Consider the following 41,895-nt stretch of genomic DNA (forward strand, 5'->3'; position numbering starts at 1 on the left):
CCGCCCCCGGCCCCCGGTCGTCAGTGCTCGCGGGTCAGGGTGAGCAGGCCACCGGTCGGCACGGTCACCGAGTTCACACCGGCGACGAGGTCGAGCACGGTCTCCGACAGGATCTCACCACGGCAGTCCTGGACAAGGGCGAGGGTCTGTTCCGGTCGGGTGGTGGTCAGGAGCACCACGGGGTCGCTGTCCGCGTTGGCGACGAGCAGGGTCTGCGGGCCGTCCGCGGCGCGCCGGTCCGGGAGGGCGACGGGCAGCGGCGCGTAGCGTGCGACCACGGTGGTGCGGTGGTCGCGGGCGCGGACCAGGGGGTAGCCGAGGTCCGGGCGCACGGGCTCCAGGGTGCCGAGCTGGAGGACATCGGCGTACCGGCGGAAGACGCCGAGCCAGAAGCGCAGGGTGGCGAGCCGGCCGGGGCTCTGGGCGGCGAGGTCCACGGAGACCTGCGGCACCGAGAACAGGGCGTTGACGAGGTGGACGGCGACGGACTCGGGCGTCTCGGCGGAGTTCCACATGATCATGTCGGCGTGGACGGCGAGCGGGCCCGCGATGAGCCGGCAGTCGACGGTGCGCTGGCGGTTCTCGGCGGGGCTGAGCGGGCAGTCGGTGGCGCGGACCATGGTGGCGTATGGCCACAACCCCGGGCTGACGTACGGCTGGCGGTGCTCGACGATCACGTCCGGCCGGGTGCGGCGCAGGCGGGTGTCGAGGTCGGCGAGCAGTTGGAGCACGCCCTCGTGGACGTCGGCGCGGTCGGCGCCGGCCGGGGCGGGCGGAGGGTCGGTGACGGCGAAGCGGTCGATGAAGTCGAGCTTCAGACCGTCCATGTCCCACTGCTCGACGGCGCGGGAGACCTTGTCGACCAGATAGGCACGGACCTCGGGGTGGCGGGGGTCGAGCACGGCCGCGTCCAGGTGGGGCTCCTCGCGCAGGATCATGCCCTGGAAGCGGTCCCAGGCATCGTTGTGCCGGCCGATGAACGGCAATGCGTACCAGAGGAGGTAGGCGAGGCCGAGCCGGTGGACCTCGGCGACGTGGGCCGAGGGGTCGGGGAAGGCCGCCGGGTTGGGCTCCCAGTCGCCGCAGTGGCCGTAGCCGCGGGCGCGGTCGGTGGTCTGCCAGCCGTCGTCGACGATGATGCTTTCGCAGCCGATGGCCGCGGCGAGGGCGGCCTGGCGTTCGACGGCGGCGGCGTCGACGTTCTGGTGGAGGCTGTACCAGGTGGAGTAGGCGGGCATCCGGGCGGCCGGGGCGATGCCGGGGTGGTCCAGGCCCTCGGCCCACCAGGCGGTGACGGCACGCAGGGTGGCGGCGAAGTGGCGGCCGCTGAGATCGATCCGCAGCCGCAGTGGCGGACCGTCCGGGGTGAGGTCCTGTTCGACGGCGAACTCGAACTCGCCGCTCTCCTCCACCACACCGGCGCCGACCCGCACGGGTGCGGAGGTCTCGCCGGCTGCGGCGGTGCACAGAGCGCGGTCGTCGGCGCCGATCAGACTGGCGACGGGGGCGCCCAGCGCGAGCGAGACGGTCCGGGGGGCGATCCAGGACGGCGGCAGCCAGCGGGAGGCGTTGGTGTCCGGGGTCCAGTAGGCGGTGGCCCCCAAGCAGGGGATCCGCCACTCGGCGCGGACGGTGGCCGCGGCCGACGCGGTGACCTCGATCAGGGCCACGCCGTCGCCGACCGGGGTGACCGCGGCCTCCAGCCGGTCGCAGCCGAGCCCGGTGAGATGGACGGTGAGCGGGGCGTCGGCCGAGTGGAGCAGCCCGGTGGCGAGCTGCCGGTGGACGACGGTGCCGGAGGTCGCCACGGCCGGCGTGTTCGGGCGCCAGACCGGGACGGGCTGCTGCGGGATGGCGTCCCGCGGGGCGGAGTCCGGCTCGGTGAGCGCCCGCGGGCTCTCGGCGCGCTCGTCGGCGGGGCGCGGTTCGGTGGTCACGGTGGTCACTCCTTGGTGGCCCCGGCCAGGAGGCCGGAGATGAACTGGCGTTGCAGGACGAGGAAGAGGGCCATCACGGGGACGGCGGCGATGGCGGCGGCGAGCAGGACCTGCGCGTAGTTGGTGGTCGCAAGGCCCTGCAGGGTGGCGGTGGCCACGGGCAGCGTGTACATGTCGGGGCTGCGCAGCGCGATCAGCGGCCAGACGAACTGGTTCCAGCCGCCGAGGAAGACGAACAGCGCGAGCGCCGCGATGACCGGCCGGTTGACCGGGATGACGATCCGCCACAGCACCCGCAGTTCGCCGGCGCCGTCGACGCGGGCCGCGTCCAGGAGTTCGTCGGGCATGGAGCGCAGTGCCTGCCGCATCAGGAAGATGCCGAACGGGGTGACCAGGCCGGGGAGGATGACGGACTGGTAGGAGTCGATCAGGCCCAGCTTCATCATCATCTCGAAGATCGGGATGAGCATCACCGTGTCGGGGAGGACGAGGGTGCTGAGCAGCAGGACGAAGAACAGATTGCGCCCGCGGAACTCGAACTTGGCGAAGGCGTAGCCCGCAAGGACCGAGACGACGACCGCGCCGACCGTCTGAACGCCCGCCACCAGCACGGTGTTGAACAGGACGCGGGTGAGCCCGATGGAATCCTGGAGCCCCTGGAGGTTCTCCATGAGGTGGCCGCCGGGCAGCAGCTTCGGCGGCCAGGAGAACACATCGCTGTTCTCCTGCGTGGCGGCCATGGCGAGCCAGTAGAACGGACCGACGCAGAGCCCGAAGGCGCCCGCGAGAAGCAGGGTGAGCAGGAGGTTGCGGCGCTTCACTTGCGCTCTCCCATCAGGCGGACCTGCAGGAAGCCGAGCACGGCCACGATCAGCGCGAGCGCGTAGGCGAGAGCCGAGGCGTAGCCGAAGTCGAAGTACTTGAAGCCGTTGTTGTAGAGGTACATGGTGACCGTCAAGGTGGCGTTGTCGGGGCCGCCGCCGGTGAGGACGTACGGCTCGTCGAAGAGCTGCAGGGTGCCGATGGTGGAGAGCACCACGGTGAGGAGCAGGATCGGGCGCAGCTGGGGAAGGGTGATGGAGACGAAGCGGCGGATCGGTCCCGCGCCGTCGACCTTCGCGGCCTCGTACAGCTCCTGGGGAATGCCCTGCAGGCCGGCGAGGTAGATCACCGCGTTGTAGCCGGTGTAGTGCCAGGTGATGACGAGGACGACGCCGACGCGGGCCCAGAAGGGGCTGCCGAGCCAGTTCACCCGGTCGATGCCGAACAGGGAGAGGACCCAGTTCAGCAGCCCGGCGTCGCGGTTGAGGATCACGGAGAACATCACGCCCGCGGCGACCAGACCGGTCAGCGAGGGGACGAAGACGCCGAGCCGCCAGAGCGGGCGCAGCCAGACCTTGGTGGAGTTGAGGCCGAGGGCGATGAGCAGGGCGAGGCCGAGCATCAGCGGCACCTGGACGACCAGGATCAGCGCGGTGTTCTTCAGCGCGGTCCAGAACAGCGGATCGTTCAGCAGGCGCTGGTAGTTGTCGAGCCCGGTGAAGTGCCGACCGGCGCCGTTGCCGGTGGTGAGGCTGATCCAGAGCGAGGCGACGATGGGGTACGCCTTGAAGATCGCGAAACCCAGCACGGCGGGCATGATCAGCAGGTACGGGACGGAGGTGCGGGTCAGCAGCCGGCGTCGGCCCGGGCGGGTGCGGCCGGTCCGGTCGGTGGTGCCGCGGCCGGCCGCGGTGGCGGTGGCGGGAGCGTGTTCGGACGGGGCGAGGGACATGGTGGTCAGACCGCCTGCTGCCGACCGGTCTGCTGGGCAAGCTGCTCGGCGGCCTTCTTGAGGGCGTCGGCCGGGTCGGCGCCCTTGAGCAGCACCTGGCTCTGGGCGTCGCTGGCGAACTTGAGGGCGCGGGCGTAGTCCCCGGTGAAGTTGGTGGCCGGGGCATCGGCGGAGAGCGATTCGACGAAGGGCTTCAGCACCTTCTGGCCGCCGTAGAAGGGGTGCGGCGCGCTGAACCTCGGGTCGTCGTACGCCGCCTTGAGGGCGGGGAAGACGCCGCCGGAGGCGAACATCCGGTTGATCGGGGCGGGCTTGGTCAGCGCGTACTCGATGAATTGCCAGGCGGCCTTGCGGCGCGTGCTGGAGCCGGAGACGGCCAGGTAGGTGGAGTTGACGATGGCGTTGCGCTTGCCCCCGGGAACGGCGGCGGGCGGCTGCATGGAGCGCCACTTCCCCTTCTGCTCGGGGAACGTGGAGGCCAGGTACTCCACGGCCCAGGCCGCCTCCGCGTAGGTGGCCAGCTTCCCCTGGCTGAGCAGACGCTTCTCGGTGCCCTGGCCCGCGGTGTCGGCGATCAGACCGGCGTCGTTGAGCCGCTTGATGATGGTGAGGGCCTTGACGGCGGCCGGGGAGGCGAGCGTGATCTTCCCGTCCTGGTCGAAGTAGAAGACGTCCTGGAGTTGCATCAGGTTCTGGAAGAAGTCCATGTCCTGGGTGGCGCCGGTCTTGTCGAGCCCGAGCAGCCGGACACCGGCGGCGTCGAGGATCTTCGACCCTGCGGCGATCATGTCGTTCCAGTCGCCGATGCCGGCGGGGTCGACACCGGCCTTCTCGAAGTGGTCGTGCCGGTAGAAGAGACCGAGCGGGTTGACCTCCCACGGGAGGGCGTGGGCGGCCTTGTCCTTGCCCATGACGGTCGGCCACAGACCCTTGGCGAAGGCGTCCTCGTACTTGTCGGCGCCGAGCCTGGACAGGTCGGCGATGCCGTCGGGGAACTTGTCCAGGTAACCGGGCAGGTAGTCGACGCCGATGTGCAGGACGTCCGCGAGACCCTTGCCGCCCGAGGCGAGGCCGACGGTGATCTTGTCCCAGATGGCCGGGTTGCCGACGTCCTGGACGTCGACCTCGATGCCGGGGTTGTCCCGCTCGAAGGAGGGGACGACGCTGCGCAGGCCCTCGGCCGCGGTGGTCCAGCTCCAGACGGTGATCCTGCCGCTGTCGCCGTCGCCTCCGGCGCTGCCCGATCCGTTGTCGCCGCAGGCGGTGAGGCCGAGTCCGGCGACGGAGGCGGTGGCGAGCTGAAGCAGACGGCGGCGGCTCAGTTGGTGGGACATATGGGCTCCTGGGACTGGGACTCGGAGTGGGACGTGGGGCGGGTGAAGGAGTGCAGAACCTCGGCGAGCAGGTCCGCCGCGGCGCCCGGGGTGGAGGTGTGGGGAGACAGCCGGATCCACTCGTCGCGGCGGGTGGTGATCAGGCCGGCCGCTTCGAGGGTGCGGTGGACGGTGGCGGGGTCGTGGCCGGGCAGGCGGAAGGTGCCGATACCGGCGCGCTCGTGGGGGCCGAGTCCGTCCAGCAGGACGTCGGCGCCGGCCCGCCGCGCGCGGTCGAGCAGATCGCCGAGGGTGGCGCGGATGCGAGTGCCGACGGCGGCGGGGCCGCCCTGGTCGAACAGGTCGTCGATGGCTGCGCCGATGGCCGCGGCGGCCGGGAAGTCCGGGTTGGTGGCGAGGTGGGCGGCGGCCCCGGGCAGCGGCGGCGCCGGATGCCGCGGGGCGAAGGGCTCCGCGACGCCGGCCCAGCCGCCGAGCCCTGGAGCCAGGCGCTCGGCGCACCGGTCGCGGATCAGCAGCAGCGCGGCTCCCCAGCCGGCCCGTAGCCACTTCTGGCCGCCGCTGACGAGGATGTCGGCGGCATCCGCTTCGAGTGGGACGGCGCCCAGGCCCTGGATGGCGTCGACGATCAGCAGTCGGCCGGGCCCGAGGACCTCCTTGAGGGCGGCGAGCGGCGCCAGGTGGCCGGTGAGCGAGTCGACGGCGCTGACGGTGAGGGCGGTGACATCGGGGGTGAGATGGCGACGCAGGAGGTCGGGGGTGATGTGCCGCTGCCCGGCCGGGTCGACGAGTCGGACGGCGGGGCCGCCGCGGCCGGCGAAGCGGAGCCAGGGGTAGAGGTTGGCGGGGAATTCGTCACGGGGCACCAGGACGGTGCCGGGGCCGCGGAGCGCGGCGGCCACGGTGAACAGGCCGTTGCTGGTGGACGGGGCGAGGGCGATTTCGTGCGGACGGGCGTCGAGCAGCCGGGCCGCCGAGGTCAGGGCGGCGTCGCTGAGGGCGAACAGCCGGTCGAGGTCGGCGGGGTCGACGCGGGCGGCGAGCCCGGTCGCGTCGGCGAGCGCGGCGGCGGCCGGGCGGGAGAGCGGGCCGATCCTGGCGTGGTCCAGGTAGCCCGCCAGCGGACCGCGAGCGGGAGCCGCGGGGGTGGTGGGTTCGGATGAATGATGGATTTGATCGTTCAAAAAATTGCCCTAACAGAGCTTGTTGCATGCACTTCCTGGGGATTTGAAGGTTCAGATTAGGGAGATCAGGTCGACCCGGCAAGAGGTTCGGCGCAACTGCTTTCCGGCGGGCCGGCCGGCGGGCCCCGCAGGGGCGGGGGCGGGCGCCGGTGGAACCCGGCGTCAGGGCGGCACGGAGGGATCGTCCGGACTGCGGTGAGCATGCGTCGTCCCCCGGCCCCGTCGGCACACTGCTGCGTGCCGACGGGACCGGGGGACGATTCCCCGAAGGGTCAGCGGACCCGGAGCGCCTCGCGGATCGTGGTGAACAGGTCGGTCTGGTCGGTGACGCCCAGGACCCGGTAGGCCTGCGGGCCCTGCGCCGCGATCCGGACCTCGGTGCCGGTGTGCTCCTGCGACTGGCCGGGCGTGTTGGTCGAGTAGTTGACCTTGATCTGCTGGCCCTCGTCGGTGACCAGCGTGGAGGTCAGGCCGGGCGGCTGGGCCTCCAGGGGCACGATCTGGCTGCTGTGGCCGTGGTCGGCGGTGGTGACGACGAGGGTGTCGGGGTGCTTGGCGGCGTACGCGCGCGCCGTCTTCACCGCGCGGTCGAACGCGGCGGTCTCGCCGATCTGGCCGCACGGGTCGGCGGCGTGGTCCTGCTTGTCGATCGACGCGCCCTCGACCTGGAGGAAGAAGCCCTTCTTGCTGTGGCTGCGCTTCTGCTTCGCCTCCAGGAGCTGGATGGCCTTGGTGGTCTGGTCGGCGAGGTTCGGGGTGCCGGCGGGGCGGCTCGGGTTGGAGGTGACACAGCGCTGCGGGGCGGTGCCGCCGACCGCGGCGGGCTTGCCCGTCCACTCGGTGGCGACGTTGCCCGGCGCGAAGAGCCCGAGGACCGGCTTGCCGCCCTTGACCGCCTTCAGGGAGGCGTTGTCGGTGACGACCTGGTAGCCCAGCTTCCGGGCCTGCTGGGTGACGGTCAGGCCCTTGTACCGGCCCTCGGTGATCTTCTGGTCGAAGCGCTGCTTGCCGCCGCCGAGGAGGACGTCGACCTTGTGGTTCACGCTCTGCTCGGCGATCGAGCCGGGGCCGCCCTTGGCGATGGTGTCCGTGGGGCACTTGGCCATGTCGGCGGGGCCCTGGCAGGAGCGGTCGGTGGCGTGCGAGGCGAGGACGGCCGGGGTGGCGTCGGTCAGCTCGGCGGTGGTCACCGAGCCGGTCGCGTAGCCGCCCTTCTGTGCCAGCTCCAGAATGGTCGGGACGGCCTTGTCCTTGCCCGGCGTCTTGGAGATCCGGCCGTTGACGGTCTTCACACCGGTCGCCCAGCCGGTGCCGCTGGCCGCGGAGTCGGTGACGTAGTCCGGCGTGCCGTCGGCGTGCACGGCGTACGTCGTGTACGCGCCGGTCAGCGGGAACTTGTCCATGTTCAGGTGGCCGGCCGCGCCCACCGTGTAGTCGCGGGCGAGGGTGATCTCCGAGTCGCCCATGCCGTCACCGATGAGCAGGATGACGTTCTTCGCCTTGCCGCCCTTGACGGCGTCCTTGGCGTGCTCCTTCGTGCCGGACGCACCGGCCGTCGCCGTGAGGGCGACAGCGGCGGTGGCGGTGGCTACGAGGACCGCGCCGGTGGCTGTCAGGTGACTGCGGGAAAGGCGCTTACTGGGCATGGAATCTCCTTGATCCGGCCGGCGGGGAGCACCGGCGAGGACCACCTCACCAGCGGCGGGTGAACCATCGGTGACGTGAAAGCCGCCTCCGTCCTGCCGGAACATGGCATCAGGGGCATATGCCCCTCGCCGTACGCCGACGGGCCCCGGCGGAAGCGAATCCGCCGGGGCCCGTCTGGCCGGATGTACGGCCGGTGGCCGGTGTCAGTCCGTGCCGGACTCCATCGCGGCGCGGTCCAGCATCGTCTCCTCGTCCGTGGCCTCGCCGCGGGAGGCGATCGCCTGGGCGCCGCCCTGGTCCATGGCGCCGATCAGACCGGTCGAGGCGGCCTGCGCGGCGCCGATCGGCGTCGGGTGGCCGCCGCCGACCAGGCCCAGACCGGCGTACTGCTCCAGCCGGGCACGGGAGTCGGCGATGTCCAGGTTCCGCATGGTGAGCTGACCGATCCGGTCCACCGGGCCGAACGCCGAGTCCTCGGTCCGCTCCATGGAGAGCTTGTCCGGGTGGTAGCTGAACGCCGGGCCCGTGGTGTCGAGGATCGAGTAGTCCTCGCCGCGCCGCAGCCGCAGCGTCACCTCGCCGGTGACCGCCGCGCCGACCCAGCGCTGCAGGGACTCGCGGATCATCAGCGCCTGCGGGTCCAGCCAGCGGCCCTCGTACATCAGCCGACCGAGCCGCCGGCCCTCGTTGTGGTACGCGGCCAGGGTGTCCTCGTTGTGGATCGCGTTGACCAGGCGCTCGTAGGCGATGTGCAGCAGCGCCATGCCCGGGGCCTCGTAGATGCCGCGGCTCTTGGCCTCGATGATCCGGTTCTCGATCTGGTCGGACATGCCGAGACCGTGGCGGCCGCCGATCGCGTTGGCCTCCATGACGAGGTCGACGGGGGAGCCGAACTCCTTGCCGTTGACGGTGACCGGACGGCCCTGGTCGAAGCCGACCGTCACGTCCTCGGCGGCGATCTCCACCGACGGGTCCCAGAACCGCACGCCCATGATCGGGTCGACCGTCTCGACGCCCGTGTCGAGGTGCTCCAGGGTCTTGGCCTCGTGCGTGGCGCCCCAGATGTTGGCGTCCGTGGAGTAGGCCTTCTCCGTCGAGTCCCGGTACGGCAGCCCGTGCGCGAGCAGCCACTCCGACATCTCCTTGCGGCCGCCGAGCTCCGTGACGAAGTCCGCGTCCAGCCAGGGCTTGTAGATCCGCAGGTGCGGGTTGGCGAGCAGGCCGTAGCGGTAGAACCGCTCGATGTCGTTGCCCTTGAACGTGGAGCCGTCGCCCCAGATCTGCACCCCGTCCTCAAGCATGGCCCGCACCAGCAGCGTGCCGGTCACGGCGCGCCCCAGCGGCGTGGTGTTGAAGTACGGGCGGCCGCCCGACCTGATGTGGAACGCGCCGCAGGAGAGCGCCGCAAGCCCTTCCTCGACCAGCGCGGCACGGCAGTCGACGAGCCGGGTGATCTCGGCGCCGTACGCGGAGGCGCGGCCGGGCACGGACGCGATGTCGGGCTCGTCGTACTGGCCGATGTCGGCGGTGTACGTGCAGGGGACGGCGCCCTTGTCGCGCATCCAGGCGACGGCGACAGAGGTGTCGAGCCCGCCGGAGAAGGCGATGCCGACGCGCTCGCCGGTGGGGAGGGAGGTGAGGACTTTGGACATAGGAAGACTATGCATCACTTCGCATGATCATGCAACATTTGGCGCGGTGAAACACGACGGGCCGGCCCCGGGAAGGGGCCGGCCCGAAGTCGAACGCGTTCAGGAACGGTGCGTCAAGAGGGGCGCCGGATCGCCGGAGCGTCAGGAACGGCAGGTCGCCCGCATCTGCGCGGCGGCGTGATGGGCCTTCTCCCACCCCTTGGACCAGTCGTCACCGCGGTCGAGCAGCTTCACCCCGATCGTGGCGCCCTTCATGGCGAAGGTGCCCGCGTCGACCCACTGGCCGCGGTGCGCGACCTGGTTGATCGAGAAGCTGCTGTACATGGTCGTACGGTCGTTGGCGTTGACCAGCACGTGGTACTTCGTGGGGTGCCCGCCCACGTACAGGTTGGTGTTGCTGTTCGGGATGAACACGGAGATCTGGCACGTCCGGGCCCGGGTGCCGGGCTTCCACCACCACTTGACGCGGTTCTGCATGTCGGTGGAGGTGTCGCCGGACATCGGTATGGAGGAGTAGCTGCCGTTGCAGCCGTTGCCCGTCCAGCCGCCGGAGGAGCGGGTGTACCAGCCGGCGCTGCCGTCGGTGAAGTAGTGGTCCTGCTGGAAGCCGCCGCCGGAGGGAGTGGGGCAGCCGTGACCGGTGACCCCGGTGTAGACGACGGTCGACTGCGGCGCCGCCTTCTGCGCGGTGCCGCCCGCCGCACTGCCCGAGCCGCTGCCGCTGCCGCCGCTGCCCGTGGTGGTCTTCCGGGCCGTGGACTTCTCACCGCCGGTGGACTTCCCGCCCCCGGAGCCGCCGCCCGTGCCACCGGTGTCCCCGCCCGTGCTTCCGCCGCCCTCGTTGAGCGGCTTCGACACGCCCGCGCCGTCGGCGGAGGGTCCCGATCCGCCCTTCCCGTCCTTGCCGGCGGGCGGCTGCTTGCCCGAGCCCGCGCGCGGCGAGGGGGCCGCGGATGCGAACGCGCCGGGAACGTCGCCGTTTCCGGCGCCGAGCATCGTGCCAGGGGCCTCGCCGCTGCCCGCCGAACGCTTGCCGTCGTTGCCACCACCGGTGTGCACCAGGAACGGAACGGTCACCAGCAGGACACCGGCGATGGCGGCGCCGGCGAGGAGCGCCTTGTTCGGACGCCCCGTCTTCTCGGGGGCGTCGGCCGTGGTGGTGGCGGTCATGGTCGCGGTGGCTTCCGCCTCCGCTTCCGCCTCGGCGGTGGCGGTCGCGGTGGCGGCCCCGCCCTCGCTCTCGCCCTCGGCGGTGGCTGCGGCGCTCGTGGCCTCTGCCTCCGATTCCTGCTTCTTCTCCGGCTCGCTCCTCCGCCCGGATTCCGTCGCTGCCGATCCCGTGGACGCGGTCTTCTTCTCCTCGCCGGATGCCTCGCCGGGTGTTCCGGTGGATGCCCCCGCGGACGTTTCGGCGGACTTCTCCGAAGTCTCTCCGGCTTCCTCTTCCGGAGCCGTGGACGGTTCCGCCGCCGCGGCCGTACCGCTGCCCTTCGCGGAAGCCGCGCGTGCGGTCCGTGCCGGGGTCTCGCCCGCGGCGGCCTCGGCGGTGGCGGCCGCCTCCGGCTCGGAGGCGGCCGCTGTTTCTTCGTTCCTGGACGTGGTCATGGGGTCCTCTGGGTGACGGGACTGGTGGGGAGCTGGTGGGACGAATCGGGAGAACCGCCGGTGGAACCGATGGAGCCGGTGGCGGAGGTGGGGACGGTGGGGACGGCGGGCCGGACCGCGTCGAGGATCAGACGCGCGTCGAGCAGGATGCGCGCCGGGCCCGCCGGGTTGACCGAGATGCGGCCCTCGCCCGCGGCGAGCTCGCGCACCAGGTCGGCGACGGCGACCGTGTCGTGCGCCAGGGCACCTTCGAACGGCTGGTGGGGTACGGCGGTGAAGAGCGGCACGGCGGGTGAACCGTCGGCCCCGGCGACCGTCAACGGGCCCCCACCGGGCGCCCGGAGCACCACCGCCTCCGCACCTGCCAGCGCCTCCAGGGCGTCGCTCAGCGGGCCGTACCCGGTGACGGCCAACTGCACGGCGGCATCGACCGGATCGGTCGGCTCGGGCCAGCCCAGGGCCGACGGGGACGGCCGGTACTCCTCGTTGGCTTGCCACTCCGCGACTTCGCCGTCGAGCCCGGAGCGCCACTCCCCGGCAACGGCCCAGGGCGGCGGCGGGGCGGCATCGGTCCAGGCCGGATCGACGACGCCGATCCAGTGGTCCGGCGCCTCCCGCGCGGCCTCGCGGATGTGGTCGGGAACGGGCGGAAGTTCCTGCCCGGCCGTTCCGTCGGTGTGCTGCATCTGGGTGCCTCGGTTCGTGTCCGTCATGACGTCTGGGGAGCCTCGTCCTCGTGCTGGAGGACCGCCGCGTACGACGGGTGCTTGAGCAATTCCTCCACCGCCTCGGGGGACAGGTGGCGGTGGTGGGCGAGCACTGTCAGTACCTGCGCGTCGGTCAGCGCCAGCTCGCGCATGGTCAGGCCACCGGGAGCGAGGTCCAGCGCGGCCCGCGCGGAGATGAGGGGATCGTGGAGCTGGCGCAGATTCACCTGCCGCACGACGACGTCCCGCACCGCGTACTCGTCGAGGACCCGGCCGAGAACATCGGCGGAGGAACCGTTCGAGTCCGTCGCGCCGTTGTCGCCACCCGTGTGCGGGGGCGGGGGCGGGGGCGGAGGCGGAGGCGGAGGCGGTGGCGGGGGAGTCGACGAGTCCGAGGACGACTGGACGGCCGACAGGACCGGGGACGCCGGGGGCGTCGACGGAACCGGGGTCGGCGGCGGGACCGGGGGCAGCGACGAACCGTCGCTGACGGGCCCGTAGTCGTACTCGGTCACCCACCCGTCAGTGGCTTCGTCCTCGGTGTGTGCCCGCGGCGGTGCCGATTCCGGGGCCGTGTCCTCGTCCGAGCCCGAGCCCGAGCCCGTTTCCGTTGTCGAGTCGTCGTTCCGCGCCGGGGGCTTGCGCTTGTGCAGTCGTTTCGTCCGTTGCGTCAGTGGCGTTGTGGACGTGTTCGTCTCGTTGTCCCCGTCGTTGCCCGCCTCCGACGCGCTCTCGTCGTCGGTGGTGGTGTCGCGCTCGGAGTCCGTCCGGGAGTCGGTTTCGGAGGCTGTGGTTGCGGGGGCCGGGGTTGTTTCTTCGTCGGTCGTGTTATCGGTCTCGGACGGGGTCCGGGAGTCGGTCCTGGAGACGTAGGCCGTCCGCGGAGGTGCTGCTTCGGTGTCCGTGTCCGTCGTCGAACCGTCGTACCTCTGGGGCGATTTGCGCTTCCGTACGTGCTTCGACCGTTGCGACGGGGGCGTTGCGGACGGGCTCGTGTCGTTGTCCCCGTCGTAGTCCGTCTCCGACGCGCTCTGGTCGTCGTTCTGGTTGTTGTTCTGGGCGTCGGTCTCGGTCTGCTGGGTGTTCTGGTCGTCGTCCTGGTTGTCGTTCTCGGCGTCGGTCTCGGTCTGCTGGGTGTTCTGGTCGTCGTCCTGCTCGTCGTTCTGGGCGTTGGTCTCGGTCTCCTGGACGTTCCCGTCGTCCTGTCGGCCGTCGCTCTCCTGTTCAGAGTTCTCGAAGTCCTCGGAGTCCTTCGAGTTCTCCGGGGCCTCCAGGTTCTCCAGGTCTTCCAGGTTCTCCGAGTCGTCCTCCGACTCCGACGGATGGTTCGTCTCGGAGACCGTGGGTACGGGAGCCAGGGCCGCCTGGTAATGGCGGTCCTTGAGGTACAGCACGACATGAGCCGGGGGCGTCCCGGCGTTCTCGGGTTCGAAGTCCTGGAACGTGCCGTCGTCCCGAACGACCGTCACCTTGACCCCGAAGGTCCGGGCGGCGAGCGCGGGCAACAGGTCCGCGGCCCCGTGGTTCCAGCCGCGTTCGCCGCCCGAGCTCCCGGCACGTTGCAACTGTGCCAGCGCGAGCGCCCTGCGCTCGTCGGCCGACAGCCGTGCGTACAGCGGCAGGGTGTGCGCATCGTCCTCGAACTCACGGGCCTCGGGCGATCCTGCGGCGAACGTGGGTCCGCCGTTGGCCAGTTCCTCGGGGTCGAACCGATCGAGGAGATCCGGGGTCATGAAGTCCAGCAGGTCGCCCGAGTCGTTCGTCAGGGTGTCCGTCAACCGGTTGCGCAGGTCGGTGACGTCCGGCGTCGTGTCCACGGCGCTGCCGGCCGCGCCCGGCAGCGTGGTGTTCGTGTGCCGCATCCCCGCGGCGAGCGCGTGGTAGAACGCGTCGCCGTCCTCGGGCACGTTGTGCAGGGTGTACGTCTCGCCCTCCGGGGAGACGAGCGTGTGCGGCGCGTCGACGGAGGCCGTCGCCGTCGCCGGGTCCGGGATGAACGCAGTCCCGGTGTACTTGGGGAACGTCGTCGACGGCGTCTCGGGGGCGGTGAAGCTCACCGCAGGAGGCTGGGGGCCATTGCGCGGCGTGCGGTGGTACCACTGGGTGAGCCGGTCCGTCGCCGCCCGTACCCGCCGGAACTCCCGCATCGCGGCGCGGGCGCGCTCGGCCAGCACCGCCATCTGTTCCACCTGCTCGGGAGTGGGGTCGGCGTCCCCGGCCGATTCGGTGACGGCGCGCCTGACCTTCCAGTACGCCTTGTCCGCGTCCACCCACGCCTTGCTCGCCTTCGTCACCGAGGTCCAGGCGGCGGTGACGTCGGACGGGAAGCTCGTGTCGTCGATCAGCCCGAGATCGCGGGCCACGTCCTCCCGTACCCAGGCCAGGACATTGGTCCGGTACTCGACGGTCTGCGACCTGCTGCCCTGGACGAAGACACTGGCGGCCCGGCCGTGCGTGACCGTCGCCTCGCCCAGCCAGTCCGTGGGAATCGAGAACAGCAGTGCCCGGCCCGTCTTGGGTTTTATGTTCTGCTGGGTGCCGTCCGCGGAGGCGAGTTTGAGGGTCGTCGACTCACCGGTGTTCCCCCCGCTGCCCGTCGGCGCGGGTGAGACGGTGCCGACCGCCGGTACGGACGTGCCGACGGTCGCACCGAGCGTCGTGCCCTGCGCACCGGTCTCCGTGACCGACAGGTCCGAACTCACGGTCTGCCGTTCGGGGCTCTCCATCGTGGCGTCCGCCGCCACGCTCAGCAGAACCGCCTCGCTCAGCCGGGGCCGGGAGAACAGCCGGTAGCTTCCCTGGGTGTCCAGCGCGATGGTGGCGTCGTGCATCGTGGCCGCGAGGTAGCCGTTGCCCGTCGCGGTGTTGCCGAAGAAGGCCGCCGTCTGGGTGCTCGCGAGCCCGTCGGACAGGGCCTGCCCCGAGGCCCGTCCCTGGCGGGCGAGACCGGACTTCCGGGCCTTGCCCGTTGCCTCGGCCAGATTCGTGCCGGTGAGTTCGACGGTTCCGCTGCCTGGCTTGGGCAGGTGCGGCAGATCGGTGTTGTGCGCCTTGGCCAGGGCGAGGTGGGCTGCGTCCAACGCCATGTCGGTGTCGGTGATCCGACGTGGCATGAAGCCGTTGGCCGGCATGGTGAACGCCTGCGTCTGCCCCTCTCGTCGCCATCGCTCGATGGCCTCGTTCGTGAGCTGTCCCGGCCTTCGGACCGTGACCTTGGGGGGCTGGTTCCCCTCCGTCAGCGGGTTGCCGCCGATGTCGTCCGCGGCGTTCGGCACGGCCAGGCTGAGCGGCAGCTGCTCCCGCAGGGTGCCGACCGTGAATTCCCTCGAAGGCACTTCCGTCCCGTCGGCGTTCACCAGCACCATGCGGATCCGGTACGTGGTGAGGAAGTCGGCGAACGGCTCGTTGGGGTAGAACGTGTAGTTCTTCATACGGCTCGCCGAAGTGGCGACCGTCTTCTGCTGGGTGACGGCGAGCGATTCGGAGAGGCTCGGGCCGGCGGTGGGAGCGACCGTGTTCTGGGTCCGCACCGCTTCGGTGACCGAGAGTCCGGTCGTGGTCGTGACCGCCTTGCTCCTGTTCACCTCGACCGTCTCGGTCATGCCCAGGGTCTCCTGGAATGTGACGCTGTGATCGATCCCGTCGAAGCTCGGGTCCTCCGGGATGAGTTCGATGCGTACCGTCGCACGCTGCGAGCCGATGGACACCTCGCCGAGCTTGGTCCAGGCGGTGCGGGTCACCGCGGTGACCCCGCCCTTGGCGGCGGCCATCTGCTGCCGGAGGGCGAGCAGCGCACGGGGCGTCACCATGTCCAGGACGTGGTCCCGGCCGGCGTCGTCCACTCCCCGCGATTTGAGGAGCTCGGCGAAGTGCCGCGAGGCCGTGGCGGAGTCGAGGGAGTTGACCGGGAACGAGCCGAACGGAGTGTCCTTCAACCAGGGCGAGGGGGACCAGGCGTCCTCGCTGTAGGTGGGCGCGGCGGGCAGTGTGCTGCCGACCAGGCCGAGGCGGTGCGCGACCTTCTCCGGCACATGGCCGAGCCAGCCGCCGGGCATGGTGAGCGTGAACCCGGCGAAGTGGGTGCGCAGCGTCGGCAGCAGGGCGCGCAGCGGACCGGCCAGCCCGTTGGCGCGGGTCGTGAACCCGACCTCGTGATCGACGTCCGCGGTGACCAGGTACTTCAGGTTCTCGTCGTCCCGGTCGTTCTCCACCGACGCCGTGTTCGTCGCGGTCGCGGTGCTTCCCTTGGTCCACGCCCCGTTCAGGACCAGCCCGTACGTACCGACCAGCGAGGGCCCCTGGTCGTGGCTGCGCGCGTAGGCGACCCCGAGGTTGAGCTTGGCCACCGTGACCGAGGTCCGCGCATGGGTGACCTGGGTCTCGGCGCCGAGTGTCAGCTCGGTCTCCACCGCGACGGGTTTCGACTGCACGACCGGATTCCGCAGGGTGACACGGTGGACGAGCCGGCCGATCCGGTTGACGTACGGTCCGGCGCCGAACAGCTCGACCATGCGCATGCCCGCACGGCTGATCGACTGGTCCAGGAACGAGGCCAGGACCTGCGGCTGGAACTGGCGCATCACCGCGTCGTGCGGAGCGGCTCCGTACAGGCTGAACTGCCAGGCGTCGCCGGAACCTTCCTTGAGCGCGGTCTCGACGCCCTGGCTCAGCTCGGAGCCGCCCGCGACGGCGATGACCTGGTGGGGCAGATCTCCGAACGGAGTCGGCGCGGTCTCCGGTTCCCGGAGCTCGATCTCCTCGACGTTCTCCTCGGTGTTCTGTTCGGCATTCTCCTCAGTGTTCGCCTGCGCGTTCGCCTCCGCGCCGGTGCCCCGGCCCGTGTTGGTCGTGGTGGTCGGCTTCTCCGGCTCGCCCAGCAGCTTCCGGACGTCCTCGGTGTTCAGCGTGACGGCGACGGGGGCGGCAGCGGGCGGCGTCGAAACCTGTTCCGGCCGCGGGCGTGGGGTGGCCGGCGGGATGTGCTCGTCGGGTACGTCGAGCAGGATCCGTCCGGTCACCGCCGGACGGCGCGCCGTGCCACCGATCAGGTCGACCTCCGCGTTGCGTCCCACGGAGAGCCCCGTGCCGAGCACCCCGAGCACCCGCAGCGGCTCCCGGAAGCGCCAGTACCCGCCGCTGGTGACGGTCACCGACAGCTGGTAGCTGAACACATGGGACGGGCCCGACGTGGCGTGCAGGGGCTCGTACGAGACGGTGGCACCGGAGCCGGTCTTCCGGGCCTTCTGCCAGCCGAACCGGGCGGCCGGGGTGATCACTCCGCTGTTGATCGGTTGCTTGAACGCGTCGGCGTTGTTCTCACGCGCCGATATGCCGACGTCGACCCCGGCCTCCCTGGTGTGGGACACCGTGGCCGAGCTGTCCAGCCGTTGGGCTCCGGGCGTGCTGCTCCGCAGGATCAGCTCGTTGCGCGTGCCCTCGTAGCGGCGCCCGGTCAGCTCGCCCTTGGCCCGGATCCAGCGGTACTTCCGCTTGGTGCCCGTGTTGTCGACGAGCCGGATCGGGATTCCGTCGGTGGTGAAGGACTCCAGCTGCCCCGCCACACTGTGATGGCTCAGGGCGTCCATCACACTCAGTGTGTTCTGCAGGGCGGCGCTGAAGTGGTTCTTGCCCCGCCAGCCCTTCGACTTGTCGTCGGGGGTCGTGAAGTCCGCCAGCGGGGCGACGAGACCGGGGTGCTGCTGGGCGATGGCGGCGATCACACTCTCCGTCAGCCCGTTGAGGAACGCTGCCGGGGGCGGTGCCGTGGGCTGGGCCGCGGGCGGTGTCGTGGGCGGTGTCGTGGGCGGTCCGGTGGTGTCCGTGGCAGCGCCCTCGACGGAGTCCGTGTCGGGGAGGAACGCCTCCACCCTCGCCATGCCGAGCAGCGTCGGATGATCCTGGGGCAGATAGACCGGGGCCGGCGGCTCGCCGGTGTTCGGCGGTACGGGGGTGACGGAACCGCTGCTGCCGCTGCCGCTGCCGTTGCTGCTTTCGGTCTGGACGGGGTTCAGGGCCGTGTGCTCCGCGGAGCGGGTACGGAGCTTCGTACCGTCGTCCCAGCCGGCCAGGCGGCGCGCCTCCGCGCGGGTCATCCGGTCGAGGGTCCAGACGTCGAACGTGGTGGCGTTCTCCTGCCCGGATTTGCGGACGTGGACGGTCTTCTTCACCAGGTACAGCTCGGTACGCACCTTCTTTGCACGTCCGACGATCTTGCGGCTGCCCGAGCCGCCGAAGCCGGTGGTCCGGGTGGACCGGTTGCCGAACTGGGCGAAGCCACCCACCTGCAGGCGCGGCTGGGCCGCGCTCGTCGCGTACTCGTCGAAGGAGAAGCTGGGACCGACGGTGAACTGGAGGTCCTGGCTGTACGCCGTCGACGTGCTCCGGTCGTTCTTGATGACCCGCTGGATGGCGTTGCGAAGCTCCGCCGCGTCGGTCTCCGAGATCTGGGTGGCCTCGACGGGCACGATCTTGTCCACGGCGAACACACCGCCGGGCTGCCCGGATTCCGTGAACAGCGGCTGACTGGTGACCGTTCCGTGCGCCATCCGGTCCGCGGTCCGGATGAAGTTCTCCGAGCTGAAGAAGCGGGTGATCTCCGCGTGCATCGAGGAGCCGACGACCGCCTTGGCCTGGCCCACCGCCCAGTCCTGGATCGCCGCCACCGACCCGTATCCCTCGGTGTGCACCATGCGGTAGTCGCTGTGCTCGCTGAGCCGCATCTTCTGCGGTGCGTGCTCGTGACTGCGTTTGGCGGTCAGGTTGTCCGGCAGACGCAGCAGCAGCCCGTCCTTCACACCGAACGTGAGAGTGGTCCGCGATCCGGCCTCCTGGACCGGTGCTGTGGACCGGGTGTTCGGCCTGATCCGTTGGGCGATCTGCTTCAGCTTTCCGTACTTCTCGGGCGCCGGGTCCGTCAGCTCGACCCGGTACATCACATCGCTCAGGTACAGATGCGATTCGTCGGAGTGACGGCTCTCGACCTGGCTCAGGGTCTGGTCCTGGAGGTTGAAGTCGACCGACTTCGTGAAGCCCAGAGTGAGGCCCACCCGCCCGAACATGTTCGCGGGGCCGATCGGTGGCCCCAGCGGAACCGCCACGCCCAACTGCCTCGAAGAACTTGCCGTTTCGGATTTCCCGGAGGTGATCTGGCTGCGGTGGATCTGGTCCACCTTCACCGGGTCGAGCGAGATCGCCCCGCCCTTCTCATTGGTGATCATGGACCAGGGTGCCTGCGGCCGTTGGGAGACCCGCAGTTGGCGGATACGTCCCGAGGCGTCCTTGAAGGGCGCGGAGACCCAGCCGTCCCCGTGGAACAGATGGGGCGTCTGCTTGAGCGCCCGTTCCAGTTCGGCGAGCGGGTTGTTGGCGGCGCCGGGGTTCCGGGCGGGGACCGGCAGGGCCGAACCGGCTATGCGCCTCAGTACGTCGTCGATACCCCGCTGTATCACCTGGCTCTGACCGTAGGTGAAGGCGGAATCGTCATCCACGCCGTCTCCGGTGATGTACGTGGGCAGCGTCAGGTCGCCCGGGAACCGCTGGACCGCGCCCCGGGCCGGGGTGGGCAGCATGCTGTCGTCGACCCTGGCGGGGCGATCGGTGTCGAGCTGCGCCGCCACCAACTGGACCACACTGGTGGAGACATCGGTGTCCGTGGACGTGGACACCTGCTGTGTCTGCTGAATCTCCTGTGCCTGCTGAGTTTCCTGTGTCAGTTGCGACTGCTGTGCCGGCGCCGGTTCGATGACGTCCCGTGTGAGGTCGCGGGACGGGGACTGGAGGTCGTCCTGCGACGATCCGGCCGCCGATCCGTTCCCGCCGGATTCCTGGTTGACCCGGTCGAAGAGGGCGGAGTACCGGTCCAGGCCGGGTGTGCCCTTTCCTCCCAGCTCCACGGTGATGCGGCGCAGCAGATCGGGCGTCATCCGCCCGTCACGGAAGGGCGCCCAGACGGTGTCGTCGCCCCCGAAACGCTCGCTGTCCAGTGCGCCGAGCGCCGCCAGCAGCGCATCGTGGTCGGGGGACTGCTCGATCTGCGTACCGAAGGTGCCGCGCAGCGTACGTACGAGCTGGAGCGTTCGCGTCGTGACCCAGGGGCCGGGAGCATCCTCCGACGTCGTCGCGGGACTGGTGGAGCTGGTCCCGGCTGCGGTGTCCGTGTCCTCCGTGGTGCCTGCCGGGGGGTGCAGGCCCGCCGTACGGGCGAGCGCGGTGAGTTCGGCGCCCGTCGGCTCGGGGGTGTACGTGATCCACTGGCCGGAATTCTCCGCGTCGTCGCGGAAGAGGACCGGGCGCGGCCGCTGCTCTGAGTCGAGCGCCGTGCCTGCGGACGTGGTGGGCGCGTACACCGGCCGGCCCGTCACATTGGCGACGTGCTGGGCGACGGACAGCCCGCCGTGAGTGGGCGAGGCGCCGGTGGAGCAGGCGTACAGCACGATGGGGCGGTCCTTCGGACCGAGTTCGGCGGAGTGCTCCAGGTAGCGGCCGAGCTCCCTGCCGCTGACCACGATGCTCGTCCCGTCCTGCCGCGTCAGCTTCACCCGGGTGGGAGTGCCGTGTGCCGCGAAGAAGGACACCTTCTGGCCGCTCCAGGGTGTCCGGCGCTGCTTTCGGTACATGGACGATTCGCTGTGGTGGTGGTCCTGGAAGGTGTCGGAGGCGATGACGGTGTTGTAGCGCTCGTTCCGGTCGGCCCAGTCGGACGGGGTGTACGACGCGAGGAGCGACGAGTCGGAGGAGCCGGTCGCGACCGTCTGCTTGACGATGTCGTCCGAGTCGGTCGTGGCGTCGTCCGCCGAGCGGGCGGACCTGAGCACGAGCCGGGGAGGAATTTCCGAGGAATCGGTGACGTCGGACGGCTTCACGGCCGGCCCGGGGGCGTTGTCCGGCGTTGTTTCGGGTCCGGTGTCGCCGAAGAACCCGAAACTGAAGTCGATGTCTCCACCGAAGTCGCTGCTGTCTTCGCTGTTGTTGTCGCCGCCGGTGTCGGCAATGGCGGCCTCGCCCTCGCCCTCTCCCTCTTCCTCGTTCTCGCTCTCGTCTTCGCTCTCGCTCTCGACCTCGGTTGTGTTCTGCTGCCGGCTCTCGGTGATCGGCCGATTGGCGACGGGGCTCTGCGAACGGCTGGACGTCGGCGTGGACCTGCTTGACGTCGCGACGGAGTGGGGCCCCGGGCTCTCGGAGTGCTCGCTCTCGTCGTCGTCGGAGTCGTCGACCCGGTCCCAGTCGGTCTGCCAGCGAGGTGTCTCCTGCTGGTTGTTCCCTTCCTGGCCCTGGGCGAGGGACTCGGTCCGGGGCAGGGCCGGACGATCGGTGAGCACCAGGCGAAGGGCCTGCAGGGTCTGGTCGTTGTCCGGGTCGTGCGCCTTGGCCCGGAGGCCGGCGAAGTAGTTGTGGAGCCGGGAGCCGGTCTGTTTCAGCTCGGCGATGGCCTCCGCGATGACCTCGGCCGCTCCCGCTTCCGGTACGACCGACAGGTGGTCCATCGCGCTGCGAACCTCGACCAGATGCCCGGCCCGGAGCTCACCCAGCCGGGTCTGAAGCGTGGCCAGCTGCTCGTTGCTGATGGTCGCTGTGCGGCCGGTGTACCCGACGTCCGCGATCACGGCGACGACGTCCGCGCCGTCCCCGAGCACCGACTTGAGTTCGGCGACGCTCAGCACTCCGTCCGCCTTGAGGCGCACCCACTCGTCCTGCGTCAGGACATGGCCTTCCCCGTTCCTGGGCAGGGCCGACGCCACGGACTGGGCCGTGTGAACGTTCTGGAGCGCCTTCCACGCGGGCGTCGGCTGTTCGCTCGTCAGCTTTGCGGCCCTGCGCCCCCACTGGCTGGGATGGGTGATGGCCTTGGTCACCTGTTCGAGGTGGCTCGCAGCGACCCCGTCGAGCCGGTCGTACGGGGTGTGGTTCGTGAGCGCGGAGAAGTACGGGCGGCCCAGCAACTGCATCAGGTTGGTGGTGTTGGCGCCTTCCAGCACCGCCGGCAGTGTGCCGAGCTGGAAGACCTGTCGGAACACGTCCTGCGGGAGGCCCGCACTCTGCACGATGAGGACGTCGTCGGGCCCCAGTCGTTCGAGCTGTTCGCGGAGATCAGGGGCGGTGATATCGGTCCGGCTCAGCTGCGCATTCGTGTGCACGGGCGCGAAGTCGACCGTGGTGCGGCCGAACGAGAGGATCACGGACGGCTTGCCGATCCCGGAGCTGCTGATCCCGGCGGCCAGGGTGCTGAGAGCCGACACCCGGCCCGACTCGGTGACGTTGTGGAGGCCGTAGACCGGCATGACCTCGGTGCCGTTTTCGTGCACGGCCCGGACGATCTCCTTGAGCCCGCCGACGACGTCGGAGGCGGTGACCCGCCGGTCGATCAGGTCATTGAGTTCGTCATGGGTGAGGAGCGGGGTGTGGAAGTTGAACAGGGCGTCGGGCGCGATGGTGTTGCCGGGCGACTCGGAGTCCTCCAGATCGATGACCACGACATCGGAGTCCGGGGACGGTCTGCTGTACAGATAGCGGTGCGAGGTTTCCCAGGCGTAGGGCTTGAGCACGATCGCCCGGTCGACCCCCAGAAAGTTCAGGAACCGCTCCGCCACTTCTTCGTCGCCGTCGAGCCGGTCGCTCGCCGCGACCATGACCAGCCCTTGAGTTCCCGGCTGCCCGGAGGCCCGGGGATCGGACGCAGGCCGGTCCGGGTCGAAGGTCTGCGTCTGCCAGGTGACACGGGCGTTGAGCTCGTCACTCAGCAGCAGCGCGAGCTTCTGCTGCACGTTGGCCGGGGCGATGGCGGTGATGGGCCCCTGGTAGCCCAGCTCGTTCAGGGAGTCCATCAGCATCGTGGCGGCGGCCTGATGGCCGAAGTTGGCCGCGTCGTCGATGAAGATCGTGACACCGCCCTCGGTGTCGTTCAGCTTTTGGCGCAGCTCCCTGCGGAGGCCGATCTCCTCCGGTGACGGTGCGGCCCCCCGACGGTGGGCGGCGATGTCGTCGAGCAACTGCTGCGACGGGGGACCAGGAGTGCCGAGGAGCTCCGACCACAGCTGATGCTCCGGCCGCGTGACGGTGTGGGGGGCGACCTGTGAGGTGGACGGGGACTGCTCGTTGTCGGACGAGCCGTCCTCGGTGAGCAGCCCCGTGCTGGGCTCGGTCTCGTTCTCCGGAGCGTCGGTGCGCGAATCGGTCTGCGAATCGGTCTGCGAATCGGTCTGTGTGTTGGGCTGCGTGGGCGGTGTGCCGGCCTCCTGCTCCGACTCGGGCGCTGACTTCTGCTGGATGTCCGGCTGCTCGTCCTGCTGCTCGTCCTGCTGTGCGTCGGGCGTCCGGTGGCCTTGGGTGGGAGCCGGGTTGTGGTTCGGCGTCGGGCCGCCGCGCGAATCGGTGTTCGTCGGGGGGACCGTGCGCTCGTCGGGTGTCTGCTGGGACTCCTCCTCGGCGTCGTTCGTGTCGTCGGCGTCGTCGTTGGGAGGGGTGTAGCCGTGATCGTCGTTGCTGGAGGTGTTGACGGACCCCTTGGTGGCCGGTCCGTTCGAGCCGGACGGCCCCGACGAGCCCGACGACGGCGACTTCGATGTCGGCCCCGTGTGCTCGTCGTTCCCCGTCTGCCCGGACTCGTCCGTCGCCTCGGTCTCCTGCGTCGACTCCGTCTGGTTCTGGGATCCGGCGCCGTTCGTGCTGCCGCCGTTCTTCCCGCCCTCCGAGCCTCCGCCGGTCCCGGTCCCGGTCCCCGTACCCGTCCCGGTCCCCGTACCCGTCCCGGTCCCCGTACCCGTTCCGGTCCCGGTCGTGTTCCCGGTGCCGGAGTCGGTTCCGCTCCCGGAGTCCGTTCCGCTCCCGGACTTCGACCCCGTGCCGTCCCCGTCGGCCTGGCTCGACGTCGGCACCTTCTTCTCGGTGAAGTTGTTCTTCACCCAGGTACCGGGCTTGGACGCGCCGCTCCCCAGCAGATGCTCGGCCTTGCTGCTGATCCCGGAGCCCAGGAAGGTGTCCCAGCTCGTCGTCCAGTTCCCCGTCATGAGGCCACCGGCCACGATCTCCGCGACGGCCTCCGAGCCACCGGAGGTCAGGAAGTCCTTCGTGTCGTTCAGCGCGGTGTTGGCCAGGTTCTTGGGAGAGAACTTGCTCGGCCGGGGCGCCTTGTCGGTCACGTCCTTGGTGAGGTTCTTGACCGGACCGTTGCCCGTGAAGTTCTTCAGCAGCTTCCCGAGCCCGGACGAGAACGCGCCGTGGAAGAACCCCGCGAACGCGCCGAAGACACCGTCCTGTGCGATGGCCTTCCAGTCGAACCCCTTCGGCCGCCGCCCGTCGGGCCCCGCCATCATCAGGGCGAGACGCACCGCGAAGGTCTGGAACGCCTCCTGGAACGCCTCGCTCAGGCTCGGCATCAGATGCGTACGCTTCAGCAACGTGTCCAGCACCGTCAGCAGCACCACCCGGCTGCGAGCCTTCGCCACCGCCGCGTCGCTCGCCGAGGCCCCGCCCGAGAAGAACGACATCACGAAGATGACCAGCAGCTCGATCATCAGCCGGATCAGCTCGGCGATGATCTGCCACTTGGACTCGATGATGTTCATCGACGTGTCGGTGCGACCGTCGCCGATGGTCTTCAACTGGTCCGAGAAGTCGCGGAGATGGTTGGTGCCCCCGTTGTCGATGAACAGCTTCATCGACTGCAGATAGCTCGCACCCACCTTGGGAGGGAGCGACCTGCTGATCCCGACGACCGACTGCTCGATCTCGCCGGACAGGTCGGTGAGACGGTCGGCGAGCCGGTGGTACGGCCGCCGGCTGGCATACGCCAGATCCTCGTCCGCCTGCAACAACCGCTCGCCGATGAGGACGAAAAGAAGGTTGTTCAGCTCGGGCGTCGCCTTGATCGACATGGGGCCGTGCTCTCTGCCGTCAGCGCTTTCCGCTGTTGTTGGGCTTGATCCGGTGGTCCCGGATCGAGTCCAGGATGTTGTTCTGGTTGGACTTGATCGACTTCAGGTTGACCGAGGTCCCGTGCGCCACACCGTTGACCGCTTCGGACAGGGCGATCGCCGTCTCGCTGCTGCTCTCCCGCTCCTTCTGCTCCTGCGGGATGACCTCCTTGGCGAAGCTGTCGTCCTGACCCGGCCAGTCACGCGTGGCACGTACGTCGACGACGAAGTCGTCCACCATCGCGCCGATCGAGGTGCTGATCGAGAACATCTGCCGCAACCCGGCCTGGATCCGGGCGGGTTCGGCGAAGTAGCCGTCGCTCATGGTGTGTTCAGCGCTCCTCGTCCTCGTCGATCTCGTCCCGCAGCCGGCGCCCCGACTCCTGCCGGGCCCGCTCCTCCGGGTCCTGGAGCACCTCGGGCCCGAAGATCCGCGCCCAGTCGATGTCCACGCCGGTGAGCTCGGGCACCTCGGTGCTCGGCCGGGTGAACGGTTCGAAGGTCTCCATGACCTGCCGGGCCATCTCCGTACGCGCCCGGCCGAACGCGTCCAGCACGGCACCCGACAGCTCGCCGGGCGACATCGTGCGGTACTTCCCCTCCAGGAACCGCAGCGCGGTCAGCTCGCCCTGCGGCCCGACCGTGACCTCCACCGACCGGTCCGCCGACCGCACGGTGCGCGTCGCCTGCCGCAGTTCGGCCTCGGCCTTGGCCACACCCTTCTCGGTGGCCTCCAGCTCGGCCATCGCCGTGGCGAGCCGGGCCTCCACGGACCTGGCGTACGGCGAGACCTCACCGCGCCCCGCGCTCTCCGGCGCCTCGTCCATCGCTCCGCCCATCCGCCCGCTCACCGTCCGATCACCGTGGGCGTGCCGCCCTCTTCCGCGCCCCACACGTCCTCGTCCTCGGCCACCCAGTGCACCCGGTCGCGTTCACCGCTGCCGGTCGCCTGCCCGCCCTGGGTGCCGCCGGCCGCACCGCCCGCGACGGCCGTGGAGCTGGTGGCGGTACGGGCCCTGCGGGCGCTGCGCTCCTCGTCCGCGCCGCGTCGCCCACCGGAGCGGGACGATCCGCCGCGCGTGCCGGGGCCGCTCTCCGTCAGGACGTTGCGGACGCGTTCGCCCGACGAGCCGCCCGCCTGTCCACCAGCACCCATGCCACCCATCCCGCCCATGCCACCCATGCCGCCCATCGGCATCATCGGGTTGAGAGGTGTGGAGCCGTCCGACGACGCACCCGAACCCGAACCCGTACCGATGCCCGTGTCCGGCAGGGAGGCCGGGGGCTGGTTGCCGGTGGCGCCGGGCGGCGCCCCGAGCGTCCCGCCCGGGTGGAAGGTGCTGTCGTACTCCTCGTAGTCGCCGTTGCCGGAACGGTTCTGACCGCCGCCGGACGAGGAGTTGTTCAACGAGGTGTGGGAGTTCCCGCCGAGGGAGTTGAGATCCCGGTGGAGATCCCGGTCCAGGCCGTGGTTCAGATCTCGGTTCAGGTCGCGGTTCAGGTCGTGATTGAGATCCTGGTGGGTCGGCGGGGGAGTGAGGTGGTTGTTGGTCTTCGGCGGCCACTGGAACTCATTCTTCGGGTTGAGGTCGGTGACCGTCTCCTTGCCGTTCTTGTCGATGCTCGTGACCTTGCCGGTCTCCGGGTCGACTGTCTGCCGGCTGCCGTCCTTGAACGTGGTGGTGAGTGTGCCGTCCTTGTTCAGCTTGGTGACACTGCCGTCCGGGTTGGTCACGCTCTGGCCCGGGTTGAGGTCCTGCACCGTGGTCTTGCCCTGGTGCGGTGTGACCGTGTACTTCCCGGTCTTCGGGTCGTACGTCACCCGGTCGCCGTTCGGGTACGTCGTGACCAGGTTGTGGTTCTTGTCCAGTGAGGTGGTCCCGCCACCGGGGTTCAGGACCGAAGTGTTCGGGAGGTTGGGCGGCGGAACCATAGGGTTCAGCGGGCCGGTGTGCGTCGTGTCCCCGTTGCCCTGGGACGAGTCGCCGTTGCCCGGGTTGAGGATGTCGTCGATGTTCTTGTTGAGGTCGCTCGTCAGATCCTTGCCGGTGCCACCGCCGGGGCCGTTGCCCGAATCACCGTTGAGATCCTTCGTCCCGTTGTTGCCGAGCAGATCCTTGAGACCGCCCGGACCGCCCCCGAAGTCGTTGAGGGACTTGGTGACGTTGTTCCCCATGTCACCGATGCCCTTGTTGAGGTTCTCCAGGGTCGTGTTGAGATCCTTGCTGTTCTTGTCCGCCTCCTCCTTCGCCTTCTCGGCCTTCTCCTTGGTGTAGAACTCCGTCAGCGACCCGGTGTTCTTGGTGGTGAGAGGCGAATCGAACGGCGTGGTGGCGTCGATCCAGGCGTTGTTGAGATCGGACAGCACCGTCTGCGCCGTGCCGTTCAGACCGGCCTGGAGCCCCTCGATGTCCGGGTGCGGCTGCTCGATGAAGTCGTTCCACCGCTTGACGGCCTCATTGCCCACCGCGGCCCAGTTCTGGATGTCGGTCAGGTCACCGTAGGTGGGGTGCGGTTCCTGGAAACCGTCCTTGGTGGAGTACGTCGTGGTGGTGGTCGGGTTGATGACGTTCCCGGTGGAGGTCGTCGACGTGATGAACGGAATGTTGTGCTCGGTCAGCCACTTCAGAATGTCGTCCAGGACCTGGATCAGGTGGAAGTGCGGATCGTGCTCGTTGCGCCCCATCCATGCGTTCCAGGCCGTTCGCAGCGACTTCGCCTGGGTCAGCAGCGTCTGCTGCGCCGCCATCAGCTGCTTGGAATGGTTGGACTTCGGCGTGAACGCGGGATCCCCGACCGCGTCGAACTTGTCGCCCGCGCCCAGCTGTTCCTTGTAGTTCTCGTAGTTCCCGTTCAGCTGGTGCACCAACTGCCAGAAGATTCCCGCTGCCTGGCCCTTCCAGGCCGACTGTTCGCTCCCCAGCGACTTCTCCCACCCCGCGAGGATCGCCGCCTGGTCCACGAAGAACTGGGCCGCCCGGTCGAAGGCCTGGGCGGTGCGCTGGAAGGAGTTGAGGTCCACCACATTGGCGTCCGGCACCGAAGCGCCGTTGAAGGACGCACCCTGTGTGGTCTTCGAATCGATCAGGGCACCCAGGGCCGCCCCCGGGCCTCCCATGTACTGGCCCAGCGGGCCGATGTCGAAGTCGTCGCCGTACTTGCCCTTGTACTTCCCGCCGCTCAGCGACTCATTGGCCTCCAGCCCCCGGCTGCGCCCCTTCTCCGACATGAACGAGCCGATGAAGACCAGCCGGGCGTGGTACATCTCCACGTGGCCGTTCTTGTTGGAGTAGAAGTACAGGTCGTAGTCCTGGCCGTCGCTCTTCAGTGAACCCTGCGTGGCGGCGTTGATCACCGACTGGACACTGATCTTGTCCAGGCTCATCCGGAAGAGCGGGCTCTTCTCCTTGCTGCTCAGGCCGGTGAACAGGCCCTTGCGGCTGGGCATCGGATAGCCGGTCAGCTTGGTGACGGCCTGCCCCCAGTAGTCGTCGGCGTCGTAGTTCTGTGAGGTGGGGGTCGACATGCGGAACGCTCCGGGGGCGAAGAAGGAGGATCGGGGCGGGCGGAGAAGAGGCGGTGCACAGAAGGGTCGGCCCGGACCGCCGGAGCGGCCCGGGCGGATCGCCGGAGCGGACCGCCCCCGGCGGGGGCGGGCGGGTCAGGTACCGGTCTTCGTGGTCGGACCCAGTTCCTTGTCCACGTCCGAGAAGATGTCGAGCAGCGCGGCACCGTCGATCGATTCGAGACTCTTGCCCTGAGTGCTGAGCAGCTTCTCGATGGTCGTCAGCAGATCGCTCTTGATGTGCCCGAACAGCGTGTACTGACTCTCGAAGATGGCGTCGACGGAGCCGGCCGCCTTCTTGACCGCCGCCACCAGGGACTGGCCGTGCACACTGTCGTCCGTCCCCATCAGACCGATGGCCAGCGCCGGGTCCTGCTGGAGCGTGCCCGGGGTGGTACGCCCGTCGAGGATGCTCTTGAGCGCCTTGAGGCCGTTGGGGTCGTCCTTGCGGATCTTGTCCAGCGCCGTGTGGAAATCCGTGACGTCGTTCTCGGCGAACGACTTGAGCGTCTTGCCGTCGAGATGGGTCAGATCGGCCATCGGGGGCTCCCGCTCAGCGGCCGATGGAGATCTCGGACCACATCTGCGACAGCGAGTTCTCGCTGTACTTGTAGTTGCCCGAGATGTCGGTCAGCAGGGCCGCGTGCGAGTTCAGCAGCGTTTCCATGTTCCGCACCGCCTGGTCCCAGGCGGCCTGCTTCTGACGGTAGGTGTCGGCGTCGGAGCCGTACCACGTCTTGCGCAGCTCGCCGAGCTCCGCCTCCAGGGACGCGAGGGTCCGGGCGATCGCCTGGGTCTGGCGGACCATGTCGTCGCCGGCGTTGTTCATGTGGCCGTAGTCGACCAGGATGTAACCGTCGGTCAGGTTGTCGGGCATCGGGGAGACCTCGCTTCACTGCCTGGGAAGGGCCCCGCCGCGGTGGCGGCGAGGGGTGCCGGTCGTCCGGCGGACGGAACGACGGGATCCGTCGTCCGGGGCGGGTCCTACGCCATCAGGTCGTCGAACGCCTTCTGCGAGGCGCTGTACGCCTGGTTGATCGCGTCGTTGGACGAACCCTGCGTCTTGCCGTGCTCCACCAGGCTGGTGTTGAGCTTGTCGACCATGTCCTCCAGGTTGCGGAGGATGATGTTGACCTGGTCGTCCCACTGCTTCAGCAGGGCCCCGTACTGGCCGCCGTCGCTGCCCTGGTACCCCTTGCTCAGGTTGTTGCGGGTGTCGTCGACGTCCTGGCGGGACTTGAGGATTCCGCTGTAGGCGGCCTCAAGCGCCTGAATGCCGTTCCTGGTCGAGCTCTCGCTCGACTGCTGGAGGTTGCCGCCCGGTGCCGCCTGAGCGCCTGCGTCTGCCACGGTGTCTCCCATGCCTCAACTGCTGGATGGCCGTGATCCTATGATCAGATCCGTGGTGTGCTCAATGATCCTCCTCCGCATCTGAGCTTTTCCTGAGGATCCATCAACTTCTTTCACCCGTCGGCAATGTTCCGTTGCCCTCGCCGCCGCTCCGGTCACCCCCTGCCTGCGGGCAGGAGGGCGCCGTGGTGCCCGCCGTGCGTCCCGCCGCGGCCGCTTCCGGGCTCAGGTCGGGGCCGGACGGCAGCATCGCCAGGAGCGGTGACGGGAGCGCCTGGGCGGCGGCACCGTCGTACCCCAGCGCCTTCTGCGCCGCCTGGGAGAGCAGCCGGTACTTCACCCCGTTGTCGGCGACGAAGTACGTGGTGGAGCCGACATCGGTGCCACCGGCGCCCAGCGCCTTGACCAGCGCGCCGTGCCCCGGACGTACCGCTGTGGCGTCCACCGGCAGACAGGCCGGGGCGATGTGCTCCGGCGACGTCGCGGAGGCAGGCGGCAGCGCGCCGAGAGGGACCAGCGCACCGGTCACCCGGGTGCCGTCCCCCTTGTCGGGCCGCACCCGGGCACAGGCCGCCCAGCCCGCCTGTACGGCCTCGGCGCGCGGCGGCGTGGCCGGCAGCCCGGCCGGCACGGGCTCGCTGCCCTCCGCGCCGGGCGCCAGCCCGGCCTTCACCTCGGCCGCGCCGATCACCACCGCGGCCGGTGCCGCACCGCCGTAAGCCCGGTCCTTGGTCTCGGCGGACCCCAGCGCCAGCGCCGCCCCGGTCTCCGTCAGCGGAACCAGCCCCTCCTTGCGCAGCAGGTAGTACTGGCGTGCCGCCCCCGGAGTGCGTGACTGGAACACCTGCCCGAGCTTCGACGGACGCCCGCCCAACGACGGCCCCGCCCCACCGCGGCCGGGCACGGCCGGCGGTACCAGATCCGGCCCCTGCACCAGCGCGTCCAGGAACGCGGCCGACACCGGCCGGGGCGTCACCGACCCGTACCCCAGCGACACCGCGGCGTTAGCGCTCCGGTCCAGCCGCAGCCGGCTGCCCTGCCAGACCAGATACCGGGCCCGGTCCGGCCCCGACACCACCAGGCCCTGCCCGGCACCCATCCCGCGCCCCTCGACCGGCGCACCGGCCACCAACGCGGTGAACGCACCGCCCCTGCCGGTGGCACCGCCGGAACCCCCGGCGCCCGCACCGGCCTCCGACGCCAGCACCGAGCACACCTGCCACGGGTCCTTCTCCAGGTCCTGCACACCCGGTACGGAGTCCGGCGCACCCGGTATCCCGACCGGGGCGCCCACCGCGGTGCCCTTCAGCGACGAGGTGCTCACGTCCTCGGACTTCAGCTTCCCGTCGCCGACCAGCAGCGCGGAGGCGTAATTGCGCACCGGACGCAGCCGGCCGCCCACGTACACGTAACGGGCACCGGTCTCCCGGTTCACCACCAGCGTCCCCGACGCCCGCCACGCGTCGTTGCCGCCGGGGGACATGAGGCCGTACACCAGCGAACCGGCGGCCACCAGCGCGGTGATCACCACACCGACCAGCACCCCGCGGGTGGTCCGCCCCAGCGGGCTCTCCGGGGCGTCCGGGTCGGCGAGCAGCATCCCCGAGGTCAGCCGGCCCATCACGAAGGTGTGGGCCTGGACCTGGTCACGCTTGGACTGCATGTCGCATACCTTCCGGGTCAGCCGTTGATCGCCCGGAGCGCGGCGAAGACGCCGAGCACCCAGAGCGCGAGCGGCAGCAGGCTGATCGCCAGTGCCGAGTGCAGCAGTTCGGCCGCGCGGCCCCAGTACGGCACCAGCCGGCGCCCGGGCACCGTCCACGACACGATCGCCAGCAGCGCGGTGAACGCCACGAGTCCCGCCACCAGCAGCGGCCGCTCGTCGGGCGTCAGGGACGCGGCAAGGGCCAGGGTCAGCAGCGCCGCGCCCCAGATGCCGGGCAGCAGCAGCGCGAGCCGCTGCGGCACATTGACCATGCCGCGCCCGTGCAGCAGCAGAAGCAACGAGAGCACCGAGGCGGTCAGTGTCTCCGGCAGGTTCGGACCGTCGGCCAGCACCACGAGAGAGGCCGCGCAGACGGTGCCCGCCGCCCCGTAGAGCGCGGTCATCCAGCCGCTCGCCAGCTCGGTGCGGGTGGTCACGTCACCACCGGCGTAGGGCTCGATGCCCTCCTGGAGCTGCTGCGAGTTGGTCGGCAGCGAAGGCATCCGCATCCCCGCCAGCTTGAATGCCAGGGCCGGAACGAAACCGCCCAGCACCACCGCCAGCGCGGCGAGCACCGTCGCCGCCCCGTCCATCGTCAGACCGGCGGGCCCGGCCAGCGCCCCGCCCAGTGCGACGGCGCACCAGAACACCGCCGTCGCCAGGAAGAACGGCACGGACACCGCCGCGAGCGCGAGCCCCAGCACCGCGCCGCCCGCACCGGCGGCCCCCGCCGCCAACAGCCTCGCCCCGAGCACCTGATGCACATCGGGTCCGCCCAGATCGCCGCCCGGCAGCAGCCAGCCGGCCAGCGCCAGATACGGACTCGCCATCGACCCGAGCACCGCAGCGGCCGCCGCGTCACCCACCGCCCGGCTCGCCGAGGCGGCCCCGGCCAGCAACAGCGCCCCCACCGCACCCGCCCCGGCGGCACGCACCCCGGCAGGGCCGCCCGGCCAGGCCAGCAGGGCCAGACCGGCGAGCAGGGTCAGCACGCACAGGGCCCGCAACAGCCGCCGACTGGAGTCGGCACTCCAGCCGTGCAGCCGGTCGCGCACCACACTGGCGATGCCGTCGACCAGGTCGTCCAGCCGCACTTCGGGAAGAGCGTCGGTGTGCGGGCGCAGATACAGCACCTCGCCGTCCTTGAGGTCGAGGGTCTCCAGCGTCCCCTCGTCGTCCAGGGCCGGTCCGCCGAGCCGTTGCAGCACCCAGCCGCTGTGGTCCAGGCCGTTCTCCTCCAGTTCCTCACCCGCGTAACGCAGCACGGTGGGAAGGAGATCGGCCACCGGCACATCGGCGGGCACCGCAAGGTCGATGGTCTTTTCGGGGGCACGTATGGTGAGGCGGCACAGGCCCGCCACGGAGCTGTCGGTCAAGGTCAGGGCTCGCGTTCTCGGGGACTTGTCGGATGCGACGTGGACGCGCTTGGTGATTCGGATGCAGACTACTGATCATCATCCGGGCCGTCGTCAACGGACCTCTCACGAGTCCCTGTTGGTCCGGAACCGTCCGGCTTGTGCGCCGGTCGGCACTCCTGTGCGCCCATCCCGGTCCGGTCCACCCGTCACGGCGGGCGGTCCGCCGCCGTCCGCGGCCTGCCGTCGCCGTCGTCGAAGGAGTCTGTTCGTTGAGTGTGGTCCTCTTCCGCCGCCCAGCCCGCCGTCGCGGCCCGGACATGCCCGAAGGAGAGCTGAACCTCCAGGAGCCACCGACCCTGCCGGAGACGGTTCCTGACTCCTCGGCGATCTGGACCTATCTCCCGATGGCCATGATGTCGGTGTCCATGATGCTGATGTTCATGCGTCCGGGCGGCGGCAGCAGTGTGTTCACCTACCTGGCACTCGGCATGATGGTCACCGCCTCCGCCGCCATGCTCATCGGCCAGATGATGCGCAAGGGCGGCGAGCGCAAACAGCGGCTGCGCGGCGAACGACGCGACTACCTGCGCTATCTGTCGCAGATCCGGCGCAGCGTCCACGAGGCGGTCAGCGACCAGCAGGAGGCCCTCGCCTGGCGGCACCCCGAACCCCGGGTGCTGCGCACCATGGTGCGCTCCACCCGGCTGTGGGAGCGCCGGGTCTCCGACGACGACTTCGCCGAGGTGCGCATAGCCGTCGGCGACCAGCAGCTCGCGCTGCGCCTCACCCCGACGGCGACCAAACCGGTCGAGGACCTCGAACCGCTCTGCGCCCACGCGCTGCGCCGCTTCATCAAGGCGTACGGAGTCGTCCCCGACCAGCCCACCGGCCTCTACCTGCGGTCCTGGACCCGGATCCTGTTCCGCGGCGACGACCGGGCGGTACGGGACACCGTCCGCGCGGTCCTGTCCCAGCTCGCCTTCTTCCACCCGCCGGAGGAGCTGTGGATCGCCCTGTGCGTCGCCGACGAGCGGCGCGCCGAGTGGGAATGGGTCAAGTGGCTCCCGCACAGCCAGCACGCCCAGGAGCAGGACGGCGCCGGCCCCTCCCGGCTGGTCGCCTCCGCCTTCCGTGACCTGGAGGAGCTGCTCGGCGCCGAATTCTCCGAGCGGCCCGTCTTCGACCCCGAGGCCGTGCCCGGCCGCGACGAACCGTTCACCGTGATCGTCGTCGACGGCACCACCGTGCCCACCGGACACCGCCTGGACGGCCCCGGACTGCGCAACGTCGTCGTGCTCGACCTGTCCGGCGCCCTCAGCTGGCGCCCCGGCCGCACCACCCTGCGCCTCGACGTGCAGCCGGACGCCCTGAACCTCGTGCGCACCGACCGCAGCCGCAAGGAGCAGACCACCCTCCTCGGCCGCCCCGACGCCATGGGCCCGGCCGCCGCGGAAGCGCTGGCCAGGCTGCTCGCGCCGTACCGGATGAGCCTCTCGGCGGACGCCGCCCAGCCGCTGGACACCGACGTCGAGCTCACCACCCTGCTCGGCATCCCCGACCTGTACCGGCACGAGCCGGCCACCCTCTGGGAACGCTCGACCGGCGCCGCCCGGCTGCGCGTCCCGGTCGCCGTCGGCGCCGACGGAATCCCGGTGGAACTGGACATCAAGGAGTCCGCGCAGGGCGGCATGGGCCCGCACGGCATGCTGATCGGTGCCACCGGATCCGGCAAGAGCGAGCTGCTGCGCACCCTCGTGCTCGGCCTCGCCCTCACGAACTCTTCCGAAACACTCAATTTCATCCTGGTGGACTTCAAGGGCGGCGCCACCTTCCTCGGCCTCGACGAACTCCCGCACACCTCCGCGGTGATCACCAACCTGGCCGACGAAGTCGCCCTCGTGGAACGCATGCAGGACGCCCTGCACGGAGAACTCGTCCGCCGCCAGGAACTGTTGCGCAGCGCCGGAAACCACACCTCCGCGCTGGAGTACGAGAAGGCCCGCGCGGCCGGCGCCGACCTCGAACCGCTCCCCAGCCTCTTCGTCGTAGTCGACGAGTTCAGCGAACTGCTCTCCGCGCACCGCGAGTTCATGGACCTGTTCGTGATGATCGGACGGCTCGGCCGTTCACTCGGAGTCCATCTGCTGCTCGCCTCCCAGCGACTGGACGAGGGCCGCATGCACCAGCTGGAGAGCCACCTCTCCTACCGGGTGGGGCTGCGCACCTTCTCCGCGATGGAGTCGCGCGGCGTGCTCGGCGTGCCCGACGCCTACCAGCTGCCCTCCCAGCCCGGCAGCGGCTTCCTGAAGAGCGGCGTCGAGGCGCTGACCCGCTTCCGCGCGGCGTACGTCTCCGGCCCCTACCGCAAGCGGCGCGGCGCGGCCGTGCAGGCCAGGGTCGCCAGCCAGGTGATGCCCTGGACCACCGACTGGGTCGTGCCGCGGGCCCCCGCCCGAACCCCCGACCCCGAACCGGCCGCCTCGGCCGAGGAGCCCGACACCGGCGACACCCTGCTCTCCGTCGCCCTGGACCGGCTGCGCGGCTCCGGACCGGCCGCCCACCAGGTGTGGCTGCCGCCGCTGGACCTGCCGCCCGCCCTCGACCTGCTGCTGCCCTCGCCCGAGCCCCACCCGGAACGGGGCCTCACCCCGGCGGGCACCTCGGGGCCGGGCAGGCTCAAGGTGCCGCTGGGACTCGTCGACATGCCGTTCGAGCAGCGCCGCGACCCGCTGACGGTGGACCTCTCCGCCGCCGGCGGCCACGTCGCGGTCGCGGGCGGCTCGCAGAGCGGCAAGTCGACCGTCGTACGGACCCTGATCAGCGCGCTCGCCCTCACCCACACCCCGCGCGAAGTGCAGTTCTACTGCCTGGACTTCGGCGGCGGCGCACTCTCCGCACTGTCCCGGCTGCCGCACGTCGGCGGCGTCGCGGGCCGGCTCGACACCGAACGCATCAGCCGTACGGTCGCCGAGGTGACCGCCGTGCTCAACGAACGCGAGCAGTTCTTCCAGGACCAGGGCATCGACTCGATGGCCTCCTACCGGCGCCGCCGCGCCGCCGGGGAGTTCCCCGAGGAACCGCACGGCGACGTCTTCCTGGTCGTGGACGGCTGGGCCACGGTCAAGCAGGACTTCGACTCGCTGATCCCCACCTTCCACCAGATCGCCTCCCGCGGCCTCAACTACGGCGTCCACCTGGTCGTCACCACCGCCCGCTGGATCGAACTCCCCGCCCAGGTCCGCGACCAGTCGCTGACCCGGCTGGAGCTCAAGCTCGGCGACCCGATGGACTCGATGATCGACATCCGCAAGGCGGCCACCGTGCCGCGCGGCGCCGGCCGCGGCCTCACCATGGAGGGCAAGCTCCACTTCCTGACCGCCCTGCCCCGCATCGACGGCAGCGACAGCGCCGACGACCTCGCCGAGGGCGTCGCCGACCTGGTGGACCGGATCGCCGGACACTGGCAGGGACCACCGGCCCCGCCGGTACGGATGCTGCCGCACCGCCTCCCGGCCGCCGAACTCCCGCAGCCGGAGCGCACCGAGGGGCTGCGCGTCCCGATCGGCCTGGACGAGGAGACCCTCTCGCCGGTCTGGCACGACTTCGGGCGCACCCCGCACCTGATCGGCATCGGCGACAGCGAGAGCGGCAAGACCAACCTGCTGCGCCTGCTGGTCCGTTCCATCACCGCCAGGTACACCTCGGCCGAGGCCCGCATCCTGGTGGTGGACTACCGCCGCGAACTGGTCGACGCCGTACCCGAGGAGTACCGCCTGGGCCACGTCGTCGCGGTCGACGCCCTGCGCGAAATGGTCGGCGGCGCGGCCCGCGCCATCAAGACCAGGCTCCCCGGCCCGGACATCGCCCCGTCCCGGATGCGGCAGTGCGACTGGTGGACCGGGCCCCGGCTGTTCGTCCTGATCGACGACTACGACATGGTCAGCGGCACCGGCTCCTACGACCACCCGTTCGCCCCGCTCCTGGACCACCTCGCGCTCGGCTACGAGGTCGGGCTGCACGTGGTGGCGGTACGGTCGGCCACCGGCTCCGGCCGCGGCCTCAACGACCAGTTGCTGCGCCGCCTGGACGAGGTCAACACGCCCGGCATGCTGCTGTCCTGCCCGCCGTCCGAGGGCTATGTGTTCGGCAATGTGAAGCCGCGCAACCTGCCGCCGGGCCGGGCCCAGTACATCGTCCGGCGCAAGGCCACCCTCGTACAGACCGCACTGGCCGAGGAGGCCGGGGCCTGAGCCGCACGGCAAGGGCCCCGGGGTGCGCGCACCCCGGGGCCCTTCGCGTTTCCGCGGCCGGTCAGTCGCCCGTCGTCCCGGCCACCGGGCGGCGGCCCGCCGGACGCCAGCCGCGGGCCCGGCCGCGAGGGGCGACCAGCGCCGCCCACGCGACCAGCAGCGCGAGCGAACCGCCGCCCACCGCGATCCACACCGCCCGCCGGGTGGCACCCCCGCTGCCGTTGCCCGGCGGCATCACCACCGAGTCGTCCCGCACCGCTTCCGTGCGCTTGACCGGATCAGGTACGGAGGTGACGGCGGCGTACGGGTCCAGCCGCGGCACGTCCGCCGGGTAGGCGGTACGGGTCAGCCGCTGCGCCGTCTGCGCGGCCGACAGCTCCGGATGCGCCGACCGCACCAGCGCGGCCGTGCCCGCCGCGTACGCGGCGGCGAACGACGCCCCCGACCCGATGAAGTGCCCCGTCCCGCGCGGACCCACGCCCACGACCCCGTCACCGGGGGCGGCGAGGTCCGCGCCACGGGTGGCCGGTGCGCCGTCCGGGCGGGTGCCCCGCGCGTCCATGTCGATGACGGAGAGGACCCCGGGGGCCGATGCGGGCCAGTAGTCGCGCGGCGGCTCGGGCTCCCGGCCCGGCGACGAACGCGCCGGGTCGGGGGTCGCGGCGGCCACGATCAGCGCGTCGTGGGCCGCCGCGTACTTCACCGCCGAGGCGAGCCCGGCCGAGTCGGCGGCCAGCGCGGGGGAGACCTGGACGACCTTCGCGCCCGCGTCGGTGGCCGCCCGGATCCCGGCGGCCACCGAGGCCGCGGTCGCCGCCCCGCGCTCGTCGGTGCCCCGCACCGCGATGATCCGGGACTCCTGGGCGACCCCGGCGACCCGCACGTTCTTCGCGGGCGCGGCGGCGATCAGCCCGGCCACGAACGTCCCGTGGCCCACGCAGTCCGCCCCGGCGGAACCCACCGCCGAGACCCGGCCCGCGAGCGTCGGCGCCTGCGCCGAGACCCCGGTGTCCACCACCGCGACCTTCACCCCCGCGCCCCTGCCGAACGTCCAGGTGCGGGCGAGCTGGAGGTTCTGCTGCTCCCACGGCACCGCCGTGGCCCGCGCCTTCGACCCGCCGGTGCACGGATCGCCGGCATCGAGCCGCGCGGGCATCACCGGCAGCCTGACCTTCTCGCCGTCGGCCGCGGCGGGACCGGCGGCCGGCAGCACCATCGCCGCGGCGAGCAACGCGGCGGCCGGAACCCGTCCGGCACGGCGTGCGGCCCTCATTCGGGCACCGCCTGCGGGCGCACGACGTCCTGCGGCAGCAGCAGCCGCAGATCGTCCAGACCGGGCGCCGCCATGGTGCTGAGCCGGCCCGCCTGGCGGGTCATCATGCCCTCCAGGACCTGCCGGGCCAGCCGCGCGTTGCCGAACGAACGGTCCCTGGGCAGCGCGTCGAAGTACTCGCGCAGGACCGCACCGGCGCCCGCCGCGCACTCGTACCCGGACGCGGACGCGTGCTGGCGGACGATGGTGACCAGCTCGTCCGAGGAGTAGTCGGCGAACTCGACCCGCCGGGAGAACCGTGAGGACAGACCGGGGTTGGACGCCAGGAAGCGCTCCATCTCACCGGTGTAGCCCGCGACGATCACCACCACCTCGTCGCGGTGGTCCTCCATCAGCTTCAGCAGCGTGTCCACCGCCTCGCGCCCGAAGTCGCTGCTGCCCGAGGACCCTTCCGGGGTCAGTGTGTACGCCTCGTCGACGAACAGCACCCCGCCCCTGGCCCGGTCGAACACCTCCCGGGTGAGCTGGGCGGTGTGTCCCACGTACCGGCCGACCAGGTCCGCCCTGGCCACCTCGACGAGCTGGCCGCGCGGCAGTACTCCGAGCGACTTCAGCAGCTCGCCGTAGAGCCGGGCGACGGTGGTCTTGCCGGTGCCGGGCGGCCCGGTGAAGACCAGGTGGTGGCTGATCCGCGGCGCGGGCAGCCCGGCCGCCTCCCGCTTCTTCGCGGTGGCCAGCAGATTGACCAGGTCGGTGACATCGCGCTTGACGGCGGCCAGACCCACCATGTCCCCGAGGCGGGCCAGCGGGTCGCTCTCCGCCCCGCCGTCGGCCGGCTGCCCGGACACCGCGGCCGCCGCCTCCTCGCCGACGTCCTCGGGCAGCAGCCGGGTGAGGTCCTGCTCGTCGGCGTCGGGGAGCGCGGCCAGCCGGTACGCCTGACGGTCCACCATCTCCTCGAACACCTGCCGGGCGGCCCGGCCGTTGCCGAAGCCGGCGTCCCTGGGCATCCGCTCGAAGTGAGTGGCGAGCGCGCCGAGCGTCGACTCGTCGAGCTCGTAACGGTGCTGGGCGCACATGCTCTCGATGATCGCGACGAGTTCGGGGACCGCGTAGTTCTCGAACTCGACCGTCCGGGAGAAGCGCGAGGCGAGACCCGGGTTGGAGCCGAGGAAGTCCCGCATCTCGTCCGCGTACCCGGCGGCGACCACGACGACGTCGTCGCGGTGGTCCTCCATCAGCTTCAGGAGCGTGTCGACCGCTTCCCGGCCGAAGTCGGCGCCCGAACCCCGCCCGTCCGACAGCAGGCTGTACGCCTCGTCGACGAACAGCACCCCGCCCAGCGCCCGTTTGAACGTCTCGGTGGTCTTGATGGCCGTGCCGCCGACGATCTGTGCCACCAGGTCCGCGCGCGACACCTCCACCAGATGGCCGGAGGGCAGTGCGCCCAGCTCGGCGAGGATCGCCCCGTAGAGCCGGGCGACGGTGGTCTTGCCGGTGCCGGGTGGCCCGGAGAAGACCAGGTGCCGGCTCATCGGCGGGGCCGGCAGACCGAGACGGGCCCGCCGCTGGGCGAGCTGGATCAGATTGACCAGCGTGCGCACCTGGTGCTTGACGTTCTCCAGGCCGATCAGCGCGTCCAGTTCGGCCAGCGGGCCGTCCTCGCGCGCCGCCCCCGCGCCGGTGCCGGACGCGCCCGTGCCGGCCGGATCGGTGCCCTCGGCCTCGCCGAGCCCCCAGGCGTCCCGCTTGCCGTTCTCCGTGCTGGTCAGGTGCTCGACCGCCAGCCGGTCGCCCGCCAGGGCCTGCACCAGACCGCCGCCCTCGTTGTCCCTCGCCGTGCAGTTGACCACCGACACCGCGGCCGTGGTCTCCACCCGGAAGCCGTCCCGGCCCGAGCCGCTCACCTCGCAGGCGGTGAAGGCGCCCCGGCTGCCCTGGGCGAGCAGCACCCCGTGCCCCGCCGCGGCGGCGATCCGCAGCCGGGTCGCGGTCAGTTCGCCGCCGTCCTCGACCACCACACCCGAGTCGGTGGCCTCCCGGACGTCCCAGTCCCGGACGGTGACGCTGCCGCCCGCCGCCACCGACATGCCGTGCGCGGCGCCGTGCACGGCGCCCCCGCCGACATAGACGTTGCCGTTGTCGGCGACCCGGATCCCGGCGCCGCCCGGCCGTTCGATCTCGCAGTCCTCCAGCCGGCCCCGGCCGTCCTTGACGACCTCCACGCCGTGCCCCTTCGCGGCGCCGATCCTGGCCCTGCGCACCAGCGGATTGGCGCCGCTGCGTATCCGCAGGCCCGCGCCGCCCGCGTCGAGCACTTCGAGCCGGTCCAGCTCGGCGACCGACTCCTCCTCCAGCAGCACCCCCGTCTGCACGCTGTCCCGGACGGTCAGCCCGACCAGCACCGGGGAGGACGAGCCCCGCACGTGCAGCGCGGCGTCCTCGGCCGAATCCAGCCAGCAGTCCTCGAAGGTGCCCCGAGCCCGGTCCGAGACCAGCAGGCCGGGCCCCTTCGTACGGGCGGTACGGCACCGGCGCAGCAGCGGATCGGTGCCGCCGGACAGGACGATGCCCGGTCCGTTGGTGCCGGTCACCCGGATGTCCTCCAGCACCGTCCGGGCCGAGGAGGAGAGGTGGACGCCCACCCCGGTGTCGTGGACCACGGTCCGCAGGACCCGGGTGGTGCTCTGCTCCTCCAGCGCGATGGACGGCTTGTCGGTGGAGGAGATGTCGCACTCCTCCACCGATCCCTGTCCCTCGCCGTTGGCGAGCACTCCGTTGGCGCGCGCGTCGCGGATGGTGCAGCCGCGCAGTGTGATCCGGCCGCGTTCACCGATCACCACGCCCGAGGTGCCCAGGTGCTCGACCGTGCAGGACTCGGCGGAACTCTCCACCGCCGAGGTCACCACCAGACCGGCGCCGCGCGGATTGCTCACCCGGCAGTCCCGCAGCGCCACCGAACCGGACCCACGGGCCAGCAGGGCGGTCCACGAGGCACCGGTGATGTCGCAGCCGTCCATCGCGATCTGGCCGCGCGGCGCGTCCACCACCGGCAGCTCCTCGTCGCGGCCGCGCAGCACCAGATCGGTGAGCATCACGGCCTCGGCCTGGAGCACCACGGCACTGCCGTGGGGCGGGCATATCTCGACGCTGCCGCGGGACTGTTCGGCGACGACGGTGACGGGGACGGTGATGACCAGACTCTCGGCGTAGGTGCCGGAACGGACGCTGATCACGGCGCCGTTGCGTGCCCTGGCGAGCGCCTCACCGATCGTTCGGAAGCCGTCGGGCCGCTCGGGACAGACCGTCAGAACCTGGCGTGACAAGCGGAATCCTCCTCCTTGGGGCCACACCGCGGTCCTGGGAACACATTGTCGGAGCGGGTGCGGCTCCATCATGCCGGAGTGAGCCGCGAGAGCTTCGGCCGGAGCGGGAACGGCGCGTGAACCACGGCACGTTGCCCCCCGAGCGGATCACCTCATCACGGACGAAACGGGGCGGAAGGCCGATCGGCCCGCCGCCCCGTCCCGGTGTTCCGTGACTACTTGATCGCCTTGATCAGTTCGCCGTCGGTGGTGTCACCGCTGAGCTCCCAGAAGAAGGTGCCGCCGAGCCCCTGCTGGTTCTTGTAGTCCATCTTGGTGGA

21 protein-coding genes are annotated in these 41,895 nt (G+C 70.8%); 1 reads left to right on the plus strand and 20 read right to left on the minus strand.

Translation table 11 applies throughout. The features are described from left to right. Nucleotides 1-20 precede the first annotated feature (20 nt). From EES42_RS16310 to eccD, 18 genes are all read right to left on the minus strand, one after another. Nucleotides 21-1,937: a glycoside hydrolase family 36 protein gene (locus EES42_RS16310; RefSeq protein ID WP_241196404.1), complete on the minus strand. Its 1,917-nt coding sequence runs from the start codon at nt 1,935-1,937 to the stop codon at nt 21-23. 5 nt (nt 1,938-1,942) lie between these two features. After that, entirely contained in the window at nt 1,943-2,758 is an 816-nt protein-coding gene (locus EES42_RS16315) for a carbohydrate ABC transporter permease (RefSeq protein ID WP_124718946.1), read from the minus strand. Continuing rightward, entirely contained in the window at nt 2,755-3,711 is a 957-nt protein-coding gene (locus EES42_RS16320; RefSeq protein WP_124718947.1) for a carbohydrate ABC transporter permease, read from the minus strand. The genes EES42_RS16315 and EES42_RS16320 overlap by 4 nt, the downstream gene beginning before the upstream one ends. A gap of 5 nt (nt 3,712-3,716) precedes the next feature. After that, on the minus strand, nt 3,717-5,045 hold the full coding sequence (locus EES42_RS16325) for an extracellular solute-binding protein (protein ID WP_124718948.1): 1,329 nt from the start codon (nt 5,043-5,045) through the stop codon (nt 3,717-3,719). After that, nucleotides 5,030-6,229, minus strand: coding sequence for an aminotransferase class V-fold PLP-dependent enzyme (locus tag EES42_RS16330; RefSeq protein ID WP_241196405.1), 1,200 nt, complete (start codon nt 6,227-6,229; stop codon nt 5,030-5,032). Before EES42_RS16330 ends, EES42_RS16325 begins: the two co-directional genes overlap by 16 nt. Before the next feature lie 272 nt (nt 6,230-6,501). Next, nucleotides 6,502-7,875: an alkaline phosphatase gene (locus tag EES42_RS16335; protein WP_124718949.1), complete on the minus strand. Its 1,374-nt coding sequence runs from the start codon at nt 7,873-7,875 to the stop codon at nt 6,502-6,504. Nucleotides 7,876-8,079: 204 nt separating this feature from the next. Then, complete coding sequence (gene argG, locus EES42_RS16340; protein ID WP_124718950.1) at nt 8,080-9,528, minus strand: argininosuccinate synthase; 1,449 nt, start codon at nt 9,526-9,528, stop codon at nt 8,080-8,082. Nucleotides 9,529-9,669: 141 nt separating this feature from the next. Then, nucleotides 9,670-11,133: a hypothetical protein gene (locus tag EES42_RS16345; protein WP_124718951.1), complete on the minus strand. Its 1,464-nt coding sequence runs from the start codon at nt 11,131-11,133 to the stop codon at nt 9,670-9,672. Next, on the minus strand, nt 11,130-11,846 hold the full coding sequence (locus tag EES42_RS16350; protein WP_241196406.1) for a type VII secretion system-associated protein: 717 nt from the start codon (nt 11,844-11,846) through the stop codon (nt 11,130-11,132). Before EES42_RS16350 ends, EES42_RS16345 begins: the two co-directional genes overlap by 4 nt. Next, nucleotides 11,843-24,709: a hypothetical protein gene (locus tag EES42_RS16355; RefSeq protein ID WP_124718952.1), complete on the minus strand. Its 12,867-nt coding sequence runs from the start codon at nt 24,707-24,709 to the stop codon at nt 11,843-11,845. The genes EES42_RS16350 and EES42_RS16355 overlap by 4 nt, the downstream gene beginning before the upstream one ends. 19 nt (nt 24,710-24,728) lie before the next feature. Then, nucleotides 24,729-25,073, minus strand: a complete 345-nt coding sequence (locus EES42_RS16360; protein ID WP_124718953.1) for a hypothetical protein — start codon at nt 25,071-25,073, stop codon at nt 24,729-24,731. Between the two features lie 7 nt (nt 25,074-25,080). Beyond that, complete coding sequence (locus tag EES42_RS16365) at nt 25,081-25,575, minus strand: YbaB/EbfC family nucleoid-associated protein (RefSeq protein ID WP_124719395.1); 495 nt, start codon at nt 25,573-25,575, stop codon at nt 25,081-25,083. A gap of 20 nt (nt 25,576-25,595) precedes the next feature. Further along, the gene (locus EES42_RS16370) at nt 25,596-28,274 is read right to left on the minus strand and encodes an AAWKG family protein (protein ID WP_124718954.1); all 2,679 of its coding nucleotides are present in this window, start codon (nt 28,272-28,274) and stop codon (nt 25,596-25,598) included. Between the two features lie 135 nt (nt 28,275-28,409). Next, nucleotides 28,410-28,853, minus strand: coding sequence for a type VII secretion system-associated protein (locus EES42_RS16375; protein WP_124718955.1), 444 nt, complete (start codon nt 28,851-28,853; stop codon nt 28,410-28,412). A gap of 13 nt (nt 28,854-28,866) precedes the next feature. Continuing rightward, on the minus strand, nt 28,867-29,190 hold the full coding sequence (locus EES42_RS16380; protein WP_124718956.1) for a WXG100 family type VII secretion target: 324 nt from the start codon (nt 29,188-29,190) through the stop codon (nt 28,867-28,869). Nucleotides 29,191-29,297: 107 nt separating this feature from the next. Continuing rightward, entirely contained in the window at nt 29,298-29,663 is a 366-nt protein-coding gene (locus tag EES42_RS16385; protein WP_241196407.1) for a hypothetical protein, read from the minus strand. 103 nt (nt 29,664-29,766) lie between these two features. Continuing rightward, complete coding sequence (eccB, locus tag EES42_RS16390; protein ID WP_124718958.1) at nt 29,767-31,326, minus strand: type VII secretion protein EccB; 1,560 nt, start codon at nt 31,324-31,326, stop codon at nt 29,767-29,769. Between the two features lie 17 nt (nt 31,327-31,343). After that, the gene (eccD, locus tag EES42_RS16395; RefSeq protein ID WP_124718959.1) at nt 31,344-32,744 is read right to left on the minus strand and encodes a type VII secretion integral membrane protein EccD; all 1,401 of its coding nucleotides are present in this window, start codon (nt 32,742-32,744) and stop codon (nt 31,344-31,346) included. A gap of 299 nt (nt 32,745-33,043) precedes the next feature. Between eccD and eccCa the strand changes: the two genes are divergently transcribed. After that, nucleotides 33,044-36,976, plus strand: coding sequence for a type VII secretion protein EccCa (gene eccCa, locus EES42_RS16400; protein ID WP_124719396.1), 3,933 nt, complete (start codon nt 33,044-33,046; stop codon nt 36,974-36,976). 61 nt (nt 36,977-37,037) lie between these two features. On the opposite strand, the gene EES42_RS16405 is transcribed toward eccCa, so the two are convergent. Both EES42_RS16405 and EES42_RS16410 read right to left on the minus strand, forming a co-directional pair. Beyond that, entirely contained in the window at nt 37,038-38,249 is a 1,212-nt protein-coding gene (locus tag EES42_RS16405; RefSeq protein WP_241196408.1) for a S8 family serine peptidase, read from the minus strand. Next, nucleotides 38,246-41,575 (minus strand): right-handed parallel beta-helix repeat-containing protein, encoded by a 3,330-nt coding sequence (locus EES42_RS16410; protein ID WP_206433482.1) that lies wholly within the window; start codon nt 41,573-41,575, stop codon nt 38,246-38,248. Before EES42_RS16410 ends, EES42_RS16405 begins: the two co-directional genes overlap by 4 nt. Nucleotides 41,576-41,895 lie beyond the last annotated feature (320 nt).

Origin of the sequence: Streptomyces sp. ADI95-17 (assembly GCF_003846175.1) — a bacterium.
Taxonomy (GTDB): domain Bacteria; phylum Actinomycetota; class Actinomycetes; order Streptomycetales; family Streptomycetaceae; genus Streptomyces; species Streptomyces sanglieri.

Bases quoted from the DNA above. Each gene is read 5' to 3' on its own strand.
- EES42_RS16320 (WP_124718947.1), bottom strand. From the start codon at position 3,711: ATGTCCCTCGCCCCGTCCGAACACGCTCCCGCCACCGCCACCGCGGCC.
- EES42_RS16325 (WP_124718948.1), bottom strand. From the start codon at position 5,045: ATGTCCCACCAACTGAGCCGCCGCCGTCTGCTTCAGCTCGCCACCGCC.
- EES42_RS16335 (WP_124718949.1), bottom strand. From the start codon at position 7,875: ATGCCCAGTAAGCGCCTTTCCCGCAGTCACCTGACAGCCACCGGCGCG.
- argG (WP_124718950.1), bottom strand. From the start codon at position 9,528: ATGTCCAAAGTCCTCACCTCCCTCCCCACCGGCGAGCGCGTCGGCATC.
- EES42_RS16345 (WP_124718951.1), bottom strand. From the start codon at position 11,133: ATGACCACGTCCAGGAACGAAGAAACAGCGGCCGCCTCCGAGCCGGAG.
- EES42_RS16350 (WP_241196406.1), bottom strand. From the start codon at position 11,846: ATGACGGACACGAACCGAGGCACCCAGATGCAGCACACCGACGGAACG.
- EES42_RS16355 (WP_124718952.1), bottom strand. From the start codon at position 24,709: ATGTCGATCAAGGCGACGCCCGAGCTGAACAACCTTCTTTTCGTCCTC.
- EES42_RS16360 (WP_124718953.1), bottom strand. From the start codon at position 25,073: ATGAGCGACGGCTACTTCGCCGAACCCGCCCGGATCCAGGCCGGGTTG.
- EES42_RS16365 (WP_124719395.1), bottom strand. From the start codon at position 25,575: ATGGACGAGGCGCCGGAGAGCGCGGGGCGCGGTGAGGTCTCGCCGTAC.
- EES42_RS16370 (WP_124718954.1), bottom strand. From the start codon at position 28,274: ATGTCGACCCCCACCTCACAGAACTACGACGCCGACGACTACTGGGGG.
- EES42_RS16375 (WP_124718955.1), bottom strand. From the start codon at position 28,853: ATGGCCGATCTGACCCATCTCGACGGCAAGACGCTCAAGTCGTTCGCC.
- EES42_RS16380 (WP_124718956.1), bottom strand. From the start codon at position 29,190: ATGCCCGACAACCTGACCGACGGTTACATCCTGGTCGACTACGGCCAC.
- eccB (WP_124718958.1), bottom strand. From the start codon at position 31,326: ATGCAGTCCAAGCGTGACCAGGTCCAGGCCCACACCTTCGTGATGGGC.
- eccCa (WP_124719396.1), top strand. From the start codon at position 33,044: ATGCCCGAAGGAGAGCTGAACCTCCAGGAGCCACCGACCCTGCCGGAG.
- EES42_RS16405 (WP_241196408.1), bottom strand. From the start codon at position 38,249: ATGAGGGCCGCACGCCGTGCCGGACGGGTTCCGGCCGCCGCGTTGCTC.